General features: G+C 68.7%; 52 protein-coding genes and 8 pseudogenes (1 of these 60 running past the window's edge). 29 read left to right on the top strand and 31 right to left on the bottom strand.

Annotated elements, in window-relative coordinates; all coding sequences use genetic code 11:
- Positions 1–451: the 5' portion of a sugar ABC transporter substrate-binding protein gene (locus tag AQJ58_RS25060; protein WP_067253762.1), read on the bottom strand. 614 nt of this gene lie to the left of the window's left edge; only the first 451 of its 1,065 coding nucleotides appear in the window; it begins with the start codon at positions 449–451; its stop codon lies beyond the left edge, outside the window.
- 467 nt (positions 452–918) lie between these two features.
- Here AQJ58_RS25060 and AQJ58_RS25055 point away from each other — a divergent pair, with 467 nt between their 5' ends.
- Complete coding sequence (locus AQJ58_RS25055) at positions 919–3,150, top strand: alpha-L-fucosidase (RefSeq protein ID WP_067253760.1); 2,232 nt, start codon at positions 919–921, stop codon at positions 3,148–3,150.
- A 1,639-nt stretch (positions 3,151–4,789) separates the two neighbouring features.
- On the opposite strand, the gene AQJ58_RS25050 is transcribed toward AQJ58_RS25055, so the two are convergent.
- Positions 4,790–6,742: an RICIN domain-containing protein gene (locus AQJ58_RS25050; protein WP_199844673.1), complete on the bottom strand. Its 1,953-nt coding sequence runs from the start codon at positions 6,740–6,742 to the stop codon at positions 4,790–4,792.
- Between the two features lie 957 nt (positions 6,743–7,699).
- On the opposite strand from AQJ58_RS25050, the pseudogene AQJ58_RS25045 reads away from it, so the two are divergent.
- From AQJ58_RS25045 to AQJ58_RS25030, 4 genes and pseudogenes are all read left to right on the top strand, one after another.
- Positions 7,700–8,751 (top strand): annotated as a pseudogene (locus AQJ58_RS25045) (zinc-dependent alcohol dehydrogenase).
- Positions 8,748–9,214: pseudogene (locus tag AQJ58_RS25040) on the top strand (SDR family NAD(P)-dependent oxidoreductase); the annotation flags it as partial. The pseudogenes AQJ58_RS25045 and AQJ58_RS25040, both read left to right, overlap by 4 nt.
- 139 nt (positions 9,215–9,353) lie before the next feature.
- On the top strand, positions 9,354–9,557 hold the full coding sequence (locus AQJ58_RS25035; protein WP_067253758.1) for a hypothetical protein: 204 nt from the start codon (positions 9,354–9,356) through the stop codon (positions 9,555–9,557).
- A gap of 55 nt (positions 9,558–9,612) precedes the next feature.
- A complete protein-coding gene (locus AQJ58_RS25030) occupies positions 9,613–9,867 on the top strand; it encodes a hypothetical protein (RefSeq protein ID WP_067253755.1) in 255 nt (84 codons plus the stop codon).
- Positions 9,868–10,090: 223 nt separating this feature from the next.
- On the opposite strand, the gene AQJ58_RS25025 is transcribed toward AQJ58_RS25030, so the two are convergent.
- The 3 genes from AQJ58_RS25025 to AQJ58_RS25015 are packed head-to-tail and all read right to left on the bottom strand — an operon-like array spanning position 10,091 to position 13,220.
- Complete coding sequence (locus tag AQJ58_RS25025; RefSeq protein WP_107122149.1) at positions 10,091–11,002, bottom strand: carbohydrate ABC transporter permease; 912 nt, start codon at positions 11,000–11,002, stop codon at positions 10,091–10,093.
- Positions 11,002–11,904, bottom strand: a complete 903-nt coding sequence (locus AQJ58_RS25020) for a carbohydrate ABC transporter permease (RefSeq protein ID WP_067253753.1) — start codon at positions 11,902–11,904, stop codon at positions 11,002–11,004. Before AQJ58_RS25020 ends, AQJ58_RS25025 begins: the two co-directional genes overlap by 1 nt.
- The gene (locus AQJ58_RS25015; RefSeq protein ID WP_067253750.1) at positions 11,901–13,220 is read right to left on the bottom strand and encodes an extracellular solute-binding protein; all 1,320 of its coding nucleotides are present in this window, start codon (positions 13,218–13,220) and stop codon (positions 11,901–11,903) included. Before AQJ58_RS25015 ends, AQJ58_RS25020 begins: the two co-directional genes overlap by 4 nt.
- Before the next feature lie 191 nt (positions 13,221–13,411).
- Here AQJ58_RS25015 and AQJ58_RS25010 point away from each other — a divergent pair, with 191 nt between their 5' ends.
- The 3 genes and pseudogenes from AQJ58_RS25010 (at position 13,412) to AQJ58_RS25000 (ending at position 17,827) form a co-directional block, all read left to right on the top strand.
- Positions 13,412–14,443 (top strand): LacI family DNA-binding transcriptional regulator, encoded by a 1,032-nt coding sequence (locus AQJ58_RS25010; protein WP_067253747.1) that lies wholly within the window; start codon positions 13,412–13,414, stop codon positions 14,441–14,443.
- Positions 14,444–14,508: 65 nt separating this feature from the next.
- The gene (locus AQJ58_RS25005; RefSeq protein ID WP_067253745.1) at positions 14,509–16,824 is read left to right on the top strand and encodes a beta-xylosidase/alpha-l-arabinosidase; all 2,316 of its coding nucleotides are present in this window, start codon (positions 14,509–14,511) and stop codon (positions 16,822–16,824) included.
- Positions 16,825–16,992: 168 nt separating this feature from the next.
- Positions 16,993–17,827, top strand: a pseudogene (locus tag AQJ58_RS25000) (IS5 family transposase).
- Between the two features lie 94 nt (positions 17,828–17,921).
- Here AQJ58_RS25000 and arsM read toward each other — a convergent pair.
- Positions 17,922–18,815 (bottom strand): arsenite methyltransferase, encoded by an 894-nt coding sequence (arsM, locus tag AQJ58_RS24995; protein ID WP_067253743.1) that lies wholly within the window; start codon positions 18,813–18,815, stop codon positions 17,922–17,924.
- Between the two features lie 103 nt (positions 18,816–18,918).
- Between arsM and AQJ58_RS24990 the strand changes: the two genes are divergently transcribed.
- The 4 genes and pseudogenes from AQJ58_RS24990 to AQJ58_RS46005 all read left to right on the top strand — a co-directional run.
- A complete protein-coding gene (locus tag AQJ58_RS24990; RefSeq protein ID WP_067253740.1) occupies positions 18,919–19,293 on the top strand; it encodes an ArsR/SmtB family transcription factor in 375 nt (124 codons plus the stop codon).
- Positions 19,290–20,054, top strand: a complete 765-nt coding sequence (locus AQJ58_RS24985) for an aquaporin (protein WP_079079203.1) — start codon at positions 19,290–19,292, stop codon at positions 20,052–20,054. The genes AQJ58_RS24990 and AQJ58_RS24985 overlap by 4 nt, the downstream gene beginning before the upstream one ends.
- The gene (locus tag AQJ58_RS24980; RefSeq protein ID WP_067253738.1) at positions 20,051–20,467 is read left to right on the top strand and encodes an arsenate reductase ArsC; all 417 of its coding nucleotides are present in this window, start codon (positions 20,051–20,053) and stop codon (positions 20,465–20,467) included. Before AQJ58_RS24985 ends, AQJ58_RS24980 begins: the two co-directional genes overlap by 4 nt.
- A gap of 163 nt (positions 20,468–20,630) precedes the next feature.
- Positions 20,631–20,903, top strand: a pseudogene (locus AQJ58_RS46005) (CocE/NonD family hydrolase C-terminal non-catalytic domain-containing protein); the annotation flags it as partial.
- Between the two features lie 246 nt (positions 20,904–21,149).
- On the opposite strand, the gene AQJ58_RS24975 reads toward AQJ58_RS46005, so the two are convergent.
- Positions 21,150–22,001 (bottom strand): LysR family transcriptional regulator, encoded by an 852-nt coding sequence (locus AQJ58_RS24975; protein WP_234360282.1) that lies wholly within the window; start codon positions 21,999–22,001, stop codon positions 21,150–21,152.
- Between the two features lie 81 nt (positions 22,002–22,082).
- Here AQJ58_RS24975 and AQJ58_RS24970 point away from each other — a divergent pair, with 81 nt between their 5' ends.
- Together AQJ58_RS24970 and AQJ58_RS24965 are read left to right on the top strand one after the other, a co-directional pair.
- Entirely contained in the window at positions 22,083–22,577 is a 495-nt protein-coding gene (locus tag AQJ58_RS24970; RefSeq protein WP_199844672.1) for a cupin domain-containing protein, read from the top strand.
- Positions 22,578–22,759: 182 nt separating this feature from the next.
- Complete coding sequence (locus tag AQJ58_RS24965) at positions 22,760–23,119, top strand: DoxX family protein (protein WP_067253733.1); 360 nt, start codon at positions 22,760–22,762, stop codon at positions 23,117–23,119.
- A 59-nt stretch (positions 23,120–23,178) separates the two neighbouring features.
- Here the strand turns inward: AQJ58_RS24965 and AQJ58_RS43940 are convergent, their stop codons facing one another.
- The 10 genes from AQJ58_RS43940 to AQJ58_RS24930 all read right to left on the bottom strand — a co-directional run bounded on the left by AQJ58_RS43940 (position 23,179) and on the right by AQJ58_RS24930 (position 32,509).
- Positions 23,179–23,415, bottom strand: a complete 237-nt coding sequence (locus tag AQJ58_RS43940; protein WP_067253731.1) for a hypothetical protein — start codon at positions 23,413–23,415, stop codon at positions 23,179–23,181.
- A 204-nt stretch (positions 23,416–23,619) separates the two neighbouring features.
- Positions 23,620–24,714, bottom strand: coding sequence for a MerR family transcriptional regulator (locus AQJ58_RS24955; protein WP_067253729.1), 1,095 nt, complete (start codon positions 24,712–24,714; stop codon positions 23,620–23,622).
- Positions 24,715–24,878: 164 nt separating this feature from the next.
- Positions 24,879–25,001, bottom strand: a complete 123-nt coding sequence (locus AQJ58_RS44785) for a DUF6207 family protein (protein WP_324613821.1) — start codon at positions 24,999–25,001, stop codon at positions 24,879–24,881.
- 503 nt (positions 25,002–25,504) lie between these two features.
- A complete protein-coding gene (locus AQJ58_RS44780; RefSeq protein WP_079079201.1) occupies positions 25,505–25,912 on the bottom strand; it encodes a DUF6087 family protein in 408 nt (135 codons plus the stop codon).
- Positions 25,913–25,973: 61 nt separating this feature from the next.
- Positions 25,974–26,096, bottom strand: a complete 123-nt coding sequence (locus AQJ58_RS45465; RefSeq protein WP_267892089.1) for a hypothetical protein — start codon at positions 26,094–26,096, stop codon at positions 25,974–25,976.
- A 104-nt stretch (positions 26,097–26,200) separates the two neighbouring features.
- The gene (locus AQJ58_RS24950; RefSeq protein ID WP_159056328.1) at positions 26,201–26,974 is read right to left on the bottom strand and encodes an SDR family NAD(P)-dependent oxidoreductase; all 774 of its coding nucleotides are present in this window, start codon (positions 26,972–26,974) and stop codon (positions 26,201–26,203) included.
- A 92-nt stretch (positions 26,975–27,066) separates the two neighbouring features.
- Positions 27,067–27,900 carry a thioesterase II family protein gene (locus tag AQJ58_RS24945; RefSeq protein ID WP_234360281.1) on the bottom strand — a complete coding sequence of 278 codons (834 nt, stop codon included), beginning with the start codon at positions 27,898–27,900 and terminating at the stop codon, positions 27,067–27,069.
- Between the two features lie 43 nt (positions 27,901–27,943).
- Positions 27,944–29,629, bottom strand: a complete 1,686-nt coding sequence (locus AQJ58_RS41440) for an aminotransferase class I/II-fold pyridoxal phosphate-dependent enzyme (RefSeq protein WP_079079198.1) — start codon at positions 29,627–29,629, stop codon at positions 27,944–27,946.
- 1,063 nt (positions 29,630–30,692) lie between these two features.
- Positions 30,693–31,442, bottom strand: coding sequence for an SDR family oxidoreductase (locus AQJ58_RS24935; protein ID WP_067253724.1), 750 nt, complete (start codon positions 31,440–31,442; stop codon positions 30,693–30,695).
- Between the two features lie 161 nt (positions 31,443–31,603).
- Complete coding sequence (locus AQJ58_RS24930) at positions 31,604–32,509, bottom strand: AraC family transcriptional regulator (RefSeq protein WP_067253722.1); 906 nt, start codon at positions 32,507–32,509, stop codon at positions 31,604–31,606.
- Between the two features lie 149 nt (positions 32,510–32,658).
- Between AQJ58_RS24930 and AQJ58_RS24925 the strand changes: the two genes are divergently transcribed.
- Together AQJ58_RS24925 and AQJ58_RS24920 are read left to right on the top strand one after the other, a co-directional pair.
- Complete coding sequence (locus AQJ58_RS24925; RefSeq protein WP_067254235.1) at positions 32,659–32,976, top strand: putative quinol monooxygenase; 318 nt, start codon at positions 32,659–32,661, stop codon at positions 32,974–32,976.
- A 105-nt stretch (positions 32,977–33,081) separates the two neighbouring features.
- Positions 33,082–34,050 carry an alpha/beta hydrolase gene (locus AQJ58_RS24920; RefSeq protein ID WP_067253719.1) on the top strand — a complete coding sequence of 323 codons (969 nt, stop codon included), beginning with the start codon at positions 33,082–33,084 and terminating at the stop codon, positions 34,048–34,050.
- 47 nt (positions 34,051–34,097) lie between these two features.
- On the opposite strand, the pseudogene AQJ58_RS44775 reads toward AQJ58_RS24920, so the two are convergent.
- A pseudogene (locus AQJ58_RS44775) lies at positions 34,098–34,294 on the bottom strand (hypothetical protein); the annotation flags it as partial.
- A gap of 14 nt (positions 34,295–34,308) precedes the next feature.
- Between AQJ58_RS44775 and AQJ58_RS45460 the strand changes: the two are divergent.
- Entirely contained in the window at positions 34,309–34,443 is a 135-nt protein-coding gene (locus AQJ58_RS45460) for a hypothetical protein (protein WP_267892097.1), read from the top strand.
- A gap of 103 nt (positions 34,444–34,546) precedes the next feature.
- Positions 34,547–34,820 (top strand): annotated as a pseudogene (locus AQJ58_RS24915) (integrase core domain-containing protein); the annotation flags it as partial.
- A 127-nt stretch (positions 34,821–34,947) separates the two neighbouring features.
- Here AQJ58_RS24915 and AQJ58_RS24910 read toward each other — a convergent pair.
- A complete protein-coding gene (locus AQJ58_RS24910; RefSeq protein WP_067253715.1) occupies positions 34,948–35,811 on the bottom strand; it encodes an alpha/beta fold hydrolase in 864 nt (287 codons plus the stop codon).
- 592 nt (positions 35,812–36,403) lie between these two features.
- Here AQJ58_RS24910 and AQJ58_RS43935 point away from each other — a divergent pair.
- A complete protein-coding gene (locus AQJ58_RS43935) occupies positions 36,404–37,444 on the top strand; it encodes a DUF8189 domain-containing protein (protein ID WP_067253713.1) in 1,041 nt (346 codons plus the stop codon).
- Positions 37,445–37,504: 60 nt separating this feature from the next.
- Here the strand turns inward: AQJ58_RS43935 and AQJ58_RS43930 are convergent.
- A pseudogene (locus tag AQJ58_RS43930) lies at positions 37,505–37,757 on the bottom strand (helix-turn-helix domain-containing protein); the annotation flags it as partial.
- A 16-nt stretch (positions 37,758–37,773) separates the two neighbouring features.
- Between AQJ58_RS43930 and AQJ58_RS24900 the strand changes: the two are divergent.
- Both AQJ58_RS24900 and AQJ58_RS44770 read left to right on the top strand, forming a co-directional pair.
- Positions 37,774–38,079, top strand: a complete 306-nt coding sequence (locus AQJ58_RS24900) for a hypothetical protein (RefSeq protein WP_079079195.1) — start codon at positions 37,774–37,776, stop codon at positions 38,077–38,079.
- A gap of 107 nt (positions 38,080–38,186) precedes the next feature.
- Positions 38,187–38,519: pseudogene (locus AQJ58_RS44770) on the top strand (transposase); the annotation flags it as partial.
- Between the two features lie 776 nt (positions 38,520–39,295).
- On the opposite strand, the gene AQJ58_RS41415 reads toward AQJ58_RS44770, so the two are convergent.
- The 5 genes from AQJ58_RS41415 to AQJ58_RS24870 form a co-directional block, all read right to left on the bottom strand.
- Positions 39,296–40,213, bottom strand: a complete 918-nt coding sequence (locus tag AQJ58_RS41415) for an AfsR/SARP family transcriptional regulator (protein ID WP_159056327.1) — start codon at positions 40,211–40,213, stop codon at positions 39,296–39,298.
- Positions 40,214–40,509: 296 nt separating this feature from the next.
- Positions 40,510–42,117, bottom strand: a complete 1,608-nt coding sequence (locus tag AQJ58_RS24885) for an MFS transporter (RefSeq protein WP_067253704.1) — start codon at positions 42,115–42,117, stop codon at positions 40,510–40,512.
- 222 nt (positions 42,118–42,339) lie between these two features.
- Positions 42,340–42,957 carry an NUDIX hydrolase gene (locus AQJ58_RS24880; RefSeq protein WP_067253702.1) on the bottom strand — a complete coding sequence of 206 codons (618 nt, stop codon included), beginning with the start codon at positions 42,955–42,957 and terminating at the stop codon, positions 42,340–42,342.
- Between the two features lie 107 nt (positions 42,958–43,064).
- Positions 43,065–43,601, bottom strand: coding sequence for a GTP cyclohydrolase I (folE, locus tag AQJ58_RS24875; RefSeq protein WP_067253699.1), 537 nt, complete (start codon positions 43,599–43,601; stop codon positions 43,065–43,067).
- 90 nt (positions 43,602–43,691) lie between these two features.
- Entirely contained in the window at positions 43,692–44,093 is a 402-nt protein-coding gene (locus AQJ58_RS24870; protein ID WP_079079190.1) for a cupin domain-containing protein, read from the bottom strand.
- A gap of 178 nt (positions 44,094–44,271) precedes the next feature.
- Between AQJ58_RS24870 and AQJ58_RS24865 the strand changes: the two genes are divergently transcribed.
- From AQJ58_RS24865 to AQJ58_RS24850, 4 genes are all read left to right on the top strand, one after another.
- Positions 44,272–44,970, top strand: a complete 699-nt coding sequence (locus AQJ58_RS24865; RefSeq protein ID WP_067253698.1) for a phosphoribosylaminoimidazolesuccinocarboxamide synthase — start codon at positions 44,272–44,274, stop codon at positions 44,968–44,970.
- The gene (locus tag AQJ58_RS24860; RefSeq protein WP_079079189.1) at positions 44,967–45,719 is read left to right on the top strand and encodes an SDR family oxidoreductase; all 753 of its coding nucleotides are present in this window, start codon (positions 44,967–44,969) and stop codon (positions 45,717–45,719) included. The genes AQJ58_RS24865 and AQJ58_RS24860 overlap by 4 nt, the downstream gene beginning before the upstream one ends.
- 130 nt (positions 45,720–45,849) lie before the next feature.
- Complete coding sequence (locus AQJ58_RS24855; RefSeq protein WP_067253695.1) at positions 45,850–46,329, top strand: hypothetical protein; 480 nt, start codon at positions 45,850–45,852, stop codon at positions 46,327–46,329.
- A complete protein-coding gene (locus AQJ58_RS24850) occupies positions 46,326–47,150 on the top strand; it encodes an HAD family hydrolase (protein WP_067253693.1) in 825 nt (274 codons plus the stop codon). Before AQJ58_RS24855 ends, AQJ58_RS24850 begins: the two co-directional genes overlap by 4 nt.
- Positions 47,151–47,478: 328 nt before the next feature.
- Here the strand turns inward: AQJ58_RS24850 and AQJ58_RS43485 are convergent, their stop codons facing one another.
- Both AQJ58_RS43485 and AQJ58_RS24840 read right to left on the bottom strand, forming a co-directional pair.
- A complete protein-coding gene (locus tag AQJ58_RS43485; protein WP_159056326.1) occupies positions 47,479–47,637 on the bottom strand; it encodes a hypothetical protein in 159 nt (52 codons plus the stop codon).
- A gap of 456 nt (positions 47,638–48,093) precedes the next feature.
- A complete protein-coding gene (locus tag AQJ58_RS24840) occupies positions 48,094–48,303 on the bottom strand; it encodes a hypothetical protein (protein ID WP_159056325.1) in 210 nt (69 codons plus the stop codon).
- A 330-nt stretch (positions 48,304–48,633) separates the two neighbouring features.
- Here AQJ58_RS24840 and AQJ58_RS24835 point away from each other — a divergent pair, with 330 nt between their 5' ends.
- The 3 genes from AQJ58_RS24835 (at position 48,634) to AQJ58_RS41405 (ending at position 50,738) form a co-directional block, all read left to right on the top strand.
- Positions 48,634–49,122 (top strand): hypothetical protein, encoded by a 489-nt coding sequence (locus tag AQJ58_RS24835; RefSeq protein WP_067253688.1) that lies wholly within the window; start codon positions 48,634–48,636, stop codon positions 49,120–49,122.
- Between the two features lie 49 nt (positions 49,123–49,171).
- Positions 49,172–49,462: a ribosomal protein L7/L12 gene (locus AQJ58_RS24830; RefSeq protein ID WP_067253685.1), complete on the top strand. Its 291-nt coding sequence runs from the start codon at positions 49,172–49,174 to the stop codon at positions 49,460–49,462.
- Positions 49,463–50,456: 994 nt separating this feature from the next.
- Positions 50,457–50,738 (top strand): hypothetical protein, encoded by a 282-nt coding sequence (locus AQJ58_RS41405; protein WP_079079185.1) that lies wholly within the window; start codon positions 50,457–50,459, stop codon positions 50,736–50,738.
- A 37-nt stretch (positions 50,739–50,775) separates the two neighbouring features.
- Here the strand turns inward: AQJ58_RS41405 and AQJ58_RS24820 are convergent, their stop codons facing one another.
- The gene (locus tag AQJ58_RS24820) at positions 50,776–51,054 is read right to left on the bottom strand and encodes a hypothetical protein (protein ID WP_159056324.1); all 279 of its coding nucleotides are present in this window, start codon (positions 51,052–51,054) and stop codon (positions 50,776–50,778) included.
- 240 nt (positions 51,055–51,294) lie between these two features.
- Between AQJ58_RS24820 and AQJ58_RS24815 the strand changes: the two genes are divergently transcribed.
- Positions 51,295–51,924, top strand: coding sequence for a hypothetical protein (locus AQJ58_RS24815; protein WP_067253678.1), 630 nt, complete (start codon positions 51,295–51,297; stop codon positions 51,922–51,924).
- A 520-nt stretch (positions 51,925–52,444) separates the two neighbouring features.
- Here the strand turns inward: AQJ58_RS24815 and AQJ58_RS24810 are convergent.
- The 3 genes from AQJ58_RS24810 to AQJ58_RS44765 all read right to left on the bottom strand — a co-directional run.
- A complete protein-coding gene (locus AQJ58_RS24810) occupies positions 52,445–53,863 on the bottom strand; it encodes a DJ-1/PfpI family protein (protein WP_067253675.1) in 1,419 nt (472 codons plus the stop codon).
- Between the two features lie 175 nt (positions 53,864–54,038).
- Positions 54,039–55,019, bottom strand: a complete 981-nt coding sequence (locus AQJ58_RS24805; RefSeq protein ID WP_067254224.1) for a GlxA family transcriptional regulator — start codon at positions 55,017–55,019, stop codon at positions 54,039–54,041.
- A 270-nt stretch (positions 55,020–55,289) separates the two neighbouring features.
- On the bottom strand, positions 55,290–55,540 hold a 251-nt coding region (locus AQJ58_RS44765), incomplete at its 5' end, for a hypothetical protein (RefSeq protein ID WP_234360279.1).

Raw genomic sequence — 55,540 nt, 5'->3', positions numbered from 1 at the left:
GGAACTGGCACGCCTTCTCGCCGTACGCCCGGTTGTCGGCGCGCACCACCATGAACACGTTGCCGGTGTCGGGGCGGGTGTCGACGGTGACGACGGGGATCTTCTTGGCCTCCAGCTGCGCCAGCGTCGGCGCGATGGCGGCGGTGTCCTGCGGGGCCATCGCCACGCCCTTGACGCCCTGGCTGATGAACGTCTGCGCGTTGGCGGTCAGCTTGGCGACGTCGTTCTGCGAGTTGGTCGTCTTGAGCGAGAGGCCGAGCTCCTTGCCGAACTCCGGCGTGTACTTGATGTACGAGTTCCAGAAGTCGGTGTCGGATCGCGGGTAGTCGACGCCGACGAGCGGCTTGCCGTCGGCCGACTTGCCGGTGCTGCCGGAGCCGCCGCAGGCGGTGAGCAGAGCCAGTGCCGAGACGACGGAGGCGGCGGAACAGAGGGCGGTTCTGACTCTCATCGATACTTCCTCACGCTGGTCCCGTAGCGGGAGACGTTTCACGCGGGCGACAATCGGATGTCGGCGCTTTGTAGAGATGGGATGTATGTATAGGCGGCGCCTGGTGGCTTGTCTAGCCCCTGGCGCGTTTTGCCTAGAAATCCCGGTTTACGGCTGCGATCAGAGTCCTGAACTAGGGGCCAAAGGTCAAAGCCATCCCATCAATCGTGGCCGGTCTGTGATGCGATCGCGCCGCGGGAAACCTGCCAGACATGGGGTGTCCTGAGGTCGCCAAAGTGGGAAAACCATGACATAAGCGGCAAAATCCCAGGTCGGACGGCGCTTTTCATCCCTGCACAGTCGTTGACATGTGGTGGACGCATGGCCGACCTTCGTTCGTAACAACCGGCACGAAGGACGCTGAGGACCGCTCCGGACGTGCCCGGCTCTGTCTTCTCCCCCGCCTCCTTCCGCAACAGGGATGTCCCATGTCGAGTTCGATCAGCAGGCGCCACTTCCTCGCCAGTGCCACGTTCGTGGCCGCGGCAACGGTCGCGGGCGGCGTGTTCGGCGCAGGTGGCGCGCAGGCGGCGCCCAGCACATACACACCCGACTGGAGCTCGGTCGACCAGCACCCCCCCACTCCCGAGTGGTTCCAGGACGCGAAGTTCGGGATCTACTTCCACTGGGGTGTCTTCAGCGTTCCCGCGTACGACAGCGAGTGGTACCCGCGGAACATGTACGCGAGCGGCAGCAACGCCAACCAGCACCACATCGCGACCTACGGCCAGCCGTCGGCCTGGCCCTACCACAACTTCATCAACGGCGCCCAGGACCTGGCGGGCAACACCGTCCAGTTCGCTCCGAAGCTGAAGTCGGCGGGCGGCAACTTCGACCCCGACGAGTGGGTGCAGCTGTTCGTCGACGCGGGCGCGAAGTTCGCCGGCCCGGTCGCCGAGCACCATGACGGCTTCTCCATGTGGGACAGCCAGGTCAACGAGTGGAACTCGGTCGCCAAGGGTCCGAAGCTGGACCTGCTGGGCCTGTTCACGACGGCCATCCGCAACCGGGGCCTGAAGCTGCTGGTCGCCATGCACCACGCATACAACTACAACGGCTTCTACGAGTACGCGCCCGCACAGACGGACCCCAGCCTGAAGAAGCTCTACGGACAGCTCGGCGCGGCGGCCGAGAACCAGCTCTGGTACGACAAGCTCAAGGAGGTCATCGACCGCGCCCAGCCCGACATCCTGTGGCAGGACTTCAAGCTGGACGCCGTCGACGAGACGCAGAGGCTGAAGTTCCTGTCGTACTACTACAACCAGGCCAACAGCTGGGGGCGCGAGGTCGTCGCCACGTACAAGGACGGGTTCAACGGCAAGGGTGAGGTCTTCGACTGCGAGCGGGGCGGCCCGGCCGACCTCACCACCCCGTACTGGCTGACCGACGACAGCATCTCCAACTCCAGCTGGTGCTACACCCAGGGCATCGGCTACTACAGCACCCAGCAGATGCTGCATTCGTTCATCGACAGGGTCAGCAAGAACGGCAACGTGCTGCTGAACATCGCGCCCATGGCCGACGGCACCATCCCCCAGGCGCAGAAGAACATCCTGCTCGGCATCGGCGACTACCTGAAGCGCTTCGGCGAGTCGATCTACGCGACCCGCGCCTGGACGGTGTACGGCGAAGGCCCGACGAAGATGGGCGGCGGCTCCTTCACCAATCCGACGGCCGGCACAGCGCAGGACATCCGCTTCACCCGCGACAAGGCGGGCAACGTCCTGTACGCCACCGTCCTCGGCTGGCCCGGCAGCTCGGTGACGATCAAGACCCTCGCCTCGGGCCAGATCGACCTCTCGTCTCTGACCTCGGTGAAACTGCTCGACTCCACCGTGGGCAACTACATCAACCTGCCGACGCCCGTCCAGAGCGGCTCCGGACTGACGGTCACCCTGCCGTCGTCGGCGCCGTTCAGCGCCAACGCCTACGTCCTGAAGCTCACCTTCTCCGGCGGGATCCCCAGCCTGCGGCCGTCTACCGGAGCCGTCGGCTTCACGGACGTCAACTACTCCGGAGCCGCCGCCTCGTTCGACGTCGGCGACTACACCTCCAGCCAGTTGCAGCAGGCCGGCCTGGGCCCGCTCAGCCTGTCCTCGCTCCGGCTGGTCTCCGGCTACCGGGTGATCGGCTACTCCGGCGACAACTTCACCGGTACCTCGTGGACCTTCACGGCCGACAACCCCGACCTCAGAGTCACCGGCAACAACGACGCGATCGCCTCGCTGAGGGTCCAGTTCAACCCGGCGACGTACTTCCGGATCTCCAACGTCACCAACGGACTCGCCCTGGACAGCGGCGGCAACGTCGCCTCCGGCTCCAACCTCAAGCAGTGGACCTGGAACGGCAGCAACAACCTCCAGTGGCAGGCGGTGGACGTCGGCAACGGCTACTACCGGCTGGTCAACCGCACCAACAGCATGGTCGCCGACGGTTGGGGCGCCACCACCGACGGCTCCGCCGCCCGGCAGGCCGCCTGGAACGGCGGCACCAACCAGCAGTGGGCGATCACCCACCGGGGTGCCGGACGCTACTCGATCACCAACCGCACCACAGGCCTCGCCCTCGACAGCGGCGGCAACGTGGCCTCCGGCTCGGTCACCAAGCAGTGGACGTTCGGCAGCAGCACCAACCTGCTGTGGACCTTCACCGCCCAGTAGGTCCCTGAGCGGCCCCACAGGCGCACAGGAGAGCCGGTCCCGGGACACCGGGACCGGCTCTTTCGGAATCTCCGCGGATGCGGGCCGGGAAACGGCACCGTGAGGGCTGCTATATCGGTGGGGCCGAAGCCGCGGGGCCCGCACCCCACGACCAGCAGCAGGCCCAGGTAGAGCTGGTAGAGGGCCAGCCGGTACGGGAAGGCCGGGCCGCAGTCGAGGCTGCCGCCCGCCCCGGTGCAGCCGGCGACGAAGTCGCTGTCCGGGCCGGTGTCCCCGCCGAAGGAGAGCGAGACCGGTTCCGCCGCCGGGTCGCCCCAGAAGGCCCGCTCGTGGTCTGTGAGCCCGGTGATCCGCGGTGACCCGCGCATGGCCTCCGTCCCGAGGATGCCCTGTTCGTACCCGCAGTACCGCGGCTCCGTCCGGCGGGGCGAGTGTGACGACGGCGGGGCGGTCGTCGTCGAGCCGGACCCAGTAGACGGCGCTCAGCCAGCCGTCGGACAGTTCACCCTCCATCCGGCATCCGGCATCCGGCATCCGGCATCCGACGCCGACACCGTCGCGCAGCAGGGCGTCCAGTTGGCCGGGGGACACGTGCCGCTTGGTCTGGCTGTGCACGGTCGCGTCCGGACCGCCGATCCGCAGCCGCCACCCGTGCGGGCTGTCGGTGGGTACCGGCAGCCGGTCGCCTGGCGCCGCAGCTGGAGGCGGGCCGTCTCACCGGGGCCGACGGCGCTGGGGATCACCACGGTCCGCACGGCGCCGTCGGCGAAGGCGTGCACCCACGGCTCGACGTCGTCCGCGCAGGCGGAGACGGGGTGCTGGTCGTCCGCGCCCAGCGCGATGACCGAGTCCGGACGGGCCGGCAGCGGCCGCCGACACGATCGCCGCGTCCATCGCCGCGCAGCCCCCGCGCGTCCTGGTCCGCGGCCTGGCCGATAGCGCGAACTACTACTACGCCCTCCGCCCCGACCTTTTGGCCACCGCCCGCCCGCCGTTTGACTGGACCAGGGATGACCTGGACGAGACCCACCTCGCGAGCGTGCTGTGGCCCTTGCCGCACTCCGCCACGGAGTCCTACAGCACACGGGTCATCACAGCCCTACACCACCATCACTCCCGGCGCAGCCACGGCGAGCACCACACTCCGCCCGGCATCAGCGATCTGATCGCCGCGATGCTGGCCGACGAAGGCGGCACGGGAAAGCGCCCCACCACCGCGGTGAGTGGGCGCTGGAGCCGACCGCCGGACCGGAGGGCCCTTCCGCTCCGCCGCGCAAGCTGCTCACCGACGGTGGCGGTGGCACCTTCGAGCCCTGGCCCACCGCCGACGGTTGCTACGAGCCCGCCCTTCTGTCCCTACGGGCGCGGGCTGACAGCGGTGCGGGTCCGGTATCCAGGGCAGTCCCGCCCAGTCGACGACCGGCCGCTCCTGGGTCGGCCCCGACAAACGGCGGGGGAGGGGTTGTTGCGCGGCTTGGGGCCCTTGGCTGTTGTCGGGCGGCTGGTTGGGGGTCTGCTGCAGCAGGAGTGTCCGCACCCGCTTTCCATGGTGCGGCGCGGTGGGGTGCAGCGGGCCGAGGACGGGCGGCGCCTTCACCGACGGTGGTTGTCAGTGAAGGCGCCGTCTGTCCTCGGGGTGTCAGAGGGCGATGATCTGCCACTGCTGCTCGGGGGCGCGGGTGTAGGTGAGCTGGTCGATGTTGGCCCCGTCAGCGGTCGAGCCCGCGTCGACGTTGAGCGACAGCCCGCTGAACCGGTTGGTGAGGTAGTAGTAGCCGTCGCCAGTGGGCGTGACAGCCCAGTGCTGCTGGGGAACGTTGCTGTCCGCGTAGATGGAGACGTTTCCGCCGTCCACCCGTGAGAGTCCGGCCACCTCCATCAGCTTGCCGCTGTTGACGTTCTTGATCTCGTAGTAGCCGTCGCCGGTGGAGGCGAAGGTCCACTTCTGGGCGGTGTTGTTCAGCCACGGCCACTGCTGGATGTTGGTGCCGTTGGCGGTGCCGAAGTTGAACACGTCGACGACCTTGCCGCTCTTGCGGTTGACGATGCGGTAGACCGTGCCGTCGCCCGGGAGGACCCTCGACACGAGGGCCGGCTTGGCGGTCCGGCCGCCGATGTGGAGGCCGCCGATGTTGGCGTAGCCGCCGGTGGCCGCGTTGGCCTGGATCCGTACGAATCCCACGTTCCGGGCAGGCCATTCGGCCACCTTGGTGGCGCGGTCTCCGATCCAGGTACCGGTGGCGACCTGGGTGAAGTTCGTGCCGTCGGTGCTGGTGGAGATGGTGTACGAGGTGATGTCGCCGTCGGTGGTGTTGCTGCGGTTCCACTGCTTGGGCAGGTACTCCAGGGTGGAGACGTTGCTCCACACCCCGCCCAGGTCGATCGTGATCGAGTGGGGCAGGGCCGGGGACAGGCCCCAGGTCGACCAGCAGGTCTCGTAGTTCCTGTCGCTCAGTCCGTCGATGGCGTTGAGCGGCCCCTCGCCGGTGCGGAATGCGGTCGCGTAGGCGTTGACCGGTGTGACGGGGTGCTCGGCGCGCAGCAACTGCGTCGGCAGTGGCGGGCGGGAGGTGTCGGGGCTCCAGGCCGCGCCGACTTCGGCGAGTCGGTTGACGATGTTGGTGTCGAGCCTGCCGTTGCGGTTGGGCGGGCAGTTGAGGATGAAGGAGGTGTACTTCGGTTCCAGGTCCGCCAGATGGGACAGGATGGCGTCCTTGCTCATCAGGCTCTCGGTCGGTGTGGCCGGATGCCAGAACCAGCCGTTGCTGATCGTCTGCCCCTGCGTGGCGGCGTAGGTGTTTCCGGCGGGCGCGCTGACGCCCAGCGGCTCCTCGAAATAGATCGCGTCACCGAGGAACGGCACCGACAGCGCACCGTGGTCGATCATGACGATGTCCGGCTGGAGCGACTTCACGTGCTCGCGGATCCGCTGGTAGGAGACGGCCTGCTGGCCCATCTGCCACGCGTAGCCGTCGGTGATGAAGATGTCGATGGTGCCGTAGTTGGTGAGCAGTTCGGTGATCTGGCCGAGGATGAACGTCATGTCGCCGGGCTGGATGGCATCCGTGGTGTCGAGCCCGGACACCTTGTGCCGGCTCTCCCACGCCTCGACGCCGAAGGTGCGGTCCCATATCGAGTAGTAGAGTCCGACCCTCAGTCCCTTGGCCCGGAAGGCGTCGCAGTACGCCTTCACCACGTCCTGCTTGTAGGAGCTGTTGGCGACGTTCTGGGTGCCGTAGGCGCTCGGCCACAGGGCGAAGCCGTCATGGTGCTTGGTCGTCAGGATGCCGTAGCTCATTTTCGCCGCCGCGGCGGCGTCAGCCCACTGGGCACAGTCCACGGCCGTGGGGGCGAACAGAGCGGGGTTCTGGTTCGGTTCGGCCCACTCCTGGTTGGTGAACGTGCCCAGGTTGAAGTGGTTGAACATGCCGAACCGCATGTTGACCAGCTTCTCCAGGTTGGTCTGCAGGTCGGCGGCTGCCGCCTGGGAGATCAGGCTCGAGAAGGCGGGGGCGACGGGCAGTGCCGTGGCGGCGGCAGCGCCGGCGGCGGCCCCCAGGAACGTACGGCGGGACAGTCTTCCTGACGACACGGATGTCCTCCCGGTTGAGGGTGGCTCTGAGGCACGGGGGTGAGGACTGGAGGGGCAGCGCGAGGGCGGGCGGGCTCCAGATTTTTGGGGCGCGGCTCTCCAGGCGGGCTCGGAAGCGTCGGATGTTACGCATGAAGGTCGGTGACGTAACTGCCCCGTGTCAACAGGTGAAGGGATGAAAGCACTCAAGTGCAGAGCGGAATGGGCGCTTTAGTTATCTTAAATACCTTTTCAATCTGCGATAGACATGCCATGTTCCGCGGCAGGCGGAGAGTGATCCATAGAGCGCCGCAGCGATTCCAGGAGGGGCGCATCCGGCTGCCGCGGCGCCATTCGCGCCCCCGCCCTCCTCCGATCACCCCTCGCTCGCCCCGGTGTGCAGAGCCCGGACTCAGCAGGGCAACCGGAACTCACGGCCGACCGCCTCGCCGAGCGGCCGAACTGCACGGCGACCGTTTCGCCAGCGGCCTGAGCTCGTGACTGACGGCCGTCCACCGGCGCGCCGGGCGCCCGGTGGACCCCCCGTCACCCTTTACGCCGACGCGCGGGCCGGCCGACGGGCACCGATGGCAATGACGTCATTGATGGGATTGATTGGTCAACTAGTGACTGCCCAGCGGCATCTCTCCCTCGCGTTACCCCGTCTGCTCAGCGAAGATTTCCAGTCACCCCTAGACGGCGCCACCAGCAAGCGTCTATAAACATCCCATCTCTTCGGGGGTGATGCACAGCGGCCGCATCTCCGGAACAGGCACCCACTGCGGGACTGGCGCGAGGAAGTACCCATGAGATTCAAGTCCGTCCTCTGTTCCGCTGTCTCCGCCGTGTCCGCAGTGGAGCTGCTCAGGGCCTGCAGCGGCCGATCAGCCGGCCATCGCCGAGTACCGCTCGACACCCGTGCCTACGCCAACCGGCTGCTGACCATCGGCGTCCGCGCTGAAGGGACCTGCCGTCACGATGACACTCGCCGTCCGTTACACGTCCGCCCGCACCCTGGACACGGCTCCCGCACTCACCGGGCCGCCCGGTCCCGGCGAGGTGGAGCTGGCCCCCGCCCACGTCGGTATCTGCGGCACCGATCTGCACATCTTCACGGCGACATGGACGCCAGGGTCGCCGCGCCGGCCGTGCTGGGACACGAGATGTCCGGCCGCGTCGTACGCGTCGGCCAGGGCGTCGAGGGCTGGCGGCCCGGTGACGCGGTCACCGTGATGCCGCTGCGCTGGGACGGCGCCTGCCCGGCCTGCCGCGCGGGCCACCAACACGTCTGCCGGCACCTGGACTTCATCGGCATCGACTCCCCCGGCGCGATGCAGCAGCGCTGGACCGTGCCCGCCTCGGCACTCATCCGGCTGCCCGATTCGATCCCCCTGGACCGGGCCGCCCTCGTCGAGCCGACGGCGGTCGCCGTGCACGACGTGGGCCGGGCCGCGGTGCGCGACGGTGAGAAGGTCGTCGTGGTCGGCGGCGGCCCGGTCGGCATCCTCATCGCGCTGGTCGCGCGCTCCGCGGGCGCCGAGGTCCGGGTGGTGGAGCTGAGCCCTCACCGGCGGTATCTCGCCGAGCAGTTGGGGCTGGCCACGTGGGATCCGGGGGCCGAGGACCTGCTCGAGCTCGTCCGGCAGTGGACCGGTGACGCCGGTGCGGACGTCGCCTTCGAGGTCTCCGGCGCGCAAGGCGGCGTGGACACGGCCGTCGATGTTCTCGGCGTACGCGGCCGGTTGTGCCTGGTGGCCATCCACCCCCGGCCCCGCGAGGTGAACCTGCACCGCTTCTCCTGGCGCGAACTCACGCTCGTCGGGGCCCGGTTGTACGACCGCTCCGACTTCGAGAAGGCGGTGACTCTGGTGGCCGACGGGACCATCCCGGCCGAGCGGCTGATCAGCAAGGTCGTCCCCCTCGCACAGGCACCCGCAGCGTTCGAGGCCCTGGAGGGCGGCGGCGACGTGATGAAGATCCTCGTGGACTGCACCGACGACACCGACGACGCCCAGGGAGCCGCCGTATGACCGCCTTCGACCTCACCGGGAAATTCGCCGTCGTCACCGGCGCCCGGCGCGGGATCGGCCGGGCCATGGCCCGCGCACTCGCCCAGGCCGGCGCGGACGTCATCGGCGTCAGCGCCTCGCTGAGGAGTCCGGAAGCGACGTCGAGAAGGACATCCTCGCCGCCGGCCGTACCTTCGGGGCGATCCGCGCCGACTTCGCCGACCCCGACGCCGTCCGGAACCTGGGCGCGGACCTCGCCGGGCGCGAGCGTCCGGTGGACATCCTGGTCAACAACGCGGGCACCATCCGCCGCGCTCCGGCCGCCGAACACGCCGACACCGACTGGGATCTGGTGCTCCAGGTCAACCTCAACGCGCAGTTCGCGCTGACCCGTGCGGTCGGCGCGGCGATGGTCGCCCGCGGCCAGGGCAAGGTCATCTTCACCGCGTCGCTGCTCAGCTTCCAGGGCGGCATCACCGTGCCCGTCGCCTGCCCGCCTACCTCGCCGACCCGGCGGCCCTCGCCGTCGGCGGCAGCTGGATGGCCACCGCCGCTCATCTGGAGCGGGGCGAGTACGCGCAGATCCGCCGACTGACCGCCGAGGCCGTGCGCGGGAGCTCGACGTGACCGACGTGGTGGCCCTCGGCGGGGTGATGCTCCGCGCGCTGCGGCCGATGCCGTCCGCGGGCACCCAGCGGATGACTGGTCTTTACGACCCCCCCGCACCCTCCACCACCAAGACCTGCCCCGCCGGATTCCTGTCGGCCAATGCCGCTCTGCTCGAGCTCGGCCACCCACCGCAAGCCGTCTGTCTCCAGTTCGGGTGATCGGTTCAGCCAGAGTGACGATCTCCATCTCGACGCCGTACGCCGTGCGTGCTTTGTGTCCCCCCTTCTCCCTGGTGATCTGCTGCACCACGCCGGCCCCGACATCGTCGTCGACCTCGATGCCGCCACCCGCCACTTGCTCGCCCTGTGCGCCATCGCCCCCGGGGGACAGGGACCCCTGGTCAGCATCCGGGCCGTGCACTTCGAGCAGACCGTGCAGAGGCTCATCGACTGCTCGCCCTGGAAACCCTCACCCCACGCCCCCGCCGCGGCCTACAGCCGCGCCGCACGGCCAGAACGTAGGGCGTAGCGGGCAGCGATCCCCCGCTGAGCCGTCTCCGCCCCTCCGGAACGGCCCCTGACCTGGGGGGTCGGCGCCCCCGAGAGCCGTCCCCCTGGTGGCGGGGCCCAGCTCGGCGGCCTCTGCCGCATCAGGAGCCGATGAGCGCGAGTGGCCCGGCTGCCGTGTGCGCTGCCGGTCGGTGAGGGGGCGGTCGGCGGCGTATCCCGAAGCGGATCGCCGGCCGCGGCTGCTACTTGCCGAAGCCGGCGGTGAGGCCGCCGATCAACTGGCGGCGGCCGAGGACGTAGAGGGCGAGGATCGGGAGGGTGGACAGGACGACGGCGGCGAGGATGGCGGGGATGTTGATGGTGAACTCGCCCTGGAAGCTCCACACGAACAGGGGCAGGACGCGTTTGTCGGGGCTCTGGGTGAGGATCAGCGGGAAGAGGAAGCCGTTCCAGACGTTGAGCGCGTCGTAGATGGTCACGGTGATCAGCGCGGGCCGGGAGAGCGGCAGTGCCAGATTCCACAGCATGCGCCAGTGGCCTGCGCCGTCCGCGCGCATCGACTCGTACAGCTCGTCCGGGATGTCCCTCAGGAAGTTGACGAGGATGATCACCGTGAGCGGGACGGCGAACGCCGCCGAGGGGAGCACGATCGCCCCCAGGGTGTCGTACATCTGCGCCTTGGCGATCAGGTAGTACACCGGGATGATCGTGGCCTGCAGCGGGATGGCGAGCCCCAGCAGGAAGACGCTGAACGTCCACCGCAGGGCCCGGCCGGTGCCGCGCACGATGGCGTAGGCGGCCAGGAACGACACCACGAGGGTGAGCAGCGCGGCGCCGGTGGTCACCACGACGCTGTTCCACAGGAAGTGGGCGAATCCGTTGTCCAGGACGAGGCGGTAGTTCTCCGTCGTCGGGTGGGTCGGGACCGCGAGGGGGTTGGCGTCGAAGAAGCCCTCACGGGTGCGCAGGCTGGTGATGACGACCCAGTACACCGGTACGAGGACGATCAGCAGCCAGAGCAGGCCGCCGAGGGCGCCCGGCGAGTTGACGCGGCGTATCCGGGCGAAGACACCCGGCGGGGTGGACGGTGCCGCGGACGACCGGGTCGTACGGCCCCCGGAGTCGGTCTTCGGGGCGTGGGAGAGCGCGGACATCACACACCTGCCTGCTGGCTGCGCATCCGGGAGAAGCCGGAGAAGCGGACGACGATCAGGGAGAGAAGGAGCCCGGCGGCGACCAGGATGACGGAGATCGCGCTGGCGAGGCCCATCTCGTTGCTCTGGAAGCCGGTGATGTACATGTCGAGCGGGAGGAGGCGGGTGGCGTAGCCGGGCCCGCCGCCGGTGAGGACGAAGACGAGGTCGAAGTAGGTGAGCGAGCCGACCAGCATCAGCATCGAGGAGGTGACGACGGTGTAGCGGAGCTGGGGCAGGGTGATGTGCCAGAACTGGGTGAGCCGGCCCGCCCCGTCGATCGCGGCGGCCTCGTAGAGCGAGCCCGGGATCTGCCGGGTGCCCGCCTGGTAGAGCAGGGTGTGGAAGGGTACGAACTGCCAGGCGATGACGAACACGACCGCGTAGAAGGCGAGTTCGGGATCGCCCAGCCAGTTCTGGTTCAGCAGGGGCAGGTCGAGGCCGGCGCCCAGGCCGAAGTTGGGGTCGAGCAGGTTCTTGAAGATGATGGCGATGGCCGCCGTGGAGATCAGCAGCGGGACGAAGTAGAAGACCGCGAGGAGGGCCCGGTAACGCTGTTGTCCGGCGACGAAGACACCCAGCAGGAGGCTGACCGGGGTCTGGACCAGCCAGGAGACCAGCATGAACTTGAGTGTGAGCCAGAGGGCGTGCCGGGTGACGTCGCTGGTCAGCACCTCGTGCCAGTTGTCGGCGCCGGCCCACGCCGGACTTCCCAGTCCGTCCCAGTGGGTGAAGCTGAGGTAGACGACGATTCCCATCGGGACCAGCGCGAAGACGGCGAAGAGCAGCAGCGCGGGCAGGGCCATGAGGAAGGGGGGCCCGCCCTGCTGCCGGGGCGACGCGGCGACCTTGGCGGTGCTCACTTCGCGGCCGCCTCGTCCATCTGCGCGCAGAACTGCTCCGGGCTGATCTGGCCGAGGAAGAGCTGGTCGAGGTGGGTGAGCAGGTCGTTGCCGAGTTCGGGACTGAGGGCCTGGTCCCAGGAGAGCTGGAAGTTCTTGGCGTCGCGGGTGAGGTGGTAGACGTACGACGACCAGTCCGCGTTGGCCGACGCCTTGATCTTGGCGTCCAGGTCCTTCACCGGCGGGACGTCGCCGTTCTTGAGCAGGTTGTCGATGTACGTGTCGTTGTACACGCCGTCCTTGAGGTACGCCACGGCGGTCTTCTTCTCCTTGGCGCTCGCCTGCGCGGACAGGGAGAAGAAGTTGGCGGTGTTGCCGACGATGTTGCTCGCGTCGCCCGTGCCGCCGGTGACCGCCGGGAAGCTGGTCCAGCCGAGTTTCCCTGCGGCGACGAACTCGGGAGCGCCGGTGGCGATGGACCCGTATCCCCAGCTGCCCTGGAGGATCATGGCGGCCTTGCCGGTGTAGAGCTGGGCCTCGGCCTGTCCGGTGTCGGCGGAGACGGAGGTGAAGCCCTTGGCGAAGCCGCCCGCGTCGACGAGCTGCTTGATCAGCTGGGTGGCCTTGAGGACGGCCGGGTCGGACCAGGCGCCCTTCGTGCCGTCGGCGATGGCGGCGAAGGTGTCGGGCCCGCCGACGCGGTCGACGAGGTACTCCAGCCACATCAGGTCCGGCCACTTGGAGGCGCCGCCCATGGAGATCGGCGCGATGCCCTCGGCCTTGAACTTCTTCACCAGGGCGAGCAGGTCGTCCCAGGTCTTCGGCGGCTGGGCGCCGGCCTTCTTGAAGAGTTCCTGGTTGAAGTACAGGACCACGGGCTGCACGCCGTTGACGGGGACGCCGTAGGTCTTGCCGTCGAAGGTGGCCGACTTCAGGACCGAGGGGAAGATGCGGTCCTTCCACGCCGGGCTGGCGTCGAGGTCGGAGGTGAGGTCGGCGACCTTGCCCGCGTCCACGTAGCTCTTCAGCCCGCCGCCACCCCAGTTCTCGAAGAGGACCGGACCGTTGCCGGCGCCGACGGCGGTGCGCAGCTTCTGCTTGTAGGGGTCGTTCTGGAAGTACTGGTAGGTGATCTTGCTGTCCGGGTGCTGCTTGTTCCACTCGGTGGCGGAGGCTCGGAAGGTCGCTTCGGACCCCTGGGTCAGTGCCCAGACCAGCGCACCGTCACCGGAGCCGGCTCCGGTGCTGCGTCCGCCGCTTCCGCAGGCGGTCAGGGTGAGGGCGAGTGCCGCCGCCGAGGCGGTGACCATGACGCGGATCGGGGTTCTCAGGGCCATCGGGAGCTCCTTCGCTCTGCAGAGAGTCCAGGTCGAAAATTTTCGAAACCTCTGCGATTTCTGGCCGATAAAGTAGGGGCGCTGTTCGAGGGGGTCAAGATGCTGTGCGGGCTATTCTTCGGGACAATTCCGGTCTGGACCGGTGCGAAAGATTTGCGCTACCGTCCCCGTAAACGTTCGAAAGGATCAGCATGGCGAAGAGAGCCGTTACGCGGAGCCGGACCACCCTGACCGGTGTTGCCGAAGCGGCCGGGGTCTCCGTGGCCACCGTGTCGAAGGTGGTCAACGGTCGCAGCGACGTCTCTCCCGAGACCCGGGCGCGCGTCGAGCAACTGCTCGTCGAGCACGACTACGTGGCCCGCGGGCCGGGCGGCGCGCAGTCGCCGGTGCGCACGATCGACCTGACCTTCGACGCGCTGGTCAACCCCAACAACCTGGTCATCGCGCAGGGGGTGATCCAGGCGGCGGCCGAGGCGGGCGTCGACGTCGTCCTCGGAACGGCTCCCGACGACCCGCTGGGTGCGGCCTGGGCCCGGAAGATCACCAACGCCGGACGGGAGGGCGTCATCCTGGTGACGTCCGAGCTGACCCCACGGCAGCGCGCCCAGTTCGCGCAGGCCGACATCCCGTTGGTGCTGATCGACCCGACGAACGTGCCGGACGAGAGCGTGCCGAGCATCGGCGCGACCAACTTCACCGGCGGCATGACCGCGACCGAGCACCTGCTGCAACTCGGCCACCGGCGGATCGCGATGATCGAGGGCCGGCATGACGCGGTCTGCAACACCGCCCGTCTGCACGGCTACCAGGCCGCGCTCACCGGCGCCGGCATCACCCCCGACCCCCGGCTCATCAAGCAGGGCGACTTCCGCTTCGAACCCGCGCACCGGGCCGCCCTGGAACTCTTCGCCCTCGAAGACCCGCCGACCGCGGTCTTCGCAGGCAACGACCAGTCGGCGTTCGGCGTCATCGAGGCCGCCCGCCGACACGGCCTGCGGGTGCCCGAGGACCTGAGCGTCGTCGGCTTCGACGACACCGGCGCGGCCAGCACCTCCGCCCCGCCCCTGACCACCGTCCGCCAGCCCTTCGTCGAGATCGGCCGCGCCGCGCTGCGCACCCTGCTCCGGCTCACCGCGGGAGAGCCCCTGGACAGCCACCGGGTGGAGCTGGCCACCCAGCTCGTCGTCCGCTCCTCCACCGCCCCGCCGCCCGCCTCTTCCTGAGCCACCCCACCTCTTCCTGGACCGCCGCCCACGCGGCTGACACCCACACCACCCGAGGACATGCCATGACCACGCCTTGGGCCGATCCGGCCTGCCCCCGTGACGACAGGGTCGAGGCCCTGCTCGCCCAGATGACCCTGGAAGAGAAACTCGCCCAGCTCGGCAGCGCCTGGCCCGGTGTGGAACACGTCAGCGGCAACGTGGCCCCCATGCAGGATGTCTTCGTCCGTCACACCGAGTTCGAGCAGGCCAGCAAGGACGGACTGGGTCATCTCACCCGCCCGTTCGGCACCAAACCGGTCGACCCGTCGACGGGGGCAACCCAACTGGCAGCTGTACAGCGCGATTTGATGGACGGTACCCGGCTGGGCATCCCCGCCATCGCCCACGAGGAGTGCCTGACCGGGTTCACCGCGCACCGCGCGACGGTCTTCCCCACCGCCCTCGCCTGGGCCGCCGCCTTCCACCCCGAACTCGTCGAACGCATGGCCAACGCCATCGGCACGAGCATGCGCCGGGTCGGCGTCCACCAGGGGCTCTCGCCGGTCCTGGACGTCGTCCGCGACTACCGCTGGGGCCGGGTCGAGGAGACCCTCGGCGAGGACCCGTACCTTGTCGCGACCAGTGGCACCGCCTATGTACGCGGCCTGGAGAGCGCCGGGATCATCGCCACCCTCAAGCACTTCGCCGGGTACTCCGCCTCCAAGGGCGCCCGCAACCACGCACCCGTCTCCATGGGCCCGCGGGAGCTCGCCGACGTGATCCTGCCCCCGTTCGAGGCGGCCATCCGGGACGGCGGCGCCCGCTCGGTCATGAACTCCTACGCCGACGTGGACGGCGTACCGGCGGGCGCGGACGCCGGGCTGCTCACCCGGCTCCTGCGCGAGGAGTGGGGCTTCGAGGGGACGGTCGTCTCCGACTACTGGTCGGTCGCCTTCCTCCGCACCATGCACCGCATCGGCGAGACGTACGGCGAGGCCGGCGCCCGCGCCCTCGAAGCAGGCATCGATGTCGAACTCCCCGACACACTCTGCTACGGCGAACCCCTCGCCGAACTCGTCCGCGCCGGCACCGTCCCGGAGGACCTGGTAGACCGCGCCGTACGCCGCGTACTGCGCCAGAAGGTCGAACTGGGCCTCCTGGACGCCGACTTCAACCCGGAAGCCACCACATCCACCGAACCGGTCGACCTCGACCCGCCCGAGCACCGCGCACTGGCCCGCGCCCTCGCCGAGCAGAGCGTCGTCCTGCTCGACAACCGCGCGGGCGTCCTCCCGCTGGCCGCCGACACCGCGTCCATCGCCCTCGTCGGCCCCTGCGCCGACGACCCGAACGCCTTCTTCGGCTGCTACTCCTTCCCCAACCACGTCCTGCCCCACCACCCCGGCCACGAGAACGGCATCGAGGCCCACTCCCTGCTGGACGCCCTGGCCATGGAGCTTCCCGGGACCCTCATCGCCTACGAGCGGGGCTGCCCCGTCAAGGACGCCGACCGCGACGGCATCGACGCGGCGGTGGCGGCGGCCCGGAACGCGGACGTCTGCATCGCCGTCGTCGGGGACCGGGCGGGCCTCTTCGGTCTCGGCACCTCCGGCGAGGGCTGCGACGCCGAGGACCTCTCCCTGCCCGGAGTGCAGGACGAACTGGTCGAGGCGCTGCTCGCCACCGACACCCCCGTCGTCCTGCTCGTCGTCTCCGGACGCCCTTACGCCCTCGGCGCGTACACCGACCGGGCGGCCGCGATCGTCCAGGCGTTCTTCCCCGGCGAGGAGGGCGGACCCGCCCTGGCCGGCATCCTCTCCGGACGCGTCGTGCCGTCGGGCAAGCTGCCCGTGCAGGTCCCGCGCACCCCCGGCGGCCAGCCCGGCACCTACCTGCACGCCCCGCTGGGCGGCAACACCCAGGGGGTCAGCAACCTCGACCCCACGCCCGCCTACCCCTTCGGCCACGGACTCTCCTACACCACCTTCGCGTACGACGCTCTCGCCCTGAGCGCCGACACCGTCCCCACTGACGGAGAGGTGGACATCAGCTGCGTCGTCCGCAACACCGGCGACCGCCCCGGCACGGAGGTCGTCCAGCTCTACACAGCCGACCCGATCGCCCGACTGCCACGCCCAGTCACCCAGTTGACCGGATTCACCCGGGTCCGGCTCGACCCCGGCGAGCAGCGCAGGATCACCTTCCGCCTCCACACCGACCGTCTCGCCTACACCGGCCCCGACCTGCGGCGCATCGTCGAACCCGGCGACATCACCGTCATGCTCGGCGCCTCCAGCACCGAAATCCACCTCACCGGCACCCTCCGCCTCACCGGCCCGGCGCGGAGGGCAGACCACGACCGGGTCCTGCACACACCGGCACATATCGACAGTGAGTGAGGATGTTTTGCCCACTATTGATGCGTAGTTGCGGTCTGCGTTGCGGGAGGGTTGATTAAGCGGGTGTCTTGGTCTGGCTGCTCCTGTTTCATCGCAGAGCGCCGGATTACGCGCCGTGTGCTTCGAGCGCCGGCACGCGCGCCCGGGTCTGGAGGGTAGGCCCGGATCGTGCCTGAGCACCGCCGCTGTCCGAGCGGTCCGTCCGATGCCCGCTGGGAGTTGGTCGAGCCGGTCCTGGCCGCCTGGCGGCCAGAACGCCGCGGCCGCGGACTGGACATCGGCCGCCCACCGGACCATGACCTGTGCAGCCTGCTCGACGCGATCCTCTAGGTGAACCGCACCGGGATCCCCTGGCGCTACCTCCCGCACGACTACGCACTGGAACACCGTCTACGCCCACTTCGCCCGCTGGCAGGCCGAAGGCGTCTTCGACCAGCTCAACAGCCTCCTGCGCCGCCAAGTCCGCAGGCAGGAAGGCCGAGAGGTCGAGCCGGGCGCCTGCGTCATCGACTCACAGAGCATCAAGACCTCCGCCAACGTCCCGGCGGCCGGCCTGGGCGTCGACGCGGGCAAAAGATCGTGGACCGCAAGCGGAGCATCGTCGTCGACACCGTCGGCCTGCTCGCGGCGGTGCTGGTCACCGCCGCGAGCGTGCAGGACTCCGTCGCCGGCCAGGTCCTCATCCAGAAGGTCGCCGCCGAGCACCCCACGGTCCGCAAGACCTGGGTCGACGGCGGCTGCCGCCAGCACCTCGTCGAGCACGCCGCGACCCTCGGCATAGACATGCACATCGTCCGCCGCGACCCCACCACCAGGGGATTCACCGTCCTGCCGAGACGGTGGACCGTCGAGCGCACCCTGGGCCGGCTCATGCTCCACCGCCGCCTCCCGCGACTACGAGGCCAAACCGCACCGCTCCGAAGCCATGGTCCACCTGGCGATGATCAACCTCATGACACGCCGTCCGGCCGCGGAATCCACCCCGAGCTGGCGCGGCACCTGAACTGCCCCCTCACCCGGCCATCCCGGATGAAACAGCAGGAGAAAACGCCCTCTTCGGCATGCGTGCTGACATAGCGCACGCCCCGGCCCCCACTTCAGCCTTGGCAGGCGCACCCAGCGGTGCTCTTGGCCTCGCTGAGGGTGACGGACGGGTCGGTCGCCTGCTCGGCTGGAGTGCAGCAGGCGGAAATGCCACAGCAGGAGTCATCCGTCGCGCAGGCGTCCGCTCCGGTGGCGGTGGTGGGCTTGGTGGCACGGACGACGGCGGAGTGCATGCCGTCGGCGACGGGGTGGGTCGGGGTGATCTCGATGTCCGTGAAGCCGGCCGCTGCCAGGCCCGCGCGGTATTCGGCGAAGGACAGTGCGCCGGCGATGCATCCGACGTGGTCGCCGCGCTCGGCGCGCTGGTCGGTGGTGAGGGTGTCGTCGGCGACGACGTCGGAGACGCCGATGCGGCCGCCGGGCTTGAGGACGCGGAAGGTCTCGGCGAACACGGCGGGCTTGTCGGTGGACAGATTGATGACGCAGTTGGAGATGACGACGTCGATGGTGTTCGCCGGGAGCGGGACGGCTTCGATGGTGCCCTTGAGGAACTCGACGTTCGTTGCGCCGGCCTTCGCCGCGTTGGCGAGGGCCAGCGCGAGCATCTCGTCGGTCATGTCCAGCCCGTACGCCTTGCCGGTCGGCCCGACGCGGCGTGCGGAGAGCAGGACGTCGATGCCGCCGCCGGAGCCGAGGTCCAGGACGCGCTCACCCTCGCGGAGTTCGGCGACGGCCGTGGGGTTGCCGCAGCCGAGCGATGCGGCGACCGCCTCGGCCGGCAGAGTGTCGCGCTCCTCGGCGGCGTACAGGGTGGAGCCGAAGTTGTCGTCGACCTCGACCGGCTCGGGCCCGCAACAGGCGGTGCCCCCCTCGGTGACCTTCACTGCCGCCGCGGCGTACCGCTGGCGGACGGTTTCACGCAGGTCGGTGGTGGCCTGTTCGCTCATGACTACTCCCAGATGACGGGTCGCAGCACGACCCGGAACGGCTTGTATTGACGTTCATTGATGCAACCTTGCGCCTTGGATCGAAAAACGTCAACATAGAGGCATGTCGAAACAAGAACTCAAGGTGATCAGCGGGGACGCAGCCTGCTGCCCTGGCCTCGCCGCCGCGCCCCTGGACGAGAATCAGGCCGCCGACCTGGCGAAAGTCTTCAAGGCCCTGGGCGACCCGGTCCGGCTGCGCCTGATGTCGATGATCGCCTCCCGCGGCCAGGACGGGGAGGTGTGCGTGTGCGAGCTGACCCCGGCCTTCGACCTGTCCCAGCCGACGATCTCCCACCACCTCAAGCTCCTGCGCCAGGCCGGGCTGATCGACTGCGAGCGCCGCGGCACCTGGGTCTACTACTGGGTGCTGCCCGGCGTCCTCGACAAGCTCGCCGCGTTCCTGACCACCACGCAGCCCACCGGAGCCACCGCGTGAAAGCCTCCCTCGGCCGCCGCGCCGCTGCCGAAGCGATCGGCACCGCATCGCTGGTGGCGGTGGTCGTCGGCTCCGGCATCCAGGCCACCGAGCTGTCCCGCGACGTCGGTGTGCAGCTGCTCGCCAACTCCCTCGCGACGGTCTTCGGCCTGGGTGTGCTCATCCTGCTGCTCGGGCCCGTGTCCGGCGCGCACTTCAACCCGGTCGTCACGCTTGCCGCCTGGTTCACCCGTCGTCGTGATCCCGACGCTCTGGCCCTGCGGGACGTCGTCGCGTACGTACCCGCCCAGATCGCCGGCGCGATCGGCGGCGCGGTCCTGGCCGATGCGATGTTCGCCAAGCCGCTGGTCAAGTTCTCCGCCCATGAACGGTCCGGCTACCTGCTGCTGGGGGAGGTCGTCGCCACGGGCGGGTTGATCCTGCTGGTCTTCGGACTCGACCAGATCGGCCGCGCCGCACTCGCCCCGGCCGCAGTGGCCTCCTACATCGGGGCCGCGTACTGGTTCACCTCCTCCACGTCCTTCGCGAACCCGGCGGTGACCATCGGCCGGACGTTCACCGACACCTTCGCCGGTATCGCCCCTGCCTCCGTCGCCCCGTTCATCGCGGCCCAGTTGCTGGGAACCGTGCTCGGGCTGGGGGCCGTCGCCGTGGTCTACGGCCGCCCTGCTCCGGTGCGGATGGGGTCGTCGTCTCGCCCGGCGAGCCGGAACCCGCCGTCTCCTGACCGATCCGTTCTCCCGAGAAGGCCCTGCTCATGAGCACTTCCGTCGCGCCGCGTCCGTCGGTGCTGTTCGTCTGCGTCCACAACGCCGGCCGCTCCCAGATGGCCGCCGCTTTCCTCACACACCTCGCGGGCGACCGCGTCGAGGTCCGCTCGGCCGGCTCTGCTCCCGCGGAGACTGTCAACCCGGCCGTGGTCGAAGCAATGAGCGAAGTCGGCATCGACATCTCCGCTGAGACCCCGAAGATCCTCACGGTGGAGGCCGTCCAGTCATCCGACGTGGTCATCACCATGGGGTGCGGCGACACCTGCCCCGTCTTCCCCGGCAAGCGGTACCTCGACTGGCAGCTCGACGACCCGGCCGGCCAGGGCGTCGAGGCTGTACGCCCCATCCGCGACGCGATCGAGACCCGGGTCCAGGCGCTGCTCTCGGAAGTGGCGCCCGGCTGACGGGCCAGGCCACTGCCCGGCCGAGCGGCAACATCTCTTGCGTCAACCCTCGCGCCTTCTCCTGCGGCACCTTAGGCGCGAGCCTCGCCGCGACGCCGCTGCGTCTGTGCAGGTCACCCGCACCGTATGGGCGTGGTAGGGCCAGACCGATGCTGACGGCAACGTGCTGTATCACTTCCCGTTCCCCGGTGTGGGAGCAGGCGCCTTCGCGGACCTGCTCGCGCAGGAGGGAAAGCTGCCCTCCGCGGTGGCCTATGCCGGACCCGTCGGACGCATCCGGGCCTCGCACCGGGCCCTCGATCCCGAGCGGTCCACGGAACTCGAGCCGCACCCGACCCACGCGCGGGAGGAACGCGTCAGCGTGGGGCAGGTCGTCAAGCTCGACCTCGCCCTGTGGCCCACCGGGATGCTCCTGCACCGCGGCGAGACGCTCGTGCTGGAGATCGACCCTTGGGTTCCCACCAAGAATCCTTCAGTTTGGGTGAACCCGCAGGAGTCGAGGTCCTGTTCTCGTGTAGCTACGGCGAACGGACTTGTAGCGCCGGGTAACTCTCGGGGCCGTGTTCGCCGTGTGGCTCCGTACGCGAGAAGGAACAGCAGGTGTCCACCACTTGGGGAGGTGGTCCCTGGGGCTGTGGCGTTCGCATGGTTCACGAGTTGGGGCGGCACCGGTTTCCGGTGCTCAGTGACGGTACGCGGTCGTCGCGATCTCGACGAAGGAGCGGATCAACGGGTTGGTGTCGCCCTCGTTCCACACCGCCACCACTCGGCTCGGCGGCATGTCGATCAGCGGTACCACGGCCAGCTCCGTGGGCAGGTCGTGTCCGAGCGGGGCCAGGCCCACCGTGCCGTTCCACAGGACCGCCTGCAGGCATTCCTGGACGGCGCGCACCACTGGTCCCTGGCGCGGTCTGCCGCCGTTCCAGTACGCCTGCCAGATGGGGTCGGTGCCCTGCGGGAACTGGAACCAGCGGCGGTCGCTCAGGTCGGCCAGCCGCAGCCCGTCGCGGCGGGCCAGCGGATCGTCGGCGCGCAGGACCACGCCGACCGGGTCGGTCCGCAGTGCACGCACCGTCAGGGCAGTGACGTCGAACGGCGCTCGAGTCAGTGCGACGTCAACCAGTCCGGCGTGCAGCCCGCAGGTTGGGTCGGTCAGATCGGTGTCGCGGATGCGGATGTCGATGCCGGGGTGGTGTCGGCGGTAGGCGGCGGCGAGCCTGGCCACTCCCGGGTCGGTGCCGTCGCCCAGGATGCCGATGGTGATGGTCGCGGCGCCGGCCGCCGCATTCAGGCGTACCTGGACGCGGTCGGCATGGTCGAGTAGGGCCCGCGCCTCGTCGAGCAGCACTGTGCCCACCCGAGTGAGCGTGACGCCGGCAGGCGAGCGGGTGAAGAGCTGGGCCCCGACATCGGCCTCCAACTGCTTGATCGCCCGGCTCAGCGGAGGCTGGCTCATGTGCAGCCGGGTGGCGGCCCGGCCGAAGTGGAGTTCCTCGGCGACCGCTACGAAGTAGCGCAGGGTACGTAGCTCCACGCTGCAACGATACCCATGAGGTATCGGCGCTGCGGGACAGGTCTTGGACAGCCCTGGGGGCTCGGCGGTGAACTCGTGAGCATGACCGAAGAAGCGAAGACCAGCGAGCCGCAGACCCACCCCGCTGTAGCGGTGACGGGTCCCGGCGATGGCGAGATGCTCGTTCTGGGTACCACTCGCATGCGGGTTCTGGAGGATGGCAGCCACACCGGGCACCGCCTCGCGATCGCCGAGTCCGTCCTCGCCCCGCACACCCAGGGACCGCCGCAGCACCGCCACGCCCGACACGACGAGGGCTTCTACGTCCTGTCCGGCACCGTGCGGTTCACCGTGGGGAGCGAGGCTTATGACGCCGCCACGGGCACGCTGGTGATGGTTCCGCCCGGTACCCCGCACACCTTCGCCAACCTGACCGACCAACCCGCCGTCATGCTCAGCACATTCACCCCCGACCTGTACGTGCAGTATTTCCGGGACCTCCAGGAAGCACTTGCCGGCGGCCGGCCGCTGACGCCACAGGCCAACATCGACGCGATGAGCCGCTACGCGACCGAGCCCGCCACAGACCTCGCCTGAAGCCGACGGCACAGCACGGCACGGCCACCCTTCTTTCGACCGGCAGGACGGTGGCGTTGCCGCCCTTCGGTGTCCGAACCCCTCGGATGACGAACTGGGCCTGACCGGTGGCTCTTCTGGTAATCGACGCAATCGACGCAATCGACGGGTCGCCGTGAGCCGGTGGCCCATGAACGGGAATCATGGATATCGCCTATTGGATCGTCGCGGGACCGCTCGCCGTCTTCTACGTCTACGCCGGCACGCTGAAGGTGATCCGCAGCCGCGATCAACTCCGACCGATGATGGCCTGGGTCGACCGTATACCCCTGCTTGCCCTCAGGGCGCTGGGGTCGGTCGAACTGCTCGGCGCGACCGGCCTGATCCTGCCCCCGCTGACCGGTATCGCTCCCTCGTTGGCGACGGCCGCGGCCATCGGCTTCGTACTGCTGCAGACCGGCGCGATCGCCGTCCACCTGACTGGCGAAGACCGCCGAATCGCACTGAACGCCGGGCTCACCGTTACCGCGGCCGTGACCATCTGGCTGGCCACCCGGCTGTGATCGAGCCCAGTCCTCGACCGGTGGATGCGACGACAGGGCCGGCCATCGCACGGCCGCTGTCATTTTTCTCGGTTCTGGCTCATGTTCTGTGGTCCGGCCACGTTGAGTGACTGTGGGCCGGTGAGCCAGGTCTGCGCCAGGAGGCCGTCCCGGTCCCGCAGGATCTCCGGGTCCTCGGTCCGCTCGGCGAAGTCGGAAGCCCGGACGAACTTGAAGTCGACGTGCAGGAGAGGCGGCCCGACGAGCGTGATGATCACGCGCGGCTCGCCGACGTGCTCGCCCGTGAAGCCGGCCACCAGGGAGGCCTAGGAGCCGCTCAGCACGAGCCGCTCCCGTATGACCGGGGCGGCCTCTCACGATGGACCCGGTGAGCGCCACGCTGGCCACGCGCGCATCCTGCCGGATCCGGAAGCGCGTCGCTAAGGAACCGACTGTGCAAGGAGGGGATGTCCGTCTGCTTTCCTTCCGCTCGGAGCAAAGCAGAGCAACGGAACACTCAGTCAGGCAGGCGTCGCAACCCCCTGGAGCTCCAGGACGTCGGCGACTACGCAGCTGACGTTGTCGGGGCCGCCGGAGCCGTTGGCGAGCGTGATGAGTTCACGGACGGCCAGTTCGGGTTCGCTGATCTCGGAGAGCGCTCGGCGGATGTCCGGGGTCGGCACGACCGTCGACAGGCCGTCGGAGCAGAGCAGGTAGCGGTCTTCCCGCTGGGCGTCGTGCAGGCGTAGGTCGGGGGTGGTGTTGGCTCCTTGGCCCAGGGCGCGTATCAACAGTGACCGCTGGGGGTGGGAGGCGGCTTCTTCCGGGCTGAGGCGTCCTTCATCGACCATTGACTGGACCACGGTGTGGTCGTGGGTGATCTGGAACAGTTCTCCCTCGCGCAGGAGGTAGACGCGGGAGTCGCCGATGTGGACCAGTGCCAGCTGTGACCCGGTCCAGAGCATCGCGGTGAGCGTCGTGCCGGTGCCTTTGGGTGATGAGCCGTTCTCGGCGATGTCGTGCACGGCCTGCTGGGCCTGTTCGATGACGTCTTCGAGGACGTCGAGAAGATTGCCGGCTGGGATGTTGTCGGTTTCGAGGTGCTTGAGCGCGTCGATGGCGGCTGCGCTGGCGGGGGCTCCTTGGCTGCCGCAGCCGTCGGCGACGGCTAACAGGCGGGGTCCGGCATAGGCGGTGTCCTGGTTGCTCTCGCGGACAAGACCCATGTCGGAAAGCGCCGCGCAACGGATTCCCAGGGGCTTGGCGGTCGGGCACATGGCGGGGTCCTTCCGTGACAGGTGGTCGATGAGGAAGGTGGCAAGGTCCCGCCGTGCGGCGGTGTCGGCTTCGACCTGGGCCCAGAAGGCGCGGACTTCCTGGACTGCCGCACCTGCATTCAGCCTGCGGACGTACTGGATGCGGGCCAGGGGCATTCCCAGGCGACGGAGCCAGGCGACCAGTCGGGCCTCGTCCAGTTGTTCCGGTGCGTAGAGGCGGTAGCCGGTCACCGGGTCGACGCGGGCGGGGGACAGCAGGCCGAGCTCGTCGTAAAGACGCAGCGCCTTCTGCGACAGCCGGGACGCCTTCGCGAACACCCCGATGGTCAGCAACCCCATGCTCGTTCCTCCTCGTGCCGGGCACGTCGCCCGGCCCCACCGATGGTGTGGGCTCCCCCAAGGGGAAGGTCAACCAACGGCCCGATTGGCCCTGCCTACGCATCGTGGAGACAGGACACGTCCATAAGTGGTGGTCGCTCGTGAAACACTCCGCCGCGCGCCGATCATGCTGCACGTCGCGCGCCGAGGAGTTCCTGGATGGCGAACGCGGTCGCCTCGTCGGCGGCCGCGACCTCCACCACAGCCAGGCCCGGCACGGTGACGTGCGCGTCGTTGATCTGCCTCATGCACGGCAGGACGGGCCGGCACCGGCGGAGGTTCCCCTGTCCGGGTGTTGTCACCCGACCGGCTACGCCGCCTGGTTGGTCAGGGACGGATGCCGAGGTAGCGCTGGGACGGGCGCGCCGCTGCTGCCGTACTTGTGGGTCTTGCGCTGGCACCCGGCGCACACGCCGACCCGGTCGCCGGGCAGGTGAGCGGGGACGGGTCGGGCTCCGAGACCGGCGGCGGGGGAGTGGTCATGGTGCTTACTTCCAGATGGGCGGCTTTCGGCCACCTTGGCCGCAGGATACCGACCCAACCGGAACTTGCGGCTGAACCGGAGGCCGCGTCATGCCTCCGGGTGGCGAGCCCGTCAGCGAGCGCTCCCAGTGCCAGGACATCGCCGTCCTCTGTCTGAACTCTCCCAGTGACCATGGTCTCCCACAGCTTGCCGCGCTGGGCCCGCACGTTCCACGGGCTGGTCCACACCGCTCGAGCCGTTCGCCAACCAGTTACGACCACCGACATGTCATGTCAGCCTCAGGAACAGCGTAGTCCCGAGGGGCGATGACACAGGCCGAACGAGGCCGGGAGACAGCGCCCCTCGGTCTCTTCGCCGAGCGCGAGCCACCCGCAGACGGGCGTGCCCCTCACCTACTTCCTGGCCGACGAGGCGTACGGGCAGTACCGCGCACGGCGCGCCTGGCTGGAGGAGCACCGGGTGCGCTACGTGCCGGCGATCCCCAAGAACGAGGGTCGTACCGCTGCCGGACGGCCGCACCCGGCAGGCCCGCGAGCCGGTGGAGGCGGCGAGGTGGTCGGCGGTTCCGGCGGGGGCGTAGGCGAAGCCGTCCCACTCCTCCAGGCCCCGCGGTGCGTCGGGGCGGAGGTGGCCGCCGCCACCGTGCAGCGGGCGGTGACGGCAATAGATGTCCATGGAGTTGCTGGTCTCAGGCCGCGACCGTGCTCGCGCGGGCCGCGTCCAGCAGCGTGTTGAGTCAGGAGGCGACCAGCGTGGCGTCGATGCGGGCAGCGTTGTCGAGCGCCTGGTCGGCCGCGGTGGTGCCCCGCTCCACCTCGCCTTCGTCGAAGAGCGCGGCGGCGAGGCCGGTACAGTCCATCACCTTCACGCGATCGAACTCCGACTTCCTGAGCTTGGGGGCGTCCTCTGAACGTGGCGGCCCACGTCGGTGGGAGCGCAACCTGGCTGAGTCCCGAACCGCCGTCAGTCCTCCTTGGGGGCGTCCGCGGCGAACATCCTGACCACCGGCCTGGGCAGATACTTCGCTGCGAACACGGCGAGTTTGTAGAGCGTGCCGGGCACGACCAGCGGCTTGTTCTGCGCCAGGCCCTGAAGGGATTCCTCGACCACCTTCTCCTTGGGTACCCAGGCATACGCCGGGACCTTGTCCTTGGTCGTCATATCGGTCTTCACATAGCCCGGGCACACCAGCGTTACGGCGACCTTCGAGCCCTTTTTCCTCGTTTCCAGCCGGATGCTCTCGCTCAGCGAGCACAGGTACGCCTTCGACGCCCCGTAGGTGGTGCTGTTCTGATACGCGATGAGTTGGCCGGCGACGGAGGAGATGTTGATGATGCCGCCCCGGTCGCGCCGCACCATTGTCCGCAGCGCCGCGTGGCACAGCCTGGTCGGTGCCAGCGCGTTCACCAGGAGGGTCTTTTCCTCGCTGTCCACCGGGCAGTCGATGAAGGGCCGGGTCTCGCCGATACCGGCGTTGTTGACGAGGAGGTCGACGGGCCGCTCCTCGTCCAGCAGGCGCTGCTCCACCAGGCGGAGCTGCTCCGAGTCCGCCAGGTCCGCGGGTATCACCTCGACGTCGACGCCGTGCCGTTCGGTGAGCCGCTCCGCCAGCGACTTGAGCAGATCGGTCCTGCGTGCCACGAGAACCAGTGCACATCCCTGGGCTGCGAGGTGTTCGGCGAAGGCTTCACCGATGCCCGCGGAGGCGCCGGTGATGAGCGCGCGATCGTATGTCAACACAGTCAACTCCTGTGAATGAGAAAGGTGGTCGGGCCGATCCGTCGCACTGGGTTTCCGGGTGGTGCGGGGCCTCGACGGGCCCCCGGGTGCTACATCCGCCCTGCCCCGGCGGGCTCGCGGAGGGAACCGAGTTCGCTGCGGACGGCCCGCAGCAGCAGGGGTATCGCCGGGCCATGGAGGAAGAAGTGGTCGCCCTCCAGACGCCGGTGCAGCAGCGAACCGGTCGTGTAGGCGCGCCACGCCTCCACCTCGTACGCCGGTGCGATGGGGTCGTCGGTGCCGGAGAACGCGGTCATGGGGCAGCTCAACGGAAGCCGGGGAGTCCAGCGGTAGGTGTCGCAGACGGCCAGGTCGGCGCGGAGCACGGGCAGGCGCCCCTGCAGGAACACGCTCCCGATCTCCGGGTCCTCGCCCAGTCCACCGAGTCCCTGGACCAGCCGCCGCAGGCCCGCGTCGTCGAGGACGTGCCGGGAGCGATCGCCGTACAGCTGCGGTGCCCGGCTGCCCGAAACGAAGAGGTGCCGAGGCTCGGGCTCGCCGCCCTCGCGCAGCGCACAGGCCACCTCGTAGGCCAGCAGGGCGCCCATGCTGTGACCGAACAGGGCGTAGTTCCGGGTCAGTCGGTGGTCGAGCAGGGCCTCCGTCAGGTCGGAGACCAACTGTCGCAGCACGGTGTAGGGCTTCTCCCGCCGGCGCAGTGCCCGACCCGGGAGCAGGACGGGCACGACCTGCGTCCCGGGATCGAGGTGCTCCGCCCAGTCACGGTAGACGGAGTGGGTGCCGCCCGCGTACGAGAAGCAGATCAGGTGCAGAGGTGAGGTGTTCGCTTCGGCCGGGTTCCCCGGCACCAGGCCCGGGAACCAGTGGCCGGCGGGAAGCCGCGGGCCCGGTGCGGGCCCCGACGTCTGCTGTGCAGGGTGCACGCGGGGCTTCGTCGCGCCGGTGGGCGCCCCCGGCGGCCGGCGCTCAGCGGATGACATACCGGCGGCCTTCCGGCGAATCAAGCCAGGCAAGGGTGCGCGCGACCCCTTCGCGGAAGCCGACTTCGCTCTTGAAGGCGAAGTCGTCGCTGGCGCGGTTGACCGGGTAGGACTGGTCGCGGTCGAACAGGCTCACCGCGTGCCGGGTGAGCAGCGGACGGCCCTTTACACCGAGCACGCCGTACAGCCGCTCGGAGACCGTGGCCACACCACGTGCCACCGGAGACGGCAGGTTGACCGCGGGCTTCTTCACCCCCAGCCCCTCGGCCAGGGCGTCGATGTACTCGCGCCAGGTCGTCAGGTCAGGGTCCCGCAGGTTGTACACCTTGCCCACCGCGGCCTCGGACCTGCACGCGGCGATCATTCCGTCCACGAGGTCGTCCACGTAGATCAGCCCGGCCGGGACGTTGCCGCCGCCGATGTAGACCATCTGCCCCTTGAGCAGCTGGGTCGCTATCTCGATGACGAAGTCCTTGCTGCGCGGCCCGTAGACGCTCACCGGGCGTACGACGGTGCACGGCAGGCCGAGCCGGCGGGCGGTTTCGCGCACGGCCTGTTCGCCGAGTCCCTTGCTGCGGTTGTACGGCAGGCCGATGTCGTTGAAGCCGGCGGATTCATCGCACGGTGTGACCGGGTAACCGTAGACATCAGTCGTGCTGACGTGCAGGAACCGTTCAACGGTGCCGGCCCGGTGCGCGGCCTCGACCAGGTTCCGGCTGCCGTCGATGTTGATCCGCTGGAAGTCCTCCCAGGGGCCCCAGTCGGCCGACATGCCCGCGCAGTTGTACACGTGTCGCACACCGGCGACAGCCCGGTCCAGACTCTCCGGATCACCGAGCTCGCCGGTCACGATCTCGACGTCGACGCCTTCGAAGACGGTGCGGTCGCTGCCCTCGCGGACGAGTGCCCTGACGCGGTGTCCGCCTTCGGCCAACCGGCGGACGAGATGGCTGCCGATGAACCCGCTCGCGCCCGCCACCAGGACGTCGGCACCAGCGCCCGCGCAGAACTGCGGTCCACCTACCGGATCGGGCTGCGGGTCGCTCTGCGATCCGGCGTGCGACACCCGGTTCGCACCGGCCGGGGAGGCCCCCGCGGGCGTGTGTTCCATGCTTTCCGCGTTCTCTGCCATGGCCTTTTCCACTAGGTCGAGGGAGCGATCCAAGTCGTCTTCTGTGTGGTCGGCGTTGATGAAGAATCGGAGCCGGCACTCTTCGCGTGCCACCGCGGGATAGCCGATGGGCATCACGTTCACACCCTCGCGCAGCAGCCAATTGGAGACCGCGATGGCCTTCTCCCATTCGCCGACGATGATCGGCACCACCGCAGAGGCCCGGGAGACGCCGACGTCCAGGCCGCGGGCCCGGGCGGAGTCGCGGAAGTACTCGGACAGAGCCCGTACCCGGGCCACGCGGTGGGGCTCGTCCTGGACCCGGATCGCCTCCAGGGCCGCCGCGGCGTTGGCCGGCGAGATGCCCGTGCTGAAGATGTGCAGGGGGGCGGTGAACTTGAGGTACTGGACAAGCGGCCCCTGGCCCGCGATGTAGCCGCCGAGGCTGCCGATCGCCTTGCTCAACGTGCCCATCCACATGCGGATCCGGGCAGAAAACCTTAGGTGTTTTTCGGTGCAGGGGGAGATAGATGGTGGAATAGCAGGGGGGCCGCGCGGCATCGATCCGCTCGGATGACCTGCGGAAACTGCTCGCCCGGCTCGCACGGGAACGGCGACGAGCAATGAAAGGCAACCGGCGTGGAGCCCCGGATCATGCGCGTTTTCCGGAGGGATACTGACCGTTCATTTCACGCGACGAGTCACGACAACTGACTTCTCGGCACGGACCTCATATGGAGTGTGACATCCACCACCGAGTGGAGAATTTTACGATTGAACCATTATGTCGATATAACGAATACTCGGGTTGACCTGGTAGAGCCTGTGGGGTCGTGACGCAGAGCGGTTTCACATTCCGAGTGATGCTGCGAAGTAGCAGGTCGCGGTGGTGTGACGACTGCCGGTCGACCCGTCTCGTCCGCCGTTCGTGAGCGTGCTGCTGATCGCGTGCTCGGCCGTACTGAGCGGAGCGCGTCCGTTCGCGGCGATCGGCCCGTGGGCCAGGAACGCCCCTCAGGAGGCCCTCGCCCGGCTCGCGCCCACACCACCAGCGTGGCCGTCGCCGGGTTGGGTGATCCCTACACATGGGCTCGAGAGCGGCCCCGCATGCGCGACAGCAGGCGCGCGCGTCGCATCCCGACATACCGCTTCCGACTGCGAGCCGATCATTTCGGCCGTCGGCAGGACATCCTGGCTTCTCGGTCGCTGCGCTCGGGTCATCGATCATCACCGGGTGAAGCCGGCTCAGGGGGGAGGCCGTCGATGCCGCTGGGCATCCGGGTTGCCACGCTCCTTGCGTTCCGGTACGCCGGATCGGGCGGCGGCCGGAACGTAACCCGCCTCGGGCCAGTTCCGACCGGCATCCGGCATCCGGCATCCACTGGTGGAGAAGGGGGTTGATACTGGTGGGCTCTCGTCTTCAACTGTCTGCTGTCATACCCCGAGGAACCCAGCCCGCTGGTGACCCTGCGTGGTCCCCGGGGGCATATCGGGTCGGGCTTCTCGTCGTTGGTCCGGTTCCCGTTCATCGGGGTGAGCGCCCGACGGCGAGCCGACCCGGTGCGTGGGCGCGGGGCCGGCTCCTGGTGTCAGTGCGGCGTGACCGTCGATGCCTGCTGGCTGATCACTTCGCCTGGGAGAGCGAAACCGCGTCGGGGCCGGCGGGGAATCGTAGCTGGCCGGTCGTGTCGTGCACGGCTCGCCACACTGTCTCGGCGACGTCGCTCTCCTTGGTGAACAGGTCCTGGCCCGTGAAGTCGCCCATGGCCTTCTTCGCCCATGGTGCGTAGGGCGCCGGGACCAGCTCGTCCAGCGAGGCGCCCTTCGTCGCGTTGGACGCGAAGTTCGTCGTGAGGCAGGCGCCGGGCTCGACCGTCTTCGCCCGCACACCGAACGGCGCGAGCTCGAGCGCGAGGGATGCGGTGAACCCCTCGACGGCCATCTTGCTCGCCTTGTAGACGGCCGAGAGCGGCATGTGACCCAGCACCACGCTCGAGGTCACGTTGACCACCACGCCGGAGCCACGCTCGCGGAACTGGGGCAGCACCGCCTGCGTCATCGCCATCACGCCGAACGTGTTGGTCTCGAAGACCTCCCGTGCTCGGGCCATGGGGGTGCCCTCGAACACGCTGATCAAGGGCACCCCCGCATTGTTGACCAGGACATCGATGGGGCCCTCGGCCTCGAACGCGGCGGTGATGCTCTCGGGCCTGGTCACGTCGAGCTCGATGACGCGGAGCCGGTCCGACTCTGGAAGGACGCCTGGACGCGGCGTCCGCATCGTGGCGATGACGTTCCACCCCTGCGAGTGGAAGTAGAGGGCGGTCTCCCGCCCGTACCCGGATGAGGTACCTGTGATCAGAACCGTCTTCATGCTGCGCCCCTTTTGCGATGTGGTGGGATCCATACGGGTGGGCAGGCATTTTCCTGCTCCACGGGAGAACCGGTGATCCCATTGAATCGCTCTGACCTGCAGAGATAGTAGAACTATCCTCGCTAGTCCTTGCATGATCCTCCAGCAAAATTCCACCCAGCTCAGGGCAGGAGACCTGCCGGGGCACGCACGGCCTGACGCAGGCGGGCGGCGTCCTGGCTGGGGGGCGCGCCGAACTGGCGGCGGTACTCCCGGCTGAACTGGGACGGGTTGTCGTAGCCGACGCGGTGGCCGACTCCGGTGACGTCTTTGGGGTGGGTGGCGAGCAGCAGCCGGGCCTCCTGGAGCCGGATCTGCTTCTGGAACTGGATGGGGCTCATCGCGGTCACCGCCTGGAAGTTGCGGTAGAAGGCGGAGACGCCCATGCCGCACTGCCGCGCCACGTCCTCGACCCGGAAGGGCTGCGCGTAGTGCTCGCGGATCCAGCGCACGGCCCGCGAGATGTGGCTGAGGCTGCTGTCGGCCAGGCCGAGTTGGCGAACCGTCGCACCCTGCTCGCCGGTGATCAGACGCCACAGGATCTCGCGCTTGACCAGCGGGGCCAGTACGGCCCGGTCGCGGGGCTCGTCGAGAAGGCGCAACAGCCGGACCACCGCGTCCAGCAGCGCGGCCGGAGCGTCACCGACGGCGATCCCCGACGGCGCGCCCCCGCTGCCCCGCGGGGCGTCTCCGGGCCCGGCCTCGAGCAACAGCTCGGCAACGGCGGACGGTTCCAGGACGAGACCGAACCCCAGCGCCGGCTGCTGGGGGTCGGCCTGGGTGAACTGCCCCGTGACAGGCAGATCGACGGACGCGACCAGGTACTGCCCGGGCCCGTACTCGAACACCCTCTCACCCAGGGCGAGGCGTTTGGCGCCCTGCGCGATGACCGCCAGGAGCGTGCCGGACATCGAAGGCGCCGGCGGATCAGGGCGGTCGACCTTCGAGATGAGGACGCCGTCGACGGCGGTGGTCCAGTCGGGCCGCGCATGGCGGGCCAGCAGGGTGCGGAGTTCCTCGAGGTACATGCGTCCATTGCAGCACCATTCCGCGCCGCGGTTCCCAAAGTCGCGAGGATCGTGCAAGTGCGAACGAGGATCTGTCTAACGTTTCCGCAGGTCAACCCGCTTGAATGGAATCACCGCACTCCATCACCGAAGAGGAAGAGAAGGAATCGATGATTGCCGACTACGGCTTCAGTGCCACCCTGACCGCCAGGCCCGGTATGGGCGACCAGCTCATCGACCTGCTGCTGACCGGACTGAACGAGGGCAGCCCCGGCGCGAGCGAATACTGCCTCGTCTACCTCGTCTCCCGCTCCGCGTCCGACCCCGACGTCGTCCACGTCGCCGAAGGCTGGACCAGCGAGGAGGACCACCACCGCGTCTTCGCCGGCAAGACCGCCCAGGCCATCGCGGCGCAGATCGGCCCGCTGCTCGCCAAGGACCCCGAGTACACCGACTACGTTCCGGTCCGCGGCAAATCCGCCCTCTGACCCGCAGAACACCCCACACCCCAGCCTCTGCCACCTCGGTGCTCCGCCGAGGTGACCCCCGTCCTCGCCCGACCGTCCCGCCACCACCCACGAGAGGCAACGAACATGACCACAGCACGCCCCTCCCTCGACCCCGAACTGCATGAACTCCTGGCCGACATGCCGCTGATGTCCCAGCTCAGCCCGGAAGTGCTGGCGCAGGTACGCCCCTTCTCCTCGATGCCCGTCGAACCTCTCCTCGAAGGTCGCGCCATCGACCGGCGCGAGGTCACCGTTGCGAGTCCGGACGGCACCCCGATCCCCTTGTCCGTCTTCAGCCCCGCGAACAGCGATCGCACCGCTGCCGCACCCTGCGTCTACTGGATGCACGGCGGCGGGATGGTCATGGGCGACCGCTTCTCACAGATCGACATCCCGCTGGAGTGGCTCGACGAGTTCGGCGCCGTCGTAGTCTCCGTCGACTACCGGCTCGCGCCCGAGTCCACCGGCACCGTCCCGGTCGACGACTGTTACCAGGGACTGCTCTGGATCGCCGACCACGCCGCCGAACTGGGCATCGACCCCACCCGGATCATCGTCGCAGGCGCCAGCGCGGGCGGCGGCCTCGCCGCCGGCGTCACCCTGCTGGCCCGCGACCTCGGCACCCCGACGATCGCCGCCCAAGTCCTGATCGGCCCCATGCTCGACCACCGCAACACCACCACCTCCAGCCTCCAGTACTCGAACGGGCCCGGCGTCTGGACCCGCGAGATGAACGGATTCGGATGGCGCTGTCTCCTCGGCGACCTCACCGACGACGAGGTACCCGCATACGTCTCACCCGCCCTGGCCGACGACCTCACGGGCCTGCCGACCACCTACATCGACACCGGCTCCGCCGAAGTCTTTCGCGACGAGGACACCGACTACGCCACCCGCATCTGGGCGGCGGGCGGCCAGGCCGAACTCCACGTCTGGGCAGGCGGCTTCCACGGATTCGACGCCCTGTACCCGCAGGCACACATCTCGGCCACAGCCCGCCGAACCCGCACCGACTGGCTCGCCCGGCTCCTGCCCACGAACCCCGCCGCATAGGTGAGGCCGACGAGCTTCGGTCGTACGCTTCAGCCTTGGCCAAGACGTCAGCGTCCACCGTCGCCGGGCGCGAGCAGGCTGGTGACCTCTGCGATCGCCTCCGCCGAGGGGGGAAGCAGCGCCGCACGTTCTCCGGGTTCTCGTGCCGTGACTTCGCCATCAGCATGGGCAGGCCGGCCCCGGCCTCGCCGAGGTGGGTGAGACCAGAATGGCGGTATTCGTGCAGGTCCCAGCCTGGGCCGGGCAACCCGCCGACACGTGCCGAGCTGGGCGGGCTGCTGCTGGCTGGGCATCTCCACCGTGTGCGAGCCGACCTCCGCGACCGGGCCCAACGACATCCTGCGCTACGGCGCGGCCGGCCACATCTTCCTGAGCCGGGTACCCCCGTCCTGAGCGGCGCCCGGACGGCCCGGGGCATCATCGTGAGCCCGGCTTGACGTGTGGACGGGGTGCGGTCAGCGCACGCGGGAGGTGGATGACAGCGACACGGATCTGCAAGGTTGCCGCCATACTCTCCCTGCACGGCCTGGTCGGCTCGATGGGCCGGGTCGGGCCGCGGCGACAACGCCGCCATGGAGAGCTTCCTCGCGCTGCCGCAGAAGAACGTCCTTGACCGCCGCACCTGGACCACCCGCCAGGAGCTGAGGATCGCGATCGTCACCTGGATCGAGCGGACCTACCACCGGCGTCGACGCCAGAGACGCCTGGGCCGAATGACCCCCGTCGAATACGAGACCATCATGACCCCACCCGCAGCTCTGGCTGCATAAACCCCGCTGTCACCCGATCATGCAGCAGTCCCGTCCCGTTCTCAGAGCCGTCGCCAGCCAAGACGACAAGCGAGGGTACGTCTACCTCGGCACTGTCACCGCCGCTGCTCTCCTCATCTGACTCCGATCATGATTCGGCAGGCAAGAGCGCGGCGATTTCACCCAGCACTCGGGCTGCCGGTGCCGGGTCGACCAGCCACTTCAGGTGGCTGCTGGTGAGCGTACGGACGTCGTAGGGGTTCTCCGGCGTCAGCGCGTCGCCCTCGCGGATCATCCGGTCCTGCATGGCGAGCGGCACACTGGCGTCCTCGGTCAACCGGATGTACGTCCTGGGGATCCGCCCCCAGCTGTCGGGCTGCGCCCGGTCATCGGGTGTGCCGGCGTCGAGGTTCTCGTCGGGCTGGAAGGTGTTGAGGAAGACCATGAACTCCTCGTCCGTTCCGTCGGCGAGGAAAGCCGCCTTTAAGGCCGCGAGGATGCCGAGGTCGGCGGTGCGGAAGTTGGAGCGCAGCAGCCCGAGTTCGGCAGGGTTCCCGACCATCGCCGATGCCAGCCCCTTGGCGTCGACCGTGGCCATCTCGGGCTCGGCATAGTAGGCGCTGACGTCGAGGTCGACGGGGCACCAGGCGGAGACATAGACGATACGGTCGATCAGGTCGGGCCGCTGGTTGGCTGCGACGGTGGCCGTCATGCCGCCGCGGCTGTGTGAGACGAGGATGACGGGCCCGTTCCGTTTGGCCCGCTCCAGTATTCCGATCAGGTGCGCGGCGTTGTCGGCGAGCGTGACGCCCTTGATGGCCCCAGGCGCGGTGGCGAGCCCTTCGAGGTCCTGCGGCGCCTGGTAGGCGCGCGGGTACGTCGCGGCGAACCCGTGCCCCGGAAGGTCGACGGCGATGGAGCGATGTCCGCGGAGGCCGAGTTGGGCTTGGAGCGGCGCGAAGGAGAAGGAGTTCGCGAAGGCTCCGTGAACCAGTACGAACGTCGGTTGCATCTGTCTACACTTACTTTCTGGTCTTCTGCGACGTCGGCGGCATGCGAGTCGCTCTTCCCGACGCCGCGAACCACCTCGCGGCCGAGGAACGAGACGTCGTCCTGCGGCGCACCGTCCAGCCGCAGAGACGTCTTCGTGCAGGGCAAGCGTCAGCGGTCAAGCGGCGAAGTCACGAGGGCGGCGGGCGAACGGCTGCCCCCTATCCGATGATTCACACTACTCAGTGAAGATCATCCGCACTACCCCGAACGAGCCCTTCCGCCTGTGCACTTCGCCAACCCCCCCGGTACGGCCTCGGCTTCGACGGACGGGCCTTTTCTCATCACCGCTATTGCGCGGGGACCCCTCTCCGCTCCCACACGAGGTCGGGCTCACCGAGACCTCGGACCACCACCTGCTGCACACCGACCTCGACCTCGGCTGACACGCCGAGAGGCGCCTGTGCGCCGTCGGTCGCTTCCTCGTGCGCGGAGATGCAAACGCCGAAGCCCGGGCTGACGAGACTTCTTACCCGTAGCGAACAAGCGAGCGTGAGGTAGAGATTTTCATGTTATACGTGCATAGGTGTCTGGCTCGGGGAGGGCGTACGGTCATGGCCGCGCTCGCCGCCGTACTTCTGGCGCTGGCCGGCACGCAGAGTCCCGCGCAGGCCGCCGAGTCGGAGTGGGTGAGCTTCGACGGCGGGCAGGCCAGGGTGTTGTCGGCGGTCTACTCGGTGTTCATCGGTGGCGCGACCTACGAAGTCGCCAGGGGCACGGACAACAACATCTGGTTCCGTTACAACGGCGGCAGTTGGGGTCCTCTCGGCGGTTACTCCTCGTCGCGGACGACCTCGCCGCCGCGTATCGTCGAGTTTCCCCCGGGGCGCGCCATGGCCGTCGTCAGAGGCCTGGACGGGGAGATCTGGTACAGCCAGGTCAACAGCGGATCCGCGAACTTCTGGACGGCCTGGACCCGGCTGCCGACCGGAGCCAGGGCGATCGGCAGCCCCCTGCTCACCGTCAGTTCGGCCACCGGCGACCTCATGATCGAGGCACCGAACGCCAACCGGCTCATCAGCTACACGTTCCTGCGGAACTACAACGGCAACCTGTCGTCCTCGGGCTGGACGGTGGACAGCCATGCCGTCCTCGGCACCAACCACGTGGACATCGAGGGCGACAGCCAGATCGCCGTGTACGGGACGGAGTACTACCGATCGGTGTACCGCAGCTTCTTCACGGGAAGCGACCATCATGTCTGGCGGCAGACGGTGGATCCCGCGACCGGCCGGACCCTGAGCCTGGCGCAGGTCAACGGCGGAGCCGAATGCACCACCGGAGTGGGGGCGTCACGGCTGGGCAACCAGAGCACCGTGGTCGGTCCCGGACAGCCGGGGTACGCGAGCCAGCAACGCGTGCTCATCTCCTGCATCGGAAATGACGGCTACGTGTGGGTGAGCACGTCGTCCGACGGTGGCCTCACCTTCGACGGCTGGCGTCACCCGACGGGCCGGCTGGCCCCGTCCGCCTCCACACCGGCCGTGTTCTCCACCCCCACCTCGAACAGCTCGTGGACGCTCAACGTGAGGTGGAACGCCGCCTTGAGCGCGGCCTTCGCCGACAACTCGATCGTCGCGAAGCGGATCAACTAGCCGCGGCGGCCCGGCGAACTGTGTCGGCCGAGCGGCCCGGCGGAGGAACCGCCTTCGTCCGGCCGCCCGGGCCCGCAGGCGGCGCAGCATGCGGCCGTCCTCGAAGCCGACCGAGCGGGCGGCCGCGTCAACCGTCGCACCGTGGCTGATGAGGTGCTCGGCTGATGAGGTGCTCGGCGCGTTCCAGGCGGAGGGCCTGCTGGTAGCTCAGCGGCGTGAGACCGGTGGCGCGGCCGAAGAGCCGGGAGAGGGTGCGTTCGCTGACGCCGACGGCAGCGGACAGACCGGTCAGCGGAAGGTGCTGGTCGAGGCGGGGAGGCTCTCCTGTCGTGCCCTCTCAGGCCAACCCGCCGAAGCGGAACGTCCCACCCCAGGCTGACAGAGCGGGGACAGGCGGCAACAAGTCCGTCACGGATATCCGTGACGGCCACATCGGACTGGCCGTGACGATCATTGTCTTGATCGTCATCGCTATTGCCTCGGGCCCTCAATGGGCTTTGATCGTCGCGGGATGCTTCACCGCCTGGTTCGTCCTGGCGTTGATCGTCATCCATATCAGGGGCGGACGAGGCGGAGAGGCACTTGGGCGGGCCTACGTCGCCACCTTCTGGTGGGGCGACTACATCAGTCCCTGATGAAGTTAAACGACAAGCTGAGCAGCCTCGCCCGACCCGTCAAGGAGCTGACCGCCGAGGATGAGGCCCTGACCCGGGCCCTGGACAGCGAGGTCAGCGGGCACAACCCCGGTCTGCGAGCAGCCTACGGCCTCGGCCCCGACACGGCGGCGCAGCTGCTGGTCACCGCCGGAGGCAATCCCGAACGCATGCGGACCGAGGCATCCTTCGCCGCTCTGTGCGGCGTCGCCCCGGTCCCCGCCTCCAGCGACAGGACGAACCGGCACCGCATGTCCCGGGGTGGAGACCGGGATGCCAACGCCGCTCTCTGCCGCATCGCCCTCGTCCGCCTGTCCAGCGACCCCAGAACGCGCGCATACGTGGCACGGCAGACCGCCGCCGGCCGGACGAAGAGGGAGATCATCCGGCTTCTGAGACGAGCCATCGCCCGGGAGATGTTCCGCCGCTGTCTCACCACCACCGTCACCGTCCCCGGCATCGCCGACCTGCGGCCCCTACGGCAACTCAGGAACATCACTCTCACGGCCGTCGCCCAGCACTTCGGCGTCTGGCCCACCACCATCTCCAGACTTGAACGAGGCCTCAGCCGGGACGACGACCTCGCCCATGCCTACCGGTACTGGATCCAGACCGCCTGACAGCAAGAGGAGCATCATCCGGCCCCTCGTAGCCCTCAGCTGAGCCACGGTGTTGCTGAAAAGCGCCGACATTTCTGCCGCCGGGCACGCTCAAGCGTTCCCCAAACCCACCGTCAGACGTTGCTGCTTCCCAGCGACACCACCAAGAGGCCGCGGCCGGGGGCCACGGTCACCGCTGAGGCCACCGAGCCATGTCCTGGGCGCACTCACCGCGTTGCGGGACATCCACTGATCGACTGGACGGCGGACACCGAAGGGCCGCCGTCCATCACGGTGAGACACCGACTCGTTGGGACACCCGTGCAGGTCACATACGCCGTCCAGGCCGGTGTCCGCGAGTAGCTGCGCGAGAGCGGCGGCCAGGATTTCGGGGGACGCGCCGGTCTTGTCTGTGCCCTGGCGGGAGCGCAGCAGCACCCGCTACCTTGCGCCCCGTCACACCAGCGTGCTGACCATGGTGTTGCCGTTCTCGGCTTCCGGCTAACGGGGAGCCTGTGTACACCGCTGCTGTCGCGGACCGCGGTCCGGATCAACGGTTACCGCGCCCGCGGCGCAACTCCCTGGCTACCCGACTAGGCTCATGGCCGGCCGCGATCCGCCAGGCCGCACACCAATTCCGGGCAGCTCGGGACCCCGGACGCCACCTTGACACGGCGGACCACGCGGTGGGAGGCGTGGCACTGGGGTGATCCTGATACGACTGGTGGGTTGGCCGCTGTCGCAAGGGTGTCCAGACTGGGGTTGCCGCATAGTATCTGCTGCTCCAGCCGTTTCAGCCGGTCGCTCGGGTCGATGCCCAGCTCCTCGACGAGCATTCGCCTCACCCGTGCGTACGAGGCAAGGGCGTCCGCCTGGCGTCCTGTCTGGTGCAGGGCTACGATCAGCAGCTCCCACAGCCGTTCTCGGAACGGGTGCTGTCTGGTGAGAGCAGACAGCTCCGGCACGAGAGCGTCCGCCTGTCCCAGATCGAGTCGCGCCTGAGCGGCGCGTTCGACGGTAAGCAGCCGAAGTTCCATCATGCGTTCCAGCTCGGTATGGACGGTCAGCGGCAGGGGGAGCCCGTCGAGCGGGCTCCCGCGCCAGAGGTCCAGGGCGGACTGGAGGCTCTTCGCAGCCTTTTCGACCTCTCCCGTTGCAATCTCCCGCTCGCCCTGCCGTAATCGGTCCATGAACAAGGAGAAATCCAGCTCGGACGTGCCCGCGCGCAGCAGATATCCGCCCGTGAGCGTGGTAAGCCGCGGTGATACATGACCCTCGTCGTTACTACCATCCCGGAGTAACCGGCGTAACGCGCTGATATAGCCTCGGATGTTCACGGCCGCCGAGGGCGGAGGCTCCTCGCACCACACGGATTCCAGTAGATGGGGCACTGCCACCAAGTGATTCGCATTGATCAGGAGCGTGGCCAGTACGACTCGCTGTCGCGGACCACCGAGTCTCAGAGGAATTCCGTCGTCGGAAGACACTTCCAGCGGGCCGAGGATACTGAACCTCATCGCAGCCTCCATTACTCTTCTTGTATGGGTGTCCCGCTACGCAGCGGCACCCGAGAATACATCTCCATACCCTCCCGAATTAAACAGTCACGATCTCATGCCGAAGGATCGTAGATGCACTTATCTACTTCCTTTCGGGTGCTGAAGGGCATACCGAAGAGAGCCCTCCCGGGCCGGTCCGAATCCATCGCGCCATATTGCGGCAATGCGTAATTCGTATGCGAATGTGCGGCGTGCAATTCGACAGCGGCGCGGCCGGCGGTCGGGGCGACTGCGGTTCTTCTGCTGTCCGGCGGTCAGTCGGAATGGCGGCCGGACCGAACCTGTCTGCCGCTCCCTGCCTCCACCGACGGGTCCCCGTTCACTTTGTCCTGCCTCGCCGTCTTGTCCGGCTCCGTCACCGTGAAGTCCTTCGCTGTTGCGGCAGCGCCGTCGGGGGACCGGCGCGCCAGGTTCAGGCTGGCCAGCGTTAGCAGCACCAGGATGCCGATACCGCACAGCGCCGATGCGTGCATGCCGCGAGTGAAGGCGGCCCGGGCGGTCGCGAGCAGCTCGTCGCCGACCGCATCCGGCAGGCGGCTGGCGGCCTCGGTGGCGCCCGCCAGCGAGGACCGGGCGAGATCGGCCAGATCTGGCCGGACGCCGTCAGGCAGGGCGTCGCCGATCATCCGTGCCCCGTAGAACGCGGTGGCCACCGAGCCGAACGCTGCCACGCCCAGTGCGTTGCCGAGTTCGGCGCCCGTCTCCCCAACGCCCGAGGCGTTGCCCGCGCGCTCCGGAGGCGCGCTACTGATGATCACGTCGTTGGTGAGGGCGAGTGCCGCCTGGACCCCGAAGGAGAGGACAGCGAAGCCGATGACGGTGAGAGCGAAGCCGGAGACCGGGCCCGCCAGGCTGATCAGCAAGAGCCCGGGCACCGCGAGCGCGAAGCCGCCCGCCATGACCCCGCCCGGATGCAGCTTGGCGGCAGCGGCCGGTGCGAGGAGGGTACCCACAACCCCCGCCACCATCGCGGGCAGCGCCCACAGACCGGCGGCGAGCGGGGAGAGCCCCAAAACGAGCTGAAAGTACTGGAGGACCAGGAACTGCGTCCCGGTCACGACGAAGAGACCCATCGTCTGGCCCCCCAGCGCCCCCGAGAATCCGGGCCGGCTGAAGAGTCGCAGGTCGAGCATAGGGTTGGTGATGCGCAACTGGCGGCGTACGAAGACGCCTGCGAAAACTACTCCGAGGGCGACGGCCAGCAGCGACGTCGCGCGGACACCGTCCTGCGCCACCTGCTTGAAGCCGTAGACCACCGGCAGCACTGTCACGATGGACAGGAGGACGCTGAGCGGGTCCAACCGGCCCGGCTGGGGGTCACGGTACTCGGGCAGCAGAACCGGCCCGACGATCAGAAGGATCACTCCCACCGGCACACCGACCAGGAACACCGACCCCCACCAGAAGTGCTCCAGAAGCACGCCGCCGACCAGGGGGCCGATCATCCCGCCCACGCTGAAGTTGGTCATCCATACCGCGATGGCGAACCGTCGCTGGTTCGGGTCGCGGAATATATTGCTGATCAGCGACAAGGTGGACGGCATGAGGGTCGCTCCGGCGATACCCAGGAGGGCACGCGCCGCGATCAGCATCGCCGCTCCGGTCGCATAGGCGGCGAGCAGCGACGCGGCGGCGAACGCTGCGGCGCCGATGAGCAGTAGTTTCCGCCGGCCGATCCGATCCCCAAGTGTCCCCATGGTGGCGAGGAACGACGCGACTAAAAACCCGTAGATGTCGACGATCCAGAGCAACTGCGCGCTGCTCGGTCTCAGACTCTCGCTGAGCTTGGGGGCGGCCAAGTGCAGCACCGACATGTCGAGACCGATGAGGATCGTCGGCAGCGCAAGGACGGCAAGCCCCATCCACTCTCGCCGACCTGCTCGCGTTGGTTCGTCGATAGCCACCGAAGAAACCTTCCCCCACTCCCCCAGACGGCTCAGGCCGCCTCCGGGCTTGATCGAACTTCGGGCAATCGTAGGTGCGTTGCCCCGTCGGTGGAGTGGGACCGTGAGAGACCGGCCACCGGTCGCCACCCCTCCGGCCGTGAAAATGCTGGTCACAGAACCGACGCTCGTCGGCCCCTGTCAGAAAGTGGCGAGTTCATGCATGTACGTGCCAAGAACCTTACGCACAGCGAGCGTGAGGGGGCGCTTCAACGCTTCTGCCGGCGTGAGCCAGACGGCGGTGGCGCCCTCCGGACTGAGGCGCACTGCGGCCTCGCCGCCGTCGCCTGCCTCGCAGCGGTAGACCTGCCACACATGAGCGTCGGCACCCCGGCGGCATCCATCGCCCAAGATGGGTGTCCGGCCGACGAACGTCAAGGCGTGCGCGGCCAGTCCGGTCTCCTCTTCCAGCTCGCGCGCTGCAGCCACGTGCGGCGCCTCGCCCCGCTCAATGTGTCCGGCCGGGATCGTCAGGCCGAAAGGAAACGCCGTCCGGTCGAAGAAAAGGAAACGTCCGCGCAGGTCTCGCACAAAGACGCCCGCCGTCGTGTGCCAGTACTCGCCGTCCTCATCCGTCCACCAGGTGACCGCCGGGTCGAGCACCAGCGCTCGGTCCCGCACCGCTCCGCAGGCACTGCACACACACTGCCGCCGGCCGTCCTTGGTGCGCCACTCCACTGCGTCCTCGTGGCACCGGAGACAATAGTGGTGCACGGCCCCGTCGGTCAGTGCTCTTTGGGGCAGGAAGTCGAGCCGCATCGCCTCTCCTCACACGGTCGCTGGCCGGGACGGACGCCGTAATTGGCCGCGCGGCAGACAGCCCTCTGGCATGTCTGCCGCGCGGTGCCCGTGGCGGGGACGGATCGTCAGACGTCCAGGCCGTAGCGGGTGAACAGATCCTTGTCACCGGTGACGTAGGAGGTGTCCGTGATCACGGTCTGGTCGGACGGGCCGCGGCTGCACATGCACATGTGCCGTCCGTTGGAGACGACCCTCGCGGCGCGAGCACCCCCGGAGCTCATGATCTCCTCGGCGATCTCCTTCACCAGGTGCTCCTGGATCTGGAACCGCCTGCTGTATGCCTGCACGAGCCTCGGGAACTTGCCGAGGCCGAGGATGCGGTCGCCGGGGACGTACGAGATGGCGACTTTTCCGAAGAACGGCAGGAAGTGGTGGGCGCAGATGGAGAAGTAGTTGATGTCGTGCACCCGGACCACGCCTGCATGCTCACCGTCGATCTCGACGGTGGTCTTGAGGATCTTCGACGTGTCGATGTCGTAACCGCTGAGCAGCTCGCGGTAGGCGCGGACGATGCGGGGCTCACACTCCTCCTCCTGATACCAGTCGAGGGCTCGCTTGTCGGTCGTCACGTTCTCTTCGAGCCACTGGGCGATGCTGGTCATGCTAGGCCTCCTGCTGGGGGATCGACTTCGTTGTCGTCTTCTCCGGCCGGTTCGGCGGTCCAGGGGGACACGCTCCAGCCGACGGTGCGCTCACTTCGTGTCGGCGGGTGGCCACTTCGCGGGCGGAGCCTGCCCGAGGAATTCGACGACCACGTTCCGGTAGAAACGGTCACCTCGGTTCACCAGCCGGTGCGGCTTTCCACGCCGACGGTGCACCACCTCGCCGATGAAGTCATCCTGGTCCTCTATTTCGCCGTCCTCGTACTCCAGTCGCACCTGACCGGGATGGTCGACAACGAATACGTAGTCCCAGGGATGCTCGTGCCATTCACTGGCGTCGCCCGGCTGGAGCTCAAGCAGCCATACCCGAGTACTCTCATCCTCGAACAGAAGCTTCGTCCCGGCCGTCCCGTAATGCCGGCCGGGGGTCTTTCCTCGCAGCTCGTCAGGTATTTCCGTGTTGCTGTGCTGCGCACTCTGGACCTGCGCCATTCCGACGTTCCCTCCTAAGGGAAGACAACGTTCCGCGATGTGCCTCCGCCATGTTGCCTCGCCCTCGTACAAACCCCGTACAGGCTGTGTACATTTACGCAGACACTATGGGAAGCGGCCTGTCTGATGAGGTAAATTCAACCGATCAATCGACAGGCCCGGAAAAGGAGATGCGGAGATGACGAAGCGCACACGTCGGCCCGATGTCGAGGGTAGGAGCAAGAAACTCTGGTTGAACGGCGACGGCACCTGCGATGTCGAATTGATACCGAGCCTACGCAGCTTCACGTACGACCGGGACGCCCTGATGCCACAGACCGCGGCGCTCCGCCTCGACTTCTACGAGGCAGCGGCCGAACGTCTCGCCGGCAAGGGCGTGAACACTGTGTTCAGGGAACGGCTCGACTCCATCTCCTACCGGGCGGACTACGTGCCAGCGCCACCGTTCGAGGTCATCGTGAAGAACGTCGCCACTGGCTCCACTGTGCGTAAGTACCCCGGGCTCTTCCCTGAGGGGCACCGGTTCCAGCCCCCGGTGGTGAAGTTCGACTACCGGATCGATCCGGAGGATCAGCCGATCGGCGAGGACTACCTCCGCGCGGCGGGCGTGGACGTCACGTCCTTCCGCGATTGCGCGCTGCGGTGCAACGACGCGCTGCGGTCCTGGCTGGCGCCGCTCGACCTGTGGGACTTTTGCCTGGTGGTGGGTGTCGGTGCGGACGGTGAGCCCGTCGTCAATTCCGAAGTGTCGCCCGACTGCATGCGGCTGCGTGACGAGGCCGGTAATCCGCTGGACAAGGACCTGTTCCGGCAGGGCGCCGACGAGACCACAGTGGTGCGTGCCTGGACGGACCTCGTGCGCAGGATGCGGGGATGAGCGCGGGGGGAGGCGACATCGGCGCGACGAGGAAGGATCTCCGCGCCCCCCACACGGATGATCCCGTCGTGTTGGTGACCGGGGCCAGCCGCGGCACCGGCCGGGCGGTGGCCGAGGAGTTGCATGCTTCTGGGTGGCGTGTTCACGCCCTTTCCCGGACACCCACACGACTGCCCTGGCTGCACGAGGTCGCTTGTGACCTGCGACATCCCGAACAGGTCAGTCACGCCGTCGACCGGATCGCCACGGCCGCCGGCGGCTTGGACGCGGTGGTAACTGGCGGAGTCGTACGCGCCCTCGGCGACGTCGCCTCGCTCGCCCTCGACGACTGGCGGGAGGCGGTCGACGTCAATCTCACGTCGGTGTTGGCACTGGTGCAGTCGGCTTTGCCGCACCTGCGCCGCGGCGGGGGCCGAATCGTCCTGATGGGTAGCCATGCGGGCAGCCGCTTCTTCGAAGGTGGGGCCGCCTACTGCATGACGAAGGCATCGCTTAAGGCACTCGCCGAAGTGCTGCTGCTGGAGGAACGAGTACACGGCGTCTGCACCACCCTGCTCAGCCCCGGGGCCATCGCCAATCTACCCGGTGACGACTCACCGACGAAGATGGCCACCTCGTCAGTCGCACAGGCCGTGCGCTGGGCGCTGGAGGCGCCGGATGACACTGTCGTCGGTGAGCTCGAACTCCGGCCTGCCCGCCTCCCCGCCCGCCCGGCAGTGTCGGGGCTGGACCGGCTTCAGGCCGTCTGACAACGCACCGAGCCCCACCGCCTGGCACGGCACCTTACTAAGCCGCACCGCACCACAACGCGTACAAACGCAGGGCCTTGTCGTCCGTCCGCCTTGGGACGTCCACACACCGATGTGGCGAAGGAGAGGCATGACTGAGCAGAAGAAACAGTTGGACGAGGTCACCACAGCGCGCACCGTTGACATGAGTTGGGACCTCGCGGTTGGGCTGATCTCCGCCGTTGGCGACATATCCGACGCGCCGTTCTCGGTGGGCGGCGGAGTGCAGATCGGCTTCGCCTCCCGCCTGTGGATTTCCCTGGACATCAGCGGTCGCCCGGTGGCCCTGGACGTCTTCGACGTCCCTCCACTCCTGGTGGGCATGGTCCCGCCGGCCCGGCGCGGTGAGGAAGGCCTGAGTGTGCCCGTCGCACCGCCGGGCACGATCCCCTGGCTCCTGGACACCGACAGTAACTGGGTCTGGATCGCGCTGATCGCGGCGCCCGCGCGGCAGCGCCTTGTCCGCGAGGGCTGGGTCGAGGTGTGGCTCCACCAGGACCGGCCCGTGCGTCTCAAGGTGCGGGCGCCGGTCGGCGGAACTCCCGTATCGGTTAGGCGGTCCTCACCGTGAGCGCGCCGGACCGCATCCGTCTGGTCTGCACCGATCTCGACGGCACACTGCTGAACGAGCGCGGTGCCGTCGGACCGCTGACCCACGCCGCGCTCACTGAAGCGGCGCGATGCGGCCTCCCAGTGGTGTGCGTGACCGGCCGTCCCCTGCGCGACGCGCTGTCCGTCTGCCGTGACGTCGGCACAGACGGCTTGGTGGTGTGCAGCAACGGAGCAGTCGTGGCGGAGGTCGCGACCGGGGAGCCGCTGCGGTGCCGGGGCTTCTCCCGTCGCCGGGCCGGCACGGCCCTCGCCCGTTTGCGCGCCCGGCTGCCCGGGCTAGTGCTCGGCGTAGACACCTTGCACGGACTCTTCCTGGAACGGGGATTCGAGAAGCTCGTACCGGACTGCTGGCAGCACGCGTGCGTTCCGGACGCCGCCGAGGTGCCGATCCCGGGCGACGGCGTGCTCAAGATTCTGGCCGTGCACCCCGACCTGCCGGGACCGTCGCTCGCGGGTCCTCTGATCCACCCCGGCGACGGCGTCCTCGCGACCTGCTCCACGCCATACTTTCTGGAGGTTGCACCGACCGGCGTGGACAAGGGGGCGGCTCTGCGCTGGCTGGCCGACTACCACGCGATACGGGTCGCCGCCGTTGCCGCAGTCGGCGACATGCCCAACGACTTGCCGATGCTGCGAGCGGCCGGCCTCGCCGCTGCGGTCGCCAACGCCCACCCGTCCGTACGCCGGTGCGCCGACCTGATCCTCCCCAGCAACGAGGAGGAGGGGGTGGCCGATCTGCTGTCGATGGTCCTGTCGTCACGGCAGGAGGAGATCAGGTGAGGAGGTAGGGAGGGCGCCTCGAGAGCCAGTGCCGACAGCGTCCCGGCACGGTCGGCCACGTGCTGCTCGTACGGGATGACCAGGAGCCGGCGGACACCGGTGACGGGAGCGTGCAGCGCCCGCGCAACAGCAGCACGTTGACGGCGATCAGCCGGCCTGGGGCGGCCGCCTCGTCCGGGCTGCCGCTCGGCAGGAGCCTGGCGAACGCTGCCCGCCGCCGCGGCGCACAAGTTGAGGCGACGACCTGCGCGTAACCGCTCGCCGTCCCGCCACCGCTCCCACAGCCGGCCACGCGCGAACGACGACACGATACCGATGGGAGCCCGCGTCAGGACGATGGCCAGAGAGCGAGGCAGCAGTCCGAGCACATGTCGGCAGCGAAGAACAGGTTGGTCTCGTTCACCAGATGCCTGGGCTGCCCGTGCAGGTCGGTGAGCGCGCACACCACCTGGTGCCGGCCCGGCCCGCTCAGCCCGGCTCCTTGCATGCTCGGCGGGATCCGTCGGAGAAGAACGGGCTGCGGGCTGGTCGCGTACGGCAACGGCTACATCAACTACCACGGCTGACAGCCCGCCCACGCTCGCATCGGCCTGACCAGGACACCAGCTGACGACCTCAACTGAGGCCTCCAGCAGGGGCTGTTCCTCAGCTCACACCGGCCGTCGGGACTGGGCGGGAACAACCCGAGAAAGTAGACCGTTCACCTATACGTGGCTAGCGGAGGGGACAGTGTCCCCGGGCCTCACCTGTAGCCCATGGGGACGATCGTCCGGCTGAAGCCCCATGGAGCCTTCCGCCGAGAGGCGACCGCCCTCCGCCCGTCACCGTCTTACGGCCCCGGCTGGTCTCCCCCGTCCAGCCGGGGCTTTCGCGTGCCGACGGCTGGCGCGGGGCCGCCGGGGACGCCCAGGCTGTTCGACGCGAAGTCCCATAGCCACCCGCTTCAGGGGAGGTGGAGGGTGGCCAGGGCCGTGGTCCAGTCGGTGACGATGGCCTGCTGCGCGGCAGCGAGGGTGACCTGGCCCTTGCAGACTGCGGTGTGCAGCTTCGTCTCCACCGGGTCCTTCTTGTTGTTGACCTTGGTGCCCGTGCGGTGGCCGGGGTCGGCGGGATGTGGAACTGTCCGGGGATTCCTGAGTCGGGAATGCATCATTCCGACGTGCCCACCGACCGGTCGACCCGCCTCAGCTCGTTTCCTCGGGCCCGCGCTTGTACGCTTCACCACAACCTGCCCCTGGTCCTCGTCGAACCGCTGATCGTCGCCATGCCCGACAACGGGGCGCGAGCTTCTCGCACATGCCCTCTACCTCCTCGGCGCCACACACGCCCCACAAGCCCAGCAGCTGATGGAGCCCTTCCTTCACCACTCCAACCCGGAGGTGCGCGGGGAAGCCCGACATGCAGCAGCTGAGATCACCGCCGGTCTTGAGGGGCTTTGAGGAAATTCAGTCGGCATGCAGGACCCAGCGGGCAGGATGACGGGATGGCTCATCTGCTGTGGGACGACCAGGTCGCGTGGCTGCTCGACCCAACCGATGGCGGCTGCCTGCCCGATGCGTTCGTCGAGAACACGACGGCGGCGGACTGGCAGGCCGTGCTCGACCTGGTCGAGGAACAGGGCTGGGCCTCCGAGTACGCCGAGGGCGAGGCAGTGTTGCCACTGCCGCGGGCCGAAGCCGTGCTGTCCCGCCCGGCCGACGGCGAGTGCCCGAGCCTGCGCGTGTGGCCCGATCCCGAGGTCTGCGCGATCTTCCGGTTCCTCGGGGACGAGCAGATCGACTTCGACGTCGACCTGCGGGAACTCCAGGGCCAGGAGCAACTGGACGTCCTGTGCGGGTTCCTGACCGCGATCGGGCGCCGCCTGGGCAAGTCAGTGCCGCTGTTCCCCGAAGGCGGCGGCACACAGCCGCTGCTCGGGTTTGACGTCGCTGCCGACCGGGTCAGGGTGATGTGGACACCGCCGGACAAGTGAGGCGAGCCATCCCGCTGCAGTCAGCCGCCCATCGGCATTGAGGAGCACCATGCCTGAGCAGTTCTTGCTGATCTGCGACGAGATCCCCCAGGACATCGTGCTCCTCGATGTGGGCCCGCGGCCCCTGGAAGTGGCGAAGGCACTCCGGGCACTCGTGGGCGTCGGTCTCTGGCGGGCCAAGCAGATCGTGACGCAGATGCCGCCAGTGCGCCTCGCAGAGGGAGTCGGTGATGACGTGACAGCGACGTGGGTCGGCCCTCTGTGCGACGCGGGCGCGGTGATCGAGCTGCGGACCCGGTGGCGATACCGACCAGGGCAAGGGCCGCTGCCAGTAGGCTGAGCCAAAAAGTGCCGCGCTGGCCCATCTCGGGTCGACCGCCACCGTTCGCGAATCGGGAATGCCTCATCCTCTTGGCCTTGGCATCTGAAGAGGTGGCCTCTCCGGTTGGCCTCCTGACAACGGCCTCGTCCCATCTGCTGTTCCACGGGCTGGGTATCGTCCTCGGGCCGCTGGCCAACTAGGCCAACGGTGCTCATGCTCTGCTGTGACCGGGGGTTGGTCGTGCCGACGGACGTCTGGGGCGTGCTGGATGGGACGCAGTGCCCCTCGTGGTCGTTCGTGCCGTTCGCAAGGGTCGGCCCGCTCGAGTTCGGGATGACGCATGATCAGGCCCAGGCAGCCGCCGCGGTGCCCCTGATGCTCTGCAGGTCGCTGACCGGTTTCATCCATGGCAGGGCCTCGGCCGCGCCGTAGAGACCTGCGTCGCCGCCCACGGCGACTACCTGAGCAATCCTTCGCCCAGTGGCACCCTGCCGGAGGCCACCCGGCTGGCTTCCGGTCTGCCGCAGGACGACTCGGTGCCCGTCGGTCGGTGGGCCGAGCGGAAGAAGGCAGCACATGCCTTGGTCCACGAGCTTCTTGCTCAGGGTCACTCACGCCGGGCGATTGCACGGCACCTGGGCTGGGGTCTCAACACCTGCTCAGATACGCGAACGCCGCGAACTGGCAGGACACCATCCGCGAGAACCGGCCCCGCCCCAGCAGACTGGACCCCTACGAGCTCTACCTGGAGCAACGCTTCGCCGCAGGATGCACCAGCGTCACCCAGCTCCACCCTCTTCCGCAAGATGATCCTGCTCCAGTAACACTGCGCGAGCAGCCGCCCACCCATGGCAGGATGGCCTCATGTTGATCCGAAAGGGCGATGCCGCGTAGGCGTCCCAAGGCCGTCCGCGCAGAGCGGTGGCGGCCGCGATGGCAGTGTTCGGTCCTGAGGGTCCGCGGTGTCTCCGCGCGGACTCGTACAGCGATCCGCCGGGTCGAAGACCAGGAGATGTGGCCCAACGCGGTCGCCAATGCGCTCTCGTGTTTCGAGCGAGCTTTTAACCAGCCGGAACGCTATTTAGACGCCTACGAGTTCGAATCGCCCGGGGTGGGAGATGCCCGTGATGACCTCGAGTGGGCGATGCGGCACCTTCCTCCTGGAGCACAACGGGACTTGGGCCGACTGATCACACGCATTGATGAGGAATTCGAGCGCCGCACCCTGCCCGACCCCAACAATATTGAGTTGGCGGTGTTCGGCTGGTGGTGGACCAGAATGCGAGAACGCTGACGGGCCCCGGACCCGCGCCCTCAATCGAACGACACCGTCACCCTCCGTGACGACTCCCCAAGATCTGTGCCAGAACCCAGGAATCACCCGTATGACCGAGCAGTTCGGTCACCGTGGACAGGTGGGCATCCAGCTTCGTGGCGGTGTGCTGGCGCTGCTCGGTCGCGTGACCGGCAAGCTGCTGGGTGGTGCTCTCCAGGAAGGCTGCGAAGTCCTCGCCGATGGGTTTGCCGTCGCGGGCCTGGGTGAGCGCGCTCGGGGGGCCGGCGGCCCAGTCCGCGTCCAGCGCGGACAGGGTGGCGCCGGAGATCGTCAAGAAGGAGCGGCGGTCCATCGCTGTTCGCAGGGCCTCTCTCGCGCCTCCGCGGCCTCCAGGTTCTCCTGAAACCGCTCATCCGCCAGCGACCAGACCATGCCCAGCTTCTCCAGCCGCCGGGCGCGTTGCACTCGGTGGCTGAGAAAAGTTGACTAAATCGGCTATTGGGAGCATGTGGGTAGTTCATGCTCAATTGTGGGTGGACCAATACAGCCTGGCGGTAAGGGGAGGCCGAGGGCCATGACAGACGGCAGTGGCAAGATCACAGAAGAGCAGGTCCAGGAGAAAGCCGCACAGTTCCGGGCGCTTCTGGAGCGTCGCACGAACGAGGGCCCCGAGGCGTGGGCGCACCTGAATGTGGAGGCGGCGGCGCGCCGGGCGCTGGAAGCGCAGGGCAGGCGACAGACCGACCCGCGTGCCGTGCTCCAGGCCATCCGGCCGACGTGGGAAACGGAGGCGGCACAGAAGGGGCTGACCGGCAAGGAGCTGCATGCGTTCGCCCGACAGATTCTGGAGGAGGACGGCCCGGAGATCCAAGCCGAGATGGACGGCTTCTACTACACGTTCCATCTCAACCAGATGGCCGTCGCGATGGTCGTTGGGGGTGCGTCCGCGGCCAAGGACCTGCTGGAGGATGCCGCCGAGGAGTTCTGGGAGCTCGCCGCCATCTTCATGGCGCTCTACGGCGCCATCGAGGCCGAGACGCAAGCGATCAGTGCAGCCGCTGCGCAGGGCAATGGCCAGGTCAAGCTGGACGGGGTCTTCCCCGACCCATTTGTCATCCCCTCGCCCGACAGCGACTACGTCTTCGAAGTCCACAACGTCCTCGGCGGCCTCCTCGGCGATCTGCAAGACCAACTTGGCGGATAGAAGCCCGAGCTGCCACCAGGCGGCGAGAGGGTGCTCTGGGCAGCCCGGTATCGGCAGAGTTCGCCCGCAGTCCCTCGCCAAGGCGGTGGCCGAGGCCCGAGGCCTATGGAGAAAGCCGCTGCGAAGTGGTGGTAAAAGCGGGTCGCCGGCCGAAACGCCGACGACCCGCTGCAACGGTGCCTTTACGCCGCCCAGTCGAGCCCGAGGGCAGCCAGCGCGGCGAGCTTCACGAGGTACTCCCTACCGCCGACTTCGCCGTTACGCAGTAGCCGGCTCCGGCACTTCAAGACATTCGGCGACCCGGCGGGCCATCGCGGCCACCTGCGGCGGCAGGTGTAGCTGTCCAGGGCCTCGACTTCGTCGCACGGCCGGCCCCCTCGACCGGGCCAACCTTCCCGGTCACAGCAGTAGCGGCAGAAGCGCTTTCTCCGGCCTGTCAGTCATTTCCGTGAGGGTGCGGAAACGAGCGGGAGAACCACGCCGCATCACTGCGCGCCGGCGCGCCCACGGCGTTCGGGGGCTACATCGCCGTACGCCGTGGGAGGTGCCGCCGTCGCATCGCCCGGCGCGTCACCGCCGGTGCCAGCCCCACGCCCACGCTCAGGACGACCGTTGCCGCGGCCAGCAGGGTGGAGCGCCAGGGCCAGGGCGCGCCCGTCAGCTCCAGATGAGCCGAGGGGTACTCGGAGAACTTCGCGGTGGCCAGCGCCGTACGGCGGTCGTTGTGCTCGGCGAGGTCCCGCAGGACGGGATCGAAGCCGAACTCCCCGGACCGCTTTCCCCCGTCGGGCAGTTCGGGGGTGAGCCCGTTGCGTCGGGCCCAGCCGCGCAGCGTGGCACTGAGGCCGGAGGCATCCCTGACACCGGGCACCACCAAGCGCTCCGCGCCGTGGGCGTCCCCCGTCGCCGCCCGGGTGACGAGGACCAGGCCGTGGCGGGTGGTGACGGTGTGGCCGGCGCCGACCACCACGGTCCGGGTGGCGAAGGAGACCCCGCCGTACCCTTCGACGGCCGCGGCCGCGTCGATCTCCTCGACCCCGTCGACCAGGCCGATGGCCGTGGTGGGTCGCAGCCACGGGAACGCGGCGTTGAGGGCGTACGGCAGGTCGCCGAGAGCCAGGTGGTTGGCCGGTATCGCGGTCGGTCCGTCAGGAGCCCAGCCGGGGTAGGACAGCCCGGTGCCGATACGGGTCGCTTCCGCCTGGCCGGCCAGTTCCTCGACCACCCGCAGGGCGCCCAGGGTGCCGGAGGTCACGCCGGCGGTGGTGGTCACCCGCCCGTCCTCGACGTAGCGCTGCCCGCGCTTCCAGTTGACCTTCGGATAACCGCGTTCCAGGGAGCCGATGTTGGACCAGAACGACGTGGCGTCGCGGCCGTCGAGCAGACCGGAGGCGGCCAGTAGTTCGGAGCCCGCGCACACCCCGAGGATCCGGGCGCCCTTGCGGTGGCGTTCGACGATCCACCGGCGCAGGCCCTCCTCGCCCGCGCCGGTGGGGTCGGTCACTGCGGGCACGACCACCACGTCGGGTTCTGGCAGGGTGCCGTCCGCCACCTCGGCCAGCGTGTGGTCGGGCAGCAGATGGGCGCCGCCGGACAGCGGGCTGACACGGCGTTCGGCGGCCACCGTGTAGACAAACGTCTCCCGCGACTCGGCGAACACCTGGTAGGGCGCGAGTACGTCGGTGGCCACCGAGCCCGTGTTGCTGACCGCGACCGCCACCGTGGTCCGGCCGGGCGGCACCGGCCGGGCGGCCGGCCACGCCCTGGCACCGGATCCGCTGGGGGCGGCGGCGAAGCTGTCGGCCATCGACGCGCTCACCCCCGCGAAGGCGATCCCAGCGAAGGACGCCGCGGACAGCGCCGTGGCCAGCAGCACCCAGCCGATACGGCGCAGGACCCGGTGCCCCTTCCACGCCTCGGAACCCGTCTCGGAACTCACTTCGACACCTACTTCGGACAAGACATACCTCGACAATCGGGGCACAGATCGGCAGCGTGGCGCCGCCGGCCCTCGTAAAAACAACTTCGTGGAACGGGGAAACCCGTGGAAACACGCAAGCGGAAGAGGCCGGGGGAGGGGCGGGGAGACGGCCCTCCCGCAGGGGCCGGGTCCGTCAGGCGGTCGGCCGCAGCGGTACGCGCAGCCGCGAGGGAGGGACTCCGAAGGCGTCGGCGACCACCCGGCGCAGCTGCCGCGCGTCGCGGAAGCCGCAGCGGGCCGCGACCGCCTCCACCGTCAGGTCGGTACCGGACAGCAGGGTGCGGGCCCGCTCCAGCCGCAGTTGCCGCTGGTAGGCGAACGGGGTGATGCCGGTGACCGCGGTGAAGGCCCGCGTCAGACCGCGCGGTGACAGCCCTGCGACGCCGGCGAGTTCCCGCAGGGTAAAGGCGGCGTCCAGGTGCTGGGCCAGGTGGTCCTGCACCCGGTGCACCGCGGGCTGGACGTGGTCGCGGTGCCGCAGGAACGGACTGATCTGCGCCGCGTCCCCGTCCCGCCGCAGGTACAGCACCAGTTCGCGGGCGACCCGCGCGGCCAGTTCCGGGCCGCGGTCCCGCTCGACCAGGGACAGCGCGAGATCGATCCCGGACGAGATCCCCGCACTGGTGCTGATCCGTCCGTCGTGCACGTAGAGCGCGGCCTCGCGCACCCGGGCCTGCGGGTACCGCTCGCGCATCGCCGAGGTGAGCGACCAGTGGGTCGTGCACGCCCTGCCGTCCAGCAGTCCCGCTTCCCCCAGGACGGCGGCACCGCTGCACACCGATGCCACCCGGGCACCCGCGTCGTAGGCCTCGCGGACCCAGCGCACCACGGCAGGCACGACCAGCCGGTCCGATCCGGTCAGCCGGGGCCCCGGCACGAGCACCAGATCACCGGCCGTCGGCCGGGTCGTCGGCAGCGGTGCCAGACCGGCCAGCCGCAGGCCCTGGGCGGACCGCATACCGTCCGCCTCGCCGACGTACTCCAGCCGGTAGCCGCCGCCGAAATGCGCCGCGGCGTCGAATACCTGCACAGGACCACCGAGGTCCAGCAGGTTCACCTCGGGCAGCACCAGGACCAGGACCCGCCCGGTGCACCCGTTCGTCTCGTCGCTCACCCCGCCACGGTAGACCGGCCCGGCCCGCCCGCACGAGGTCTCCTGGGGACCGGCACCGGACGGATCCGGCACCCGGAAACACCGGGGCGACGGGCCCGCGACCCCCGGCCGGCCAGGGTGCCGGCCTCTTGAACCGCCTACTGCCAGCACGACCTGCTCAAAGCCGAGAACTCCCGAGCACCCAACTCCTCCACGCCTTCACCACTCCTGCGGATGCGACGCAGACGACTGGATGGCCTGTCACCAGACCCGAACCCGACTCAAGATCGCTCAACTGCTTACCCGCGACGACCCACCCCTCGGCCTGCTGCGCCGCGACCGCTTCACGCGCTCAGCGGCCCTGAGCCTCTTCTCACTCGTCCTCCTCATCGCCCAGGTCACGGCGACCCTGACGCTGAGTCCCGACCCCGGGACTGTAAGACGTTCGGTGTAACTCCCGATCATGGAAGATGCATCGATGACCAGTGAGAACGTGTCCGAGTCCGAGACCGTCGAGCCTACGAAGGCTGCGTCGGCGAGGG

Source organism: Streptomyces sp. DSM 15324 (assembly GCF_001514285.1).
In the GTDB taxonomy this organism is placed as follows: domain Bacteria; phylum Actinomycetota; class Actinomycetes; order Streptomycetales; family Streptomycetaceae; genus Streptomyces.
The sequence above is the reverse complement of the archived record's forward strand: the minus strand, read 5'-3'. Positions and strand labels throughout refer to the sequence as shown.

Excerpts from the sequence above, each read along its gene's own strand:
- AQJ58_RS25055 (WP_067253760.1), top strand. The coding sequence starts at position 919 with ATGTCGAGTTCGATCAGCAGGCGCCACTTCCTCGCCAGTGCCACGTTC.
- AQJ58_RS25025 (WP_107122149.1), bottom strand. The coding sequence starts at position 11,002 with ATGTCCGCGCTCTCCCACGCCCCGAAGACCGACTCCGGGGGCCGTACG.
- AQJ58_RS25015 (WP_067253750.1), bottom strand. The coding sequence starts at position 13,220 with ATGGCCCTGAGAACCCCGATCCGCGTCATGGTCACCGCCTCGGCGGCG.
- AQJ58_RS25010 (WP_067253747.1), top strand. The coding sequence starts at position 13,412 with ATGGCGAAGAGAGCCGTTACGCGGAGCCGGACCACCCTGACCGGTGTT.
- AQJ58_RS25005 (WP_067253745.1), top strand. The coding sequence starts at position 14,509 with ATGACCACGCCTTGGGCCGATCCGGCCTGCCCCCGTGACGACAGGGTC.
- arsM (WP_067253743.1), bottom strand. The coding sequence starts at position 18,815 with ATGAGCGAACAGGCCACCACCGACCTGCGTGAAACCGTCCGCCAGCGG.
- AQJ58_RS24990 (WP_067253740.1), top strand. The coding sequence starts at position 18,919 with ATGTCGAAACAAGAACTCAAGGTGATCAGCGGGGACGCAGCCTGCTGC.
- AQJ58_RS24980 (WP_067253738.1), top strand. The coding sequence starts at position 20,051 with ATGAGCACTTCCGTCGCGCCGCGTCCGTCGGTGCTGTTCGTCTGCGTC.
- AQJ58_RS24970 (WP_199844672.1), top strand. The coding sequence starts at position 22,083 with ATGACCGAAGAAGCGAAGACCAGCGAGCCGCAGACCCACCCCGCTGTA.
- AQJ58_RS24965 (WP_067253733.1), top strand. The coding sequence starts at position 22,760 with ATGGATATCGCCTATTGGATCGTCGCGGGACCGCTCGCCGTCTTCTAC.
- AQJ58_RS24955 (WP_067253729.1), bottom strand. The coding sequence starts at position 24,714 with ATGGGGTTGCTGACCATCGGGGTGTTCGCGAAGGCGTCCCGGCTGTCG.
- AQJ58_RS44785 (WP_324613821.1), bottom strand. The coding sequence starts at position 25,001 with ATGAGGCAGATCAACGACGCGCACGTCACCGTGCCGGGCCTGGCTGTG.
- AQJ58_RS44780 (WP_079079201.1), bottom strand. The coding sequence starts at position 25,912 with ATGGACATCTATTGCCGTCACCGCCCGCTGCACGGTGGCGGCGGCCAC.
- AQJ58_RS45465 (WP_267892089.1), bottom strand. The coding sequence starts at position 26,096 with ATGGACTGTACCGGCCTCGCCGCCGCGCTCTTCGACGAAGGCGAGGTG.
- AQJ58_RS41440 (WP_079079198.1), bottom strand. The coding sequence starts at position 29,629 with ATGCCGCGCGGCCCCCCTGCTATTCCACCATCTATCTCCCCCTGCACC.
- AQJ58_RS24935 (WP_067253724.1), bottom strand. The coding sequence starts at position 31,442 with ATGAAGACGGTTCTGATCACAGGTACCTCATCCGGGTACGGGCGGGAG.
- AQJ58_RS24930 (WP_067253722.1), bottom strand. The coding sequence starts at position 32,509 with ATGTACCTCGAGGAACTCCGCACCCTGCTGGCCCGCCATGCGCGGCCC.
- AQJ58_RS24925 (WP_067254235.1), top strand. The coding sequence starts at position 32,659 with ATGATTGCCGACTACGGCTTCAGTGCCACCCTGACCGCCAGGCCCGGT.
- AQJ58_RS24920 (WP_067253719.1), top strand. The coding sequence starts at position 33,082 with ATGACCACAGCACGCCCCTCCCTCGACCCCGAACTGCATGAACTCCTG.
- AQJ58_RS24910 (WP_067253715.1), bottom strand. The coding sequence starts at position 35,811 with ATGCAACCGACGTTCGTACTGGTTCACGGAGCCTTCGCGAACTCCTTC.
- AQJ58_RS43935 (WP_067253713.1), top strand. The coding sequence starts at position 36,404 with ATGGCCGCGCTCGCCGCCGTACTTCTGGCGCTGGCCGGCACGCAGAGT.
- AQJ58_RS41415 (WP_159056327.1), bottom strand. The coding sequence starts at position 40,213 with ATGAGGTTCAGTATCCTCGGCCCGCTGGAAGTGTCTTCCGACGACGGA.
- AQJ58_RS24885 (WP_067253704.1), bottom strand. The coding sequence starts at position 42,117 with ATGGGGCTTGCCGTCCTTGCGCTGCCGACGATCCTCATCGGTCTCGAC.
- AQJ58_RS24880 (WP_067253702.1), bottom strand. The coding sequence starts at position 42,957 with ATGCGGCTCGACTTCCTGCCCCAAAGAGCACTGACCGACGGGGCCGTG.
- folE (WP_067253699.1), bottom strand. The coding sequence starts at position 43,601 with ATGACCAGCATCGCCCAGTGGCTCGAAGAGAACGTGACGACCGACAAG.
- AQJ58_RS24870 (WP_079079190.1), bottom strand. The coding sequence starts at position 44,093 with ATGGCGCAGGTCCAGAGTGCGCAGCACAGCAACACGGAAATACCTGAC.
- AQJ58_RS24865 (WP_067253698.1), top strand. The coding sequence starts at position 44,272 with ATGACGAAGCGCACACGTCGGCCCGATGTCGAGGGTAGGAGCAAGAAA.
- AQJ58_RS24860 (WP_079079189.1), top strand. The coding sequence starts at position 44,967 with ATGAGCGCGGGGGGAGGCGACATCGGCGCGACGAGGAAGGATCTCCGC.
- AQJ58_RS24855 (WP_067253695.1), top strand. The coding sequence starts at position 45,850 with ATGACTGAGCAGAAGAAACAGTTGGACGAGGTCACCACAGCGCGCACC.
- AQJ58_RS43485 (WP_159056326.1), bottom strand. The coding sequence starts at position 47,637 with ATGCAAGGAGCCGGGCTGAGCGGGCCGGGCCGGCACCAGGTGGTGTGC.
- AQJ58_RS24840 (WP_159056325.1), bottom strand. The coding sequence starts at position 48,303 with ATGATGCATTCCCGACTCAGGAATCCCCGGACAGTTCCACATCCCGCC.
- AQJ58_RS24835 (WP_067253688.1), top strand. The coding sequence starts at position 48,634 with ATGGCTCATCTGCTGTGGGACGACCAGGTCGCGTGGCTGCTCGACCCA.
- AQJ58_RS24830 (WP_067253685.1), top strand. The coding sequence starts at position 49,172 with ATGCCTGAGCAGTTCTTGCTGATCTGCGACGAGATCCCCCAGGACATC.
- AQJ58_RS41405 (WP_079079185.1), top strand. The coding sequence starts at position 50,457 with ATGTGGCCCAACGCGGTCGCCAATGCGCTCTCGTGTTTCGAGCGAGCT.
- AQJ58_RS24815 (WP_067253678.1), top strand. The coding sequence starts at position 51,295 with ATGACAGACGGCAGTGGCAAGATCACAGAAGAGCAGGTCCAGGAGAAA.